At 53.1% G+C, this 49,644-nt stretch carries 46 protein-coding genes; 28 read left to right on the forward strand and 18 right to left on the reverse strand.

The features are described from left to right. Positions 1-168 precede the first annotated feature (168 nt). The 7 genes from rfbD to ENN40_05270 form a co-directional block, all read right to left on the reverse strand. On the reverse strand, positions 169-1,050 hold the full coding sequence (gene rfbD, locus ENN40_05240) for a dTDP-4-dehydrorhamnose reductase (protein HDP94749.1): 882 nt from the start codon (positions 1,048-1,050) through the stop codon (positions 169-171). Beyond that, a complete protein-coding gene (locus ENN40_05245; protein ID HDP94750.1) occupies positions 1,044-2,177 on the reverse strand; it encodes an NAD-dependent epimerase/dehydratase family protein in 1,134 nt (377 codons plus the stop codon). The genes rfbD and ENN40_05245 overlap by 7 nt, the downstream gene beginning before the upstream one ends. After that, positions 2,035-2,622 (reverse strand): dTDP-4-dehydrorhamnose 3,5-epimerase, encoded by a 588-nt coding sequence (rfbC, locus tag ENN40_05250; GenBank protein HDP94751.1) that lies wholly within the window; start codon positions 2,620-2,622, stop codon positions 2,035-2,037. The genes ENN40_05245 and rfbC overlap by 143 nt, the downstream gene beginning before the upstream one ends. A 111-nt stretch (positions 2,623-2,733) precedes the next feature. Continuing rightward, positions 2,734-2,928, reverse strand: a complete 195-nt coding sequence (locus tag ENN40_05255) for a PspC domain-containing protein (protein ID HDP94752.1) — start codon at positions 2,926-2,928, stop codon at positions 2,734-2,736. Beyond that, a complete protein-coding gene (locus ENN40_05260; GenBank protein ID HDP94753.1) occupies positions 2,909-3,766 on the reverse strand; it encodes a PD-(D/E)XK nuclease family protein in 858 nt (285 codons plus the stop codon). The genes ENN40_05255 and ENN40_05260 overlap by 20 nt, the downstream gene beginning before the upstream one ends. Beyond that, positions 3,709-3,981, reverse strand: coding sequence for a 30S ribosomal protein S20 (locus ENN40_05265; protein HDP94754.1), 273 nt, complete (start codon positions 3,979-3,981; stop codon positions 3,709-3,711). Before ENN40_05265 ends, ENN40_05260 begins: the two co-directional genes overlap by 58 nt. Positions 3,982-4,066: 85 nt before the next feature. Further along, positions 4,067-5,527 (reverse strand): RtcB family protein, encoded by a 1,461-nt coding sequence (locus ENN40_05270; protein ID HDP94755.1) that lies wholly within the window; start codon positions 5,525-5,527, stop codon positions 4,067-4,069. 204 nt (positions 5,528-5,731) lie between these two features. On the opposite strand from ENN40_05270, the gene ENN40_05275 reads away from it, so the two are divergent. Genes ENN40_05275 through ENN40_05285 form a run of 3 tightly spaced genes read left to right on the forward strand, consistent with a single transcriptional unit; the run spans position 5,732 to position 8,456 of the window. Further along, the gene (locus ENN40_05275; protein ID HDP94756.1) at positions 5,732-6,268 is read left to right on the forward strand and encodes a hypothetical protein; all 537 of its coding nucleotides are present in this window, start codon (positions 5,732-5,734) and stop codon (positions 6,266-6,268) included. A 5-nt stretch (positions 6,269-6,273) separates the two neighbouring features. Continuing rightward, complete coding sequence (locus tag ENN40_05280; protein ID HDP94757.1) at positions 6,274-7,218, forward strand: ATP-binding cassette domain-containing protein; 945 nt, start codon at positions 6,274-6,276, stop codon at positions 7,216-7,218. Next, positions 7,215-8,456 carry an ABC transporter permease gene (locus ENN40_05285; protein ID HDP94758.1) on the forward strand — a complete coding sequence of 414 codons (1,242 nt, stop codon included), beginning with the start codon at positions 7,215-7,217 and terminating at the stop codon, positions 8,454-8,456. The genes ENN40_05280 and ENN40_05285 overlap by 4 nt, the downstream gene beginning before the upstream one ends. Here the strand turns inward: ENN40_05285 and ENN40_05290 are convergent, their stop codons facing one another. Then, positions 8,457-9,371, reverse strand: coding sequence for a hypothetical protein (locus tag ENN40_05290; protein ID HDP94759.1), 915 nt, complete (start codon positions 9,369-9,371; stop codon positions 8,457-8,459). A gap of 138 nt (positions 9,372-9,509) precedes the next feature. On the opposite strand from ENN40_05290, the gene ENN40_05295 reads away from it, so the two are divergent. The 11 genes from ENN40_05295 (at position 9,510) to ENN40_05345 (ending at position 20,878) form a co-directional block, all read left to right on the forward strand. Beyond that, the gene (locus ENN40_05295) at positions 9,510-10,514 is read left to right on the forward strand and encodes a flippase-like domain-containing protein (GenBank protein ID HDP94760.1); all 1,005 of its coding nucleotides are present in this window, start codon (positions 9,510-9,512) and stop codon (positions 10,512-10,514) included. Then, positions 10,511-10,966, forward strand: coding sequence for a transcriptional repressor NrdR (gene nrdR / locus ENN40_05300; GenBank protein ID HDP94761.1), 456 nt, complete (start codon positions 10,511-10,513; stop codon positions 10,964-10,966). The genes ENN40_05295 and nrdR overlap by 4 nt, the downstream gene beginning before the upstream one ends. After that, the gene (locus ENN40_05305) at positions 10,967-11,368 is read left to right on the forward strand and encodes an Hsp20/alpha crystallin family protein (protein ID HDP94762.1); all 402 of its coding nucleotides are present in this window, start codon (positions 10,967-10,969) and stop codon (positions 11,366-11,368) included. It begins immediately after the preceding gene. Positions 11,369-11,378: 10 nt separating this feature from the next. Then, a complete protein-coding gene (lon, locus tag ENN40_05310; protein HDP94763.1) occupies positions 11,379-13,775 on the forward strand; it encodes an endopeptidase La in 2,397 nt (798 codons plus the stop codon). Continuing rightward, positions 13,775-14,767: a thiamine-phosphate kinase gene (thiL, locus tag ENN40_05315; protein HDP94764.1), complete on the forward strand. Its 993-nt coding sequence runs from the start codon at positions 13,775-13,777 to the stop codon at positions 14,765-14,767. Before lon ends, thiL begins: the two co-directional genes overlap by 1 nt. Positions 14,768-14,787: 20 nt before the next feature. Further along, positions 14,788-15,267, forward strand: coding sequence for a hypothetical protein (locus tag ENN40_05320; GenBank protein HDP94765.1), 480 nt, complete (start codon positions 14,788-14,790; stop codon positions 15,265-15,267). 68 nt (positions 15,268-15,335) lie between these two features. Beyond that, positions 15,336-16,517, forward strand: coding sequence for a pyridoxal phosphate-dependent aminotransferase family protein (locus tag ENN40_05325; GenBank protein ID HDP94766.1), 1,182 nt, complete (start codon positions 15,336-15,338; stop codon positions 16,515-16,517). After that, on the forward strand, positions 16,514-17,464 hold the full coding sequence (locus ENN40_05330) for a glycosyltransferase (GenBank protein ID HDP94767.1): 951 nt from the start codon (positions 16,514-16,516) through the stop codon (positions 17,462-17,464). The genes ENN40_05325 and ENN40_05330 overlap by 4 nt, the downstream gene beginning before the upstream one ends. Next, entirely contained in the window at positions 17,461-18,462 is a 1,002-nt protein-coding gene (locus ENN40_05335; protein HDP94768.1) for an undecaprenyl/decaprenyl-phosphate alpha-N-acetylglucosaminyl 1-phosphate transferase, read from the forward strand. Before ENN40_05330 ends, ENN40_05335 begins: the two co-directional genes overlap by 4 nt. Then, entirely contained in the window at positions 18,459-19,700 is a 1,242-nt protein-coding gene (locus ENN40_05340) for a hypothetical protein (GenBank protein HDP94769.1), read from the forward strand. Before ENN40_05335 ends, ENN40_05340 begins: the two co-directional genes overlap by 4 nt. Before the next feature lie 32 nt (positions 19,701-19,732). Continuing rightward, complete coding sequence (locus ENN40_05345; protein ID HDP94770.1) at positions 19,733-20,878, forward strand: glycosyltransferase family 1 protein; 1,146 nt, start codon at positions 19,733-19,735, stop codon at positions 20,876-20,878. A gap of 50 nt (positions 20,879-20,928) precedes the next feature. On the opposite strand, the gene ENN40_05350 is transcribed toward ENN40_05345, so the two are convergent. Beyond that, positions 20,929-26,481: a hypothetical protein gene (locus ENN40_05350; GenBank protein ID HDP94771.1), complete on the reverse strand. Its 5,553-nt coding sequence runs from the start codon at positions 26,479-26,481 to the stop codon at positions 20,929-20,931. 74 nt (positions 26,482-26,555) lie between these two features. Next, complete coding sequence (locus ENN40_05355) at positions 26,556-27,941, reverse strand: radical SAM protein (GenBank protein HDP94772.1); 1,386 nt, start codon at positions 27,939-27,941, stop codon at positions 26,556-26,558. A gap of 83 nt (positions 27,942-28,024) precedes the next feature. On the opposite strand from ENN40_05355, the gene ENN40_05360 reads away from it, so the two are divergent. The 3 genes from ENN40_05360 to ENN40_05370 are packed head-to-tail and all read left to right on the forward strand — an operon-like array spanning position 28,025 to position 29,856. Then, on the forward strand, positions 28,025-28,576 hold the full coding sequence (locus ENN40_05360; protein ID HDP94773.1) for a CDP-alcohol phosphatidyltransferase family protein: 552 nt from the start codon (positions 28,025-28,027) through the stop codon (positions 28,574-28,576). Beyond that, positions 28,569-28,934 carry a response regulator gene (locus ENN40_05365; GenBank protein HDP94774.1) on the forward strand — a complete coding sequence of 122 codons (366 nt, stop codon included), beginning with the start codon at positions 28,569-28,571 and terminating at the stop codon, positions 28,932-28,934. Before ENN40_05360 ends, ENN40_05365 begins: the two co-directional genes overlap by 8 nt. Then, positions 28,927-29,856 (forward strand): TIGR01212 family radical SAM protein, encoded by a 930-nt coding sequence (locus ENN40_05370; GenBank protein HDP94775.1) that lies wholly within the window; start codon positions 28,927-28,929, stop codon positions 29,854-29,856. The genes ENN40_05365 and ENN40_05370 overlap by 8 nt, the downstream gene beginning before the upstream one ends. Before the next feature lie 2 nt (positions 29,857-29,858). On the opposite strand, the gene ENN40_05375 is transcribed toward ENN40_05370, so the two are convergent. Beyond that, positions 29,859-31,484, reverse strand: coding sequence for a dipeptidase (locus ENN40_05375; protein ID HDP94776.1), 1,626 nt, complete (start codon positions 31,482-31,484; stop codon positions 29,859-29,861). A 232-nt stretch (positions 31,485-31,716) separates the two neighbouring features. Then, on the reverse strand, positions 31,717-32,196 hold the full coding sequence (locus ENN40_05380; protein ID HDP94777.1) for a cyclic nucleotide-binding domain-containing protein: 480 nt from the start codon (positions 32,194-32,196) through the stop codon (positions 31,717-31,719). A gap of 93 nt (positions 32,197-32,289) precedes the next feature. On the opposite strand from ENN40_05380, the gene ENN40_05385 reads away from it, so the two are divergent. The 5 genes from ENN40_05385 to ENN40_05405 are packed head-to-tail and all read left to right on the forward strand — an operon-like array spanning position 32,290 to position 35,930. After that, complete coding sequence (locus ENN40_05385) at positions 32,290-32,664, forward strand: hypothetical protein (GenBank protein ID HDP94778.1); 375 nt, start codon at positions 32,290-32,292, stop codon at positions 32,662-32,664. After that, positions 32,661-33,128 (forward strand): PTS sugar transporter subunit IIA, encoded by a 468-nt coding sequence (locus tag ENN40_05390; protein HDP94779.1) that lies wholly within the window; start codon positions 32,661-32,663, stop codon positions 33,126-33,128. Before ENN40_05385 ends, ENN40_05390 begins: the two co-directional genes overlap by 4 nt. Beyond that, positions 33,125-33,466: a hypothetical protein gene (locus ENN40_05395; protein ID HDP94780.1), complete on the forward strand. Its 342-nt coding sequence runs from the start codon at positions 33,125-33,127 to the stop codon at positions 33,464-33,466. Before ENN40_05390 ends, ENN40_05395 begins: the two co-directional genes overlap by 4 nt. Continuing rightward, entirely contained in the window at positions 33,463-34,659 is a 1,197-nt protein-coding gene (locus tag ENN40_05400) for a hypothetical protein (GenBank protein ID HDP94781.1), read from the forward strand. Before ENN40_05395 ends, ENN40_05400 begins: the two co-directional genes overlap by 4 nt. Continuing rightward, positions 34,554-35,930 (forward strand): cation:proton antiporter, encoded by a 1,377-nt coding sequence (locus ENN40_05405; GenBank protein HDP94782.1) that lies wholly within the window; start codon positions 34,554-34,556, stop codon positions 35,928-35,930. Before ENN40_05400 ends, ENN40_05405 begins: the two co-directional genes overlap by 106 nt. Before the next feature lie 45 nt (positions 35,931-35,975). On the opposite strand, the gene ENN40_05410 is transcribed toward ENN40_05405, so the two are convergent. The 6 genes from ENN40_05410 to dnaA form a co-directional block, all read right to left on the reverse strand. Continuing rightward, positions 35,976-36,710: a rhomboid family intramembrane serine protease gene (locus ENN40_05410; protein ID HDP94783.1), complete on the reverse strand. Its 735-nt coding sequence runs from the start codon at positions 36,708-36,710 to the stop codon at positions 35,976-35,978. A 57-nt stretch (positions 36,711-36,767) separates the two neighbouring features. After that, entirely contained in the window at positions 36,768-39,227 is a 2,460-nt protein-coding gene (gene gyrA / locus ENN40_05415) for a DNA gyrase subunit A (GenBank protein HDP94784.1), read from the reverse strand. A gap of 12 nt (positions 39,228-39,239) precedes the next feature. Further along, positions 39,240-41,648 carry a DNA topoisomerase (ATP-hydrolyzing) subunit B gene (gyrB, locus tag ENN40_05420; GenBank protein HDP94785.1) on the reverse strand — a complete coding sequence of 803 codons (2,409 nt, stop codon included), beginning with the start codon at positions 41,646-41,648 and terminating at the stop codon, positions 39,240-39,242. A gap of 3 nt (positions 41,649-41,651) precedes the next feature. Further along, positions 41,652-42,683: a hypothetical protein gene (locus ENN40_05425; protein ID HDP94786.1), complete on the reverse strand. Its 1,032-nt coding sequence runs from the start codon at positions 42,681-42,683 to the stop codon at positions 41,652-41,654. Between the two features lie 6 nt (positions 42,684-42,689). Continuing rightward, positions 42,690-43,793, reverse strand: coding sequence for a DNA polymerase III subunit beta (gene dnaN / locus ENN40_05430; protein ID HDP94787.1), 1,104 nt, complete (start codon positions 43,791-43,793; stop codon positions 42,690-42,692). Between the two features lie 157 nt (positions 43,794-43,950). Then, a complete protein-coding gene (gene dnaA / locus ENN40_05435; protein HDP94788.1) occupies positions 43,951-45,477 on the reverse strand; it encodes a chromosomal replication initiator protein DnaA in 1,527 nt (508 codons plus the stop codon). A 199-nt stretch (positions 45,478-45,676) separates the two neighbouring features. On the opposite strand from dnaA, the gene ENN40_05440 reads away from it, so the two are divergent. The 6 genes from ENN40_05440 to ENN40_05465 all read left to right on the forward strand — a co-directional run. Beyond that, on the forward strand, positions 45,677-46,282 hold the full coding sequence (locus ENN40_05440; GenBank protein HDP94789.1) for a hypothetical protein: 606 nt from the start codon (positions 45,677-45,679) through the stop codon (positions 46,280-46,282). Further along, positions 46,248-47,033: a ParA family protein gene (locus ENN40_05445; protein HDP94790.1), complete on the forward strand. Its 786-nt coding sequence runs from the start codon at positions 46,248-46,250 to the stop codon at positions 47,031-47,033. The genes ENN40_05440 and ENN40_05445 overlap by 35 nt, the downstream gene beginning before the upstream one ends. Then, entirely contained in the window at positions 47,030-47,884 is an 855-nt protein-coding gene (locus ENN40_05450) for a ParB/RepB/Spo0J family partition protein (protein HDP94791.1), read from the forward strand. The genes ENN40_05445 and ENN40_05450 overlap by 4 nt, the downstream gene beginning before the upstream one ends. A 6-nt stretch (positions 47,885-47,890) precedes the next feature. Further along, positions 47,891-48,298 (forward strand): polymer-forming cytoskeletal protein, encoded by a 408-nt coding sequence (locus tag ENN40_05455; GenBank protein ID HDP94792.1) that lies wholly within the window; start codon positions 47,891-47,893, stop codon positions 48,296-48,298. A 4-nt stretch (positions 48,299-48,302) separates the two neighbouring features. Continuing rightward, positions 48,303-49,028 (forward strand): 3-deoxy-manno-octulosonate cytidylyltransferase, encoded by a 726-nt coding sequence (kdsB, locus tag ENN40_05460; GenBank protein HDP94793.1) that lies wholly within the window; start codon positions 48,303-48,305, stop codon positions 49,026-49,028. Next, positions 49,025-49,644 (forward strand): CTP synthase (locus ENN40_05465; protein ID HDP94794.1); only part of this gene is annotated, 620 nt, incomplete at its 3' end. The genes kdsB and ENN40_05465, both read left to right, overlap by 4 nt.

The following is a 49,644-nucleotide window of genomic DNA, read 5'->3' on the forward strand; positions in this document are numbered from 1 at the left end:
GGGTCATTTTAGTCCGCCGAAGACCGCATGGGTCTGAACCGAAGTGGTGAGCGGTGACCTGTGCCCTCTGGGTATTTGTGCCCGAAAGGGTACTCTCATGCAGCCTTATCATTTTTTCAAATAAGCACAACCCCCAAACCCACACAAAATGGAAGAGAACCCAACTTTTCAACTTTTCAACTTTGAATTGGGGCGGGATTCCAGGTAACGTTTCAGTCCGTCCTTCCAATGGGGCATGCGGTCCAAAGCCTGCTCCTGCAGATGAACGTTCTCCAATACCGAGTACTTTGGTCGCTGGACCTTGACGGCGAATTCGCCGGGCTCCGCCCGGTTCAAGCGCACATTGCTTTCCGCCAGGGAAAAAATCTCCCGGGCGAAGTCATACCAGCTGCAATCTCCGGCAGCGGTTACGTGATACAAACCAAATTCCACTTCAGCCTCAATCATGGCCTTTATCTGAACGGCAATGTCCACAGTGAAAGTGGGTGTGAGGAATTCGTCATCCACCACACGAACCTCTTCCCGTTCCGCGGCCAGTCGCAGCATGGTTTCCACAAAGTTGCCGCCCTTGGCCCGGCAGGGGCGGTGACCGTAGATTCCCGATACCCGCAGAATACAATGCCGGGCCCAGGTTGCGGAAACATAATATTCTCCAGCCAGTTTGGTGTTGGCGTAAACGTTCAAGGGCGCGGGTCGATCAATTTCCAGGTAGGGTTCTTTCTTAAGGCCGTCAAACACGTAATCCGTGCTGATATGGTAAAGGACAATTCCGGCATCCCGGCACACCGCCGCCAGCGTGGCGGGACCCAAAGCATTGACGCGATATGCCTGCAAGGGTTCTGATTCGCATTTTTCTACATGATGCATGGCCGCTGTGTTGATGACCAGGCCGGGTGCCGTCAACTCTATCGCCCTTCGGATACTTTCGGTATCCGCCATTTCGATGCAATCATGATTCAGGGGAAAAACCTCATGCCCTGCAGCCGCCAGCACATCCAGAATATCGCTGCCCAACTGCCCGTTGGCTCCGATTATTGCGATCTTCACGATTTCTCTCTACCGGGTTGGGAATCATTTTCCCGGGCCAGGCGTTTAAAAACCTGGATGTTGTAGTAATTGGGATTGTCAAAATCTTTGAAGCGGTCCAGATTTTCCACCAGGTCTTCAACAATGGATCCCACGTTGTGCTGGGGATGAAAACTCAGCACCTTCTTGGCTTTCTCGATGCTGACTTTGTAGTTGCGATAATCCTGAATGTGCTTGATATTCAACTTGACACCCTTGTGCAGGAATTTCTTGACGCCACTCATAACCAGGTCGCCGATCTCGCCCACGGTGTAATTTCCTGAAGCCACGTTAAACACGCCCGAAATGGAAGCATTGGCTTCAATCGCCCGGATATAAGCCATGGCGGCATCCCGGATGCCCAGAACCGGCCGCCAGATTGCCGGATTGTTAACGGTAATCTCTCCTGTAGTGACCGCGCTTTTGAACATGGTGTTGACCACCAGGTCCAGGCGCATGCGCGGACTGTAACCGCTGACCGTGCCCTGACGCAGGGCAATAACCGAGAAGTCATCGTTCTGCATCTGCATGACGGCCTGTTCACCCTGTAATTTTGAGATGCCGTACGGATATCCACAAACCGCCGGGGATTCTTCATCATACAGCTCATCGACGGTATAACCGTAAACCGAACAGGAGCTTGCGTAAACAAAGCGTTTGACTCCGGCTTTCTTGGAAATATATCCCAGATACGCCGGTGCGGAGGCGTTAGAGATAAAATTCTGAGCCGGCGAAAATTCCGCCATGGGGTCGTTCGATAATCCGGCCAGAAAAATCACGGTATCGTAGTCGGCCAGGTCCGCCTCAGACAGATCGAAGATGTTTTTATTGATCAGGCCGACCCGCTCGGGCAGATGATTCCCGAACCAGAACAGGTCAGTGACATCCACACTGTACCCCCGCGCAAGCAGATGGGGGATCATTACTGAACCGATATATCCGGCTCCGCCGGCCACCAGAATCTTCATGTCAAAACTCCCTTCTTTTGTGCGGATACTGAAAATAGCCTGACTCCGGAGACTGCAGCCATTGCTCAAGTGTCTGGGCATTGCGGTCCTTTTCCGAAATGATAGGGTCCTTGACCGGCCACTCCACACCGATTTTGGGATCATTCCAGAGAATTCCGGACTCGCCCTGCTTGTTGTACGCCCCGGTGCACTTGTATTGAATGTCCGCGATTTCAGACAATACACAGAAGCCGCGGGCGAATCCCGCCGGCGCCCAGACCTGGCGCCGGTTTTCTTCGGACGCTTCCACTCCCACCCATTGTCCCAATGTGGGTGAGCCTTTGCGAATATCGACAGCCACCAGAAAAGCCGTGCCCCGGGTGACCCGCATCAACTTCCCCATGGGCGGCTCCCATTGAAAATGAAGACCACGGACCACGCCCCGAACTGAACGGGAATGGTTGTCCTGAACAAAATCCAGGTCCAGGCCAATATCCAGAAATTGGTTCCGGCGCCAGGTTTCCATAAAGAATCCCCGATCATCCTGAAATATTTCCGGCACCAGCACAAAAACATCATCCAAGTACTTGGCTTCCAATTGAATACGCATACTGACTCCTCCGTTGATACCGGCGAAAAAGCGCCGATCGGAAAGGTCTTAGTGTAACCCATTCCAGGGCTTTGTCAAGCCGGAGAAGGGCCGGAGAAGGGATGTGAAAACTCAGTAATCAACCTCGGGCATAATGATCCAGAGAATCAGGTAGACCAATACGCCGGGAAAAGCCACGGACATAACCGATACCACCACATAGAGTAGGCGGACCACCGTGGGATCCATGTCGAAGTACTCCGCCAAACCACCGCATACCCCGGCGATCATGCGATTCCGACGGGATCTAGTCAGCCTTTTCTTCATGATTCCTCCGTTGGAAAGGCTTGGGCCCCAGGCAATGATCATGAAATTCGCAGTAAGCGCAACGAAACCCTTCATTGCGGGGAAACCGCTCATTCCGAACGCCCTCGGCCACGTGCTCAATCACCCGGAACAGGTGTTCCCGGTCTTCAACGTCAACGTTTGCTTCCAGGAACTGGCTGCCCACGGTGTTGCCCTTCCGGGAATATACAACGCAAAATCGTTGATGCGAGTTCGCGTTTCCAAAATTTTTTTCAAACAGGAAATGGTAAATCACCATCTGCAGGCGAGAATGGTGCGCCCGGTTCCGAGACCAGCGCGCCGTGGCTGTCTTGAAATCGGTGATCGACAGGTCCTGTTCCACCAAGTCAATGACGCCGCGCAATTCAACTGGATATCCTTCCAGGGGTGCGGTCAGTTCCTTTTCCACCATGAGGGGGTTGAATTGAGGGGCCAGGTCGCGGATAAAATGGCGCACAAACGCGTGTCCTCGTTTGCAAACTTGATCCCGGGGATCATCCCAGCGGAGGGGTTGCTCCTGACATAGCCGCTGAAACGACGCAACATAAAAATCTTCCGCCTCGTTTTGCTTGGGCAGGCCTCCGGAAATGCGTTCGCGAAAATACCATTCCAAAACAACATGAAAAACAGTGCCCAGCAACAACTTGTCGTTGAGTGGAACCGAAACCTCGCGGATGTATGCATGCTCATACTTGCGCGGACAAACCAGGTAGGCGCGGATCTGGCTGTAGGACAGATGACCGCGGGGAAACGCCACGGCGGTCAGGTACCGGATGCCGTACGGTTCAGCAGGTGGCTGAGTCTGGATTTGTATCGCGATCCGGTATTGGGATGAATAGTGCCCTTGCTTACGATACGATCAATTACGGAAATCACCTTTGGATAAAGGCTGCGGGCTGTATCCAGGTCTCCGGCATCAATGCTGTTGCGGAATTTTTTTATCCGGGTCCTCATGCGGGATCGGTTCATTTTGTTGATCATGCGTTTGCGCAAGTCACGGCGATGCTTCTTGATGGCAGACTTGTGGTTGGCCATAAACAATCCTCCAATAAAGACTGCAATATAACCCAAGTGCGGGTTTTTGTCAATGCTGGAAAACCAGGCATGCCCGAAAAGCAGCTTAGCCTTTTAACACCAACAACGGACGCAACCGGGCCACAGGTTCAGCAAGACCCGCGGAATGGCTGATCTCTACCACATCATCCACGTCCTTGTAGGCTTCCGGAGCCTCCTCCAACAACCCCCGTAACGAATGAGAGAACACGCGGATTCCCCGCTGGGAGAGTTCCGCGCGGATATCTCGTCCCCTCATGATGCGCAATGATTGATTGCGACTGATCTTTCTTCCGGCCCCATGCGGTGCGGAGCCAAAACTCAACTGCATGGCGGTGACCACACCACGCATCACATAACTGGCCGTGCCCATGCTGCCGGGAATCAAAACCGGCTGACCCACCCGGCGGTACTTTTCCGGCAGATCCGCGTGCCCCGGGGGAAAAGCTCGGGTCGCACCTTTGCGATGAACCAGCAAGCGCTTTGCGATCCCGTCCAGCGCATGTTCCTCGAATTTTGCGATATTGTGAGCTTGATCGTACAACAACCGGATTCCCAGAGCATCACGACCGGCTCTGCATTGTCTTTCCAATACATCGATCACGGCTTCCATGAGGATGTGCCGATTGGCCCAGGCAAAATTGCCGGCCGCATTAAGGACTTCCAGATACTCTCTGCCGGGAACGGAGTCAATGGGGGCATAAACCAGTTGGGGATCCGGAACGCGGATGCGTTTGAGAAAGCGGCGGCGAAAACGATCAATGGCATCGGTCGCCACTTGATGGCCGAATCCACGTGAACCCGTATGAATCATAACGATCACTTGACCCGATTCCAGGCCGAACACATCAGCGCTGTCCGCATCAAATATGCGGTCCACAACCTGGAACTCAATGAAATGATTGCCCGATCCCAGCGACCCCAACTGACAGATTCCCCTCTCGATGGCACGTTCACTGACCGGGATCGGGGTTTGTACCGGCAGTACGCCACCGGATTCTACACAAACCAGATCCTCTTTTCTTCCGCCGAACAACTCCACGGCTGCGGCGGCTCCGCGCCGCAACAGCTGCATAAACTCCTTTTCTGTGGGGGATACCAAGCCATGACGCGACATCCCGGTAGGAATTCGGTTCAGCATGGCGTTGCCAATGGCGTCCAGTTCCGGCGCCAACTCGCGTTGGCTGAGACCTGTCACCAGGGCCCGGACGCCACAGTTAATATCATAACCAACCCCTCCGGGCAGGACAACGCCCGAGGCGGCGTCAAAGGCGGCCACGCCGCCGATGCAGAAACCGTAGCCACTATGAATATCCGGCATGGCCATGGATCGATAGCAAACCTCGGGAATACAGGCGACGTTGCGCACCTGATCAACAGAGCCGTCCGCCAAAGCCTGCCGCAAAACAGCTTCCGAGGCAAAAATTTCGACATCAACACGCATGCCCCGACGGCGGTCTCGATGGTGAAACCATCGGCCCGGGCTGATTTGCACAAACCCTCTCAAATCACTGGACTGCGATGTCATGACACTACAGCTCCACCTTGATTCGCGCTTGCCATCCCTTCAAGGCACACGCATTGCGTTAAAGAGATCGAATCGTTTCGCTTTGCGAATTGTATGCCGCAACCTCGGGACTTGCAAGCACGGACAACTTGACTCTCTCTGTAACCCTCTGTTAAGATGGGCAGGGAATTTGCCCCCGTCCATTCCGACGGGCATTGAGTTATCATGAACGGTGACTATGCCCGGGAGGCTCTCATGGAAAATGATTTACAGATCCGCGATATCCTGGAATTCGCCATCGCCATTGAAACCAATGGGTACAAGTTCTACACGGAAACGGCGAAGAAATTTTCGGGACTGAAAACCGTGCAACTCTTTCACTTCCTGGCTGAAGAGGAATTGAAACACGAACACTATTTCCGCAGCCTGATGCTTCAACAACCCGATTTTACACCCAGTTCAACCCTGACGGACGCCTATGAAATTTTTCGCGCCGATTTTCTGAATTCATTCGCCCTCGCCAATCGGGATGCGTTTGATCAAACCATTGAAGCCGTCCATTCTCTGCAGGAAGCGGTTGCGCAAGCCATTCAATTCGAAAAAGATACCGTTGTGCTGTATTCCAGTATCCGCAAGCATATCGATTCCCGGCACCACGAACAGTTGAGCTTGATCATCAACGAAGAGCTGGGTCACATCGGCCGCCTGCTGACCTTACGGGAATCAATGGATTTCGTTCCTGACACCGAGCAATATCGCTGATCCCCATGACGGCGCCAGTTTCCCCGATGCTGGAATTGGTCAATCTCGTTAAGGATTTCGATACCAAGCGTGCCGTCGACAGGGTTTCCTTTTCCCTGCAGCGTGGCCGGATCCTGGGGTTGCTGGGCCCCAACGGGGCGGGGAAAACCACCACCATCCGCATGATCATGAACATTATCGCTCCCGATTCCGGAGAAATCCGCATCCTGGGAGAACGATTTTCGGAAACACTCAAGGATCGCATCGGTTACCTGCCTGAAGAACGTGGTCTATATCGCAAAATGACGATCAAGGAGAATTTGGATTTCTTTGGCCGTTTGAAAGGCATGGACCGAAAAAAAATCACTTCCCGGGGAAACGACCTGCTTGAGGAATTCGACCTGATCCAACACCGTGAACGCCGCATGGAGGAGTTGTCCAAAGGCATGAGCCAGAAACTCCAGTTTATTATCGCCATTCTTCATACCCCGGACCTCCTGATCCTGGATGAACCCTTTTCCGGCCTCGACCCCGTCAATATCGAGAAAGTGAAAAACTGCATTCTGGAACAAAAACGCCGGCGCGTGTCCATTATTTTCTCTACCCACCTGATGGCGTACGCGGAAAAGATCGTGGATACCGTGGTCATGATCCATCAAGGCCGCAAAGTGCTCGATGGTAGCCTTTCCTCAATCCGGGCCCAACATGGGCGCCGCCTGGCACGCATTGTTTACGACGGGGAAGGCGCTTTTGTGTCCGGCCTAAACTACGTTCACTCCGTTGCCGACTACGGCAGGGAAATGGAAATCGAACTGGCAAGCGATGATTACCGGCAACGATTGTTGCGGGACCTTGTGACGCACCTGGATATTCACCATTTTGAAATGTCCGACCCTTCTTTGCACAGCATCTTTTTGCGCAAGGCGGAAATCAAATCCCAAGACGACCTGAACATGGAAGGCCGCGAATGAAAATCCTGCCGATCATTTCCCGGGAATACCGCATGATCGTAAAAAAGCGGTCGTTCCTAATCTCCACCCTGCTCACCCCGGCTTTGATGGCGGCGCTGATCTTTCTGCCCATGCTTTTCACCCGCCTGGCACGTGCCGAAAAAACCATCCATATCCTGGACTACTCCGAGGTAATGGCTGACGCCCTGATCAAAGACAGCCGCGAGAACGCTCCAACCCTGCATCTTTGCCAGGCATCAACGGCCGGCACCGCGTTTGATACCGCTATTGAAAGCTACCGTGCACCCATCCTGCAGAAAGAGGTCGACGGGGTACTCCTGATTCCCCGCGATATCCGCTCCAGCCGACAAGTGCGTTACTACGGCCGCAACATTTCCGACTTCGAGACAAATCGCTATCTGGCGGACGCGGTGGGTGCGGTTATTACGCGTCACATCCTTGATGAACAGAATATCGATCCCGAAGTGATCCGGGAAGCCACCCGGGGAATTGAGCTTGACACCTTTAAAGTCAAGCGCGAAGGCGTTTCGCGCTCCACTTCCGGGATGGACTATGCCATGTCCATGGTCATGCTGACCATCCTGTTTTCCATTATCATGGCCTACGGTCAATTGATCATGCGGGGGGTACTGGAAGAGAAAAGCAGCCGCATCGTGGAAATCCTCATCTCTTCAACCCGGGCCACTACCGTGTTCTCCGGCAAGATCCTGGGGATCGGCCTGGCCGGTCTGACCCAGGTTGCATTGTGGATTCTCATCGGCGCGGTATTCATCATGCAGTCGTCCATTCCCGTCAGTCAGGGAATGCGCGGCTTTTTTACCTTGGCCCTGGCCGGTTGGTTCGCCTTGTTCTTCGTACTGGGATATTTCATGTTCGCGATCCTGTTTTCCATTGTCGGGGCCGCGGTCAACACGGATGAGGAAGCCCAGCAGTTCGCAGCTCCGATTACCTGGCTGCTGGTTATCCCCTTTATCCTCGGCATCATGGTGACCCAGAGCCCCGACTCCATGCCCGTCATTATCGCATCTCTCATCCCCCTGTTTTCGCCCACCCTGATGTTCATGCGCATCAGCGTTTCCATGCCGCCCCTTCCCCAGGTGTTGATATCCGTGGCATTGTCTCTGGCAACCATCTGGTTCCTGGCCTGGTTGGGCGCGAAGATTTTTCGCACGGGCCTGCTTATGTACGGGAAAAAGCCGTCATTGCGGGAAGTCCTGCGCTGGGCGCGCTACCATTGATTACCGCAGGGCAGCACGGTATAGCGTCCGATTGATGTCGGCTTCCGTGACGCTTTCTCCGGGAAAAACATCCGCCCACATGCGCTGATCCTCCATGCAGAGGTAGACAGGCACCTCGTCCGATATTCGCCTGCGGATCCTTGCCAACACAGCTTGGTACATTTGCCGGCGCAAGGGACGGAAATAGCGGCTTTTGCCGTCGTAGCCACGGATCAGTTCACCGGAAAACAAACTTGATCCGGGCCGCGACAAAATGATTTCCCTCAGGGAAAGCGGGTAACGCAGGGTGCCCAGGCTCCACCATGCCAACCGATTTTCGGGAACGCGGTCCAGGATTTCATCCACCAGGGCAGGGTACCACTGTCTCCAAGCGGGAACCGCGATCATGGGATCAAAATGGACTCCCACCCGATAGCCCTTTTCCGCCACGGCCTTTAAAGCGCTCAACCGCTCGAAAAGTCCCGGGGCGCCATGTTCTTCCCGACAACACAGGGGCTCGGGATTCAATGACCAGCTGACCACCACGTTTCGCAGAACGGTTGACGCGCGCAACAGATGGTCGACTGCCGTCGACTTGGTTTTGAATTCAAACACCATCTCGGGAAAATCTTTGAATATCTCTAAAATGCAGAGCGAGTGGCCGGTTTGGGGATCCAACGCCAGCGAGTCACTGAGTTCGCCGGTACCCAGGCGCATATGCGGTTGGGTGCGGTACCTTTCAAGTTCAGATCGCAAGTCATCCACGTTGTCAAAAATCAGGGGCTCGGGATCCTGCAGGTAAACCTGAAGAATGCAGTAACTGCAATCGTAGGGACATCCCTGCAATAAATCAATGTTGTAATAGCCGCAGGAAACCGTGTCCGGAGAGCAGGGACAGCAGCGCACAAAGGGACCGGCCTGTTGAGCTTTACGCATTCTTCCCGTATGGTAACGGGTTTTGTTTACCACCGCAATCCCGTGATCATGCCTCAGTTCACTCGGCATAAAGCGTGCCAACAAGCCTGAAAAGGCCCTCAAGTTGACACTCTCCGCAAAAGGGGCTACCATGACGGCATGAAAATTCTGCGCGCAGGCGCAATCGCGCTGCTGACCGCGTTTTTGCTGTACATGTTCTTTCGCAATATCAACTTCAGCCAGGTGTGGGGAATTATCCGCCGGGTTCATCCCGGCTACCTGTTGCTGTTTTGCGCGGGGCTTCTTTTCCAGCAGGTTCTGCGCGGATATCGCTGGGCCATTCTGTTGCGTCCCCGCAAGGCCACCATCCGGGTTGTCACACTGGTGAACTTCACCATGATCGGATTCCTGATCAACACCTTGCTCCCGGGACGCATCGGTGAACCTGCCCGGGGTATTCTGGTGGCGCGCAGGGAAGGCATCAAAAGCGCCCACGGCCTGGCGTCCGTGGTACTGGAAAGACTCATTGATGCCTCGGTGGTGGTTTGTTTGTTTTTGATCTCCCTGTTGTATCTAAAGCACACATCCTCGCCCTTCATCGCGTCCCTGCGCCAAGTGGCCTGGGTGGCGTTGCCCCTTTTTATGGGGGCTTTCATCCTGTTTTACTTTATGAACCGGGAGAGCGGCTTCGCCTGGACATCCAGGCAGATCACCCGCTTGATGCGGATTCTTCCTGCACATCGACGCGAACAGGCGGCCGGTACCGTTCTGCATTTCATTCAGGGACTGCGGTTGCAATTGGGAACCCTGGATTTTATCAAGCTGACCCTATCCTCTTTTGCCGTCTGGTTGTGCACGATTCCCGTTTATTGGGCGATGTTGCGACCCATGGGAATCCAGGCCTCCTTTATCGAGGCAATGAACTACTACAGCATCCTCGCCGCCGCCGCATCCATTCCCACACCTGGAATGGCCGGCAGTCTGGACGCGGCGTCACGGGGAGCCCTGGTCAGCATCCTTGGCGCAAACCCCAACAGCGCTGTGGCATATACCCTGGTTATGCACGTATTGCTTATACTGGTGCTGGTGATTGCGGGTTTCATCGCCCTGACGGTTGAAGGGGTGAATTTGAAAGGGATCCGCCGGATCCAGGAGAAAACATGAAATGCAGTCAATGCGGCAACCTGGAAGACCGGGTGATTGAAACCCGTGAAAGTCGTGATGGATGTTACATCCGGCGCAGACGCGAATGCCTTCAATGCGGCTCGCGGTTTACCACGTACGAAAAAGTTGAGAACATTCCGGTACTCGTGGTGAAAAAAGACGGACGCCGGGAACCATTCAACATGGATAAAATCCGCAAAGGTCTGTACCGGGCCGTGGAAAAACGCCCGTTGTCAACCAAGCAGATCGAACAATTGGCCAGCCAGGTAGAAAACCTGGTGACCTCTTCGGAAAAAGAGGTCTCCACAAAAGAGATCGGCGAACAGATCATGTCCCGCCTTAAACGCATGGATAAGGTGGCATATGTGCGTTTCGCTTCGGTATACCTGGATTTTAAAAGTCTGGAGGAGTTTCTTTCAGAACTCCACAATCTCTTGCAGAAGGAGGAATAGATGGCAAAAAAAACCCTGATCGTTCAGGGCATCCGCCCCAACGAAAAGTTTTCCTCCGGCTTCAGCACCCACGTGGACTGGGAGCCCAGAACAAACATCGTTGCCTGCAGGGCGGTATTGATCATCGAACTGGAGTTGCCCGGAGTGGTGCGGGAAGATATCAGTATCGTGCTTGAAAACGAGCGGGAACTGGTCATCCGCGGCACCAAGCCCAAACCCGTGATCAACGAACCGCAAGTGGCTTACTACTTGTTCGAACGTGAATTCGGACAGTTCTACAAACGCATCGACATCGACTTTCCCCTGGATATCGAGCAAATTGAATCCGAGATTCAAAACGGCGTCCTCACGGTTCGTATCCCCAGGAAGCCGCGCAGGAAGGTCTCTATATCCGTTGAGTAGCGAGGCAAATATGGCTGAAGAGAAACCCAAAAATCCCGAACCAGCTGAAGTGGAATCCGATACGGACGGTTCTACGGCGAGCCTGCAGATTCCCGATGAACTGCCGGTGCTTATCCTGCGCGACATTGTGGTATTCCCTTTTATGATCGTACCGCTCTACGTGGGAAGACCGAAATCCAAGCGAGCCGTCGATCATTCACTGAACTCAGACCGCATGATCCTGTTGCTGACTCAGAAGCAGGCGGAAGTGGAAGATCCCGCGCCGGACGAAATGTACCTCACCGGAACCGCGGCCCTGATCGTGCGCATGCTCAAACTACCCGACACCCGCATGCGCGTACTGGTTCAGGGAATCGCTCGCGTACGCGTAAAAGCAATCCGCGATGACGGGCAGATGCGGATTGCCGACATTGCGGTCATAGAGGATGCGGATCCGGAAAACTTGTCGATTCGTGACCAGGCGCTGATTCGCAATGTGCGCGAGAAATTCGAGCAGATGGCCAAATTGGGCAAACAAATTCCCAATGAAATCCTCGTGGTCACGGAAAACATAGACGAACCGGGTAAACTGGCCGATATCATTGCATCCAACCTGAACCTCAAGATTCCCCAATCGCAGAAGGTACTGGACGAAATCAACAGCATGGTGCGTTTGCAAAACGTCCACGAATACTTGAACTACGAACTCGAGATGCTCAGCATTCAAAACCAGATCAACCTGAAAGCCCAGGGCGAAATGGACAAGAACCAGCGCGAGTACTTTTTGCGTCAACAACTCAAGGCCATTCAGAAAGAACTGGGCGAAGAAAGCGAAAACGCTGATGAAATTCGCGAGTACATTCAGCGCATGGAGGACGCCAATCTGCCGGATAACGCACGCCTGGAAGTGGAAAAAAACATTGAGCGCCTGGGAAAAATGCACCCCGAGTCAGCAGAAAGCACGGTGGTGCGCAATTACCTCGACTGGATGCTGGACCTGCCCTGGAATCGCTCAACCCGCGACACGTTGAATCTGAAAAAGGCCGCCCGCATCCTCAACCAGGACCATTACGGCCTGGAAAAGGTCAAGCAGCGGATTCTGGAGTACCTCAGCGTACGCAAGCTGACCTCCAGCGCCCACGGCCCGATTCTATGTTTCGTCGGTCCTCCCGGTGTGGGTAAAACTTCGCTGGGTCGATCCGTCGCCCGGGCGTTGAACAAGAAATTCGTGCGCATCTCCCTGGGAGGTGTGCGCGACGAAGCGGAAATCCGGGGACATCGGCGCACCTATGTGGGAGCGCTGCCGGGAAAGATCATCCAGGAATTGCGGCGTGCAAACGCCAACAACCCGGTGTTCATGATGGACGAAGTGGACAAGATCGGGGCGGACTTCCGCGGGGATCCCTCGTCCGCCCTGCTGGAAGTGCTGGACCCGGAGCAGAACAACGCCTTTATCGACCATTACCTGGGCGTGGCGTTTGACCTGTCACGGGTGATGTTCATCACCACGGCCAACATCTTGGAGCCCATCCAACCCGCATTCCGCGACCGCATGGAGATCATTCATCTTCACGGCTATACGGAAGAAGAAAAACTCGAGATCGCAAAACGTCACCTGATTCCCCGCCAGGTAAGCGAAAACGGATTGAGTGGAGATTTGCTCCGTTTTACTCCGGGGGCCATCACGGGCTTGATCCGCTACTACACCCGCGAAGCCGGTGTCCGCAACCTGGAGCGGGAAATCGGTAATATCTGCCGCAAAATCGCCTATGCCGTATCGTTGAAAAAGCACAAGTTGTACAAGATCACGGCTCGAAATCTGGAAAAATACGCCGGCCCCGCAAAACTGTTCAAAGACCAGCTTCTGGATAAGGATGCGGTCGGAGTGGCAACCGGTATGGCCTGGACGCCTTATGGCGGAGACCTGCTTTTTATTGAAGTCAAACTGATTCCCGGAAAAGGCAAACTGATTTTGACCGGTTCGCTGGGAGAAGTGATGAAGGAATCCGCCACCGCGGCTCTCAGTTTCCTGAAAGCCAGTTCAAAAGCACTGGGATTGGACCCGGGTGACTTTGAAACCAAGGATATCCACATCCATGTTCCCGAGGGAGGCATCCCCAAGGACGGACCTTCGGCAGGCATCACTTTAACCACGGCGCTGTGTTCAGCTTATCTGGGGGTGCCTGTCCGCAAAGATGTATCCATGACCGGGGAGATCACCTTGCGCGGCAAGGTGCTGCCCGTAGGCGGTATCAAGCAAAAGGTTCTGGCGGCACGCCGGGCGGGGATCCAACAAGTACTGCTGCCCGAGGAAAACCGCAAAGACCTGGCCGAGATGAAGGCGGTGGAACAAAAGGGCATTCAATTCCATTTCATTGCCCACATTGAAGACGCCGTCAACCTGGCATTGGTCCGGAATGTTTTTTAATGGATGAAGAGCAACTGGTCCGTTTCCTGCAGCGCAAGTTCTCTTTTCCGAACGGACGCGGGATCGGTGACGACGCGTCCGCGCAGCGAATCAACCCTTCCGCGACTTGGGGTTCGCGCATCGTTGCCAAAGACCTGTTTGTGGAAGGCACCCATTTCAACCTGCACCATTACAGCCTTGCCCAGGCCGCGGAAAAATCCGTGGGTGCAAACGTCAGTGACATGGCGGCCATGGGGGGGAGGGGGATGGAGATCTACCTGGGACTCGGCGTTCCTTCCCGGGCCCGAACAAGCGATTTAGAGGCTGTGTTCAGCGGCATTCACAAGGCCTGCCGGCGCTGGAGACTGCGGCTGGGGGGCGGCGATGTCTCAAAGGCGCCCTGCTGGTTTTTTTCGGTCACAATCCTGGGGCATGCTTTGCGCCCGGTTTTTCGCGACCGCGCCCAAGACGGCGACCTGATTGGACTGGTGGGACGCATTGGCGAGTCCGCGCTGGGGTTGGCGCTGTTGCAGCGCAACACACCGGATTCCTTTTATACCCGCAGGCATATTCAGGTGAATCTCCATTTAGGAGCCGCTGAGGAACTGGGACGGGTGGCCTCCGCCATGATCGACGTGTCCGACGGGCTGCTCAAAGACCTTTCCCGCATTCTCTCCGCTTCCCAAGTGGGCGCGGAAATCCACATAGAGAACCTGCCGATCACGCGAAGAATGAAGGCCTGCTGCCGGCAACACGACCTGGACGCGCAACAACTGGCATTGACCGGCGGAGAAGACTACGCCCTGTTGTGTTGCATTCCGCCACAACGGCTGAAGCTGCTGAAGGGAAACGGCGAGCGCTTGCGGATCATCGGGCGCATCCGCAGCTCACCACAAAGGTTAACCTGTTTGCTAAACGGCCGCACGCAGGAGATACCGGCAGGCGGATACGACCATTTATCGAACAACTTAAGCGATAGCCGCGAAAGCCCGGAGTTTGACAATCCCAGGTAATTGGTGTATACAGAGACGGAATGAAAAAGCCTTTGCTGCGGATTTTAATCTGTGGATTGATTGTATCCGGATTGTTGCCGGGCCAGGATGATTATCTCAAGATCACCGCCACCACAAGTCCCGAGGTCATACGCCAGGGAGAAGAGGGTGCGCTGACACTCAAGATTCAGCCCAAAGCGGGACTGCGAATTTCGTCAGCCCCGGAATTCGTTATCAAACTGAATGAAAACACCAACCTCACCTTTTCCAAGTATTTTTTTACCGCCTCTGAGCTGGATTTTGAGACCGAACAGGAAGGCGAAATCATTTATCTGGCTCTCGACAAGGAAATCACCATCCCTTTTAAGGTCAATGGAAACTCGTTGATCGGCAAACAGCAGATCCTGGGTGAAGTTCAATTCACCGCGGTGTTTACGGACCGCTGGTCTGTAAAAACCTTTCAAAGATTCGGAACCGGTTTTCGTTCACTGCGCAGCAGGAATCCCGCCCCACAAAGATAAAGGCGGATCGCTACGATAGATGAGATCGGGTGCAACATTTAAGCGCAAGCAACCAGTTGGAGAAAAAAATGGACGTGTTTGATAAGTGCATGACTTATACCCGCGCGGAAGAAGCCCAGAACAGTGGAATGTATCCCTATTTTACTGAGATACAGGACGTGGACGGCAATTACGTCTGGGTGGATGGCAAACGCATTCTTATGGTGGGTTCAAACAACTACCTGGGACTTTTCGACAACGAGCGCATCAAAGCCGCCGTAATCGATGCCGTCCAGAAATACGGGTCATCCACTTGTGGTTCACGTTTCCTCAACGGCACGTATTCTCTCCATGTGGAACTGGAAAAACGCATCGCTGAATTCATGCAAAAAGAGGAAGCCCTCTGCTTCAGTACCGGCATGCAGACCAATCTCGGCGTGATTTCCGCCCTGGCCGGTCGCAGTGATGTGATTCTGATCGACCGCAGGGTCCATGCGTCGATTGTAGACGGAACCCGCCTGTCTTTCGCCAACGTGGTGAAATTCCGCCACAACGACATGCGGGATCTGGAAGAAAAACTGCGGCGCCTGCCGCAAGACAAGGGACGACTGATCATCGTGGACGGCGTATTCAGCATGGAGGGCGACCTTGCCAATATCCCCGAATTGGTGCGCCTGAAAAAGAAATACAATGCCCGGCTAATGGTTGACGACGCCCACAGCGTCGGCATTATGGGCAAGAGGGGGCGCGGTACCGCCGAACATTTCGACCTGCTGGACGAAGCCGACCTGGTCATGACCACCTTTTCAAAGGCCTTTGCATCCCTTGGGGGATTTGTGGTGGGAAGCAGCAAGGTGATTCAATATATCCGCCACCATTCCCGGGCCCTGATTTTTTCCGCTTCCATCACACCCGCTTCGCTGGCTGCAGCCGGCGAGGCGCTTGAAATCATTCAAACCGAGCCCTGGCGCCGGGAACGTTTATGGCAGATCAGCGAAACCATGAACCGTGAACTCAGCGCCATGGGATACCATACGGGCAACACCGAAACCCCGATTATCCCGGTTTTCGTCCATGATGAGGAAAAAACGTTTCAATTGTGGTATTTTTTGCGGAATTTCGGGATTTTCACCAATCCCGTAATCGCGCCGGCTGTTCCGCCTGAGGATGCCTTGATCCGCACATCGTTTACCGCCACCCATACCGATGAAGACCTGAATTTCATTCTGCGCGGCTTCCGCGAGGGCGGCAAGGCCATCGGGATCATCTGAAACCGGTCCCTGCGGTGGACATCTCCGCGGTTGTCGTTAGTTTCAACAGCCGGGATTTTCTTTCAGACAACCTGGACACCCTGCAGGCTCAATCCCCCCCTTTCTCACACATCATTGTGGTGGACAACCATTCCACTGACGGTTCCCGGGAAATAATCCCAAATCGACCCGGAATTGAAGCCTGCCTGCTGGAAGCCAATATCGGTTACGCGGCGGCGGCCAATCTGGGGATCGCGCGCTGTGAATCCCAACTGGTACTGGTGGCCAACGCGGACATTCGCCTGGAGCAGGAATTCACCCGGGCCGTCCTGAACCACATGGAGCGATATCCCGACACCGGGCTCCTCTCTCCACTGATCTTGCGTTTTGACGGAGTCACAGTCGATTCAGCCGGCCAGGATTGCTCATTGGCCTTTTATCCCCGCGAAAGGGGATACGGCAAACCCTTGAGCCGGGTTAATATCGAGGCGGGACAAGTGTTCTCAGTTTGCGGTGCCGCCACGGTGATCAACCGGCGGGCGTTTAAAAAAGTCGTAAAGGATAACCGCTATTACGACGAGGATTTCTTTATGTTCTGGGAAGATTTCGACCTGGGGTGGACCGCCGCGGAAGTCGGGATTCCCGTACGCGTTGAACCGCACGCCCGCGTGTATCATTTTCGCAGTGCCACCCTGGAAACCGGCTTCCGCCGCCGCATCGCCCTGTCACTGGCAAGACCGCCCCGGTTGCGATACCTCCTAGTCAAAAACCGTTACTTGACCTTAATCAAACACTTCCGCTGGCGACGTCATTGGCGCCGACTCCCGGCGATTTTGCTGCGGGATTTTCTCTGGACCGGAATTTTGACAATCACCGACCCGCGAATTATAATCCGGCTTCTAAGATCCGGCCCGCAGTTTCGCCGGGCACGAAAAAAGAGACGCGCGATATCGGACCCTTCAGCATGAACACGGTCATACAAATCCTGGCTTTTTGCCTGGCCCTGCTTCTTTCACTCTACGGAACTCCCATTGCCCGCCGCGTGGCTTACCGTTACGGTATCCTGGATAATCCGGACGGGCGTTTGAAAACCCATCATGCGCCGATCCCCTATCTCGGCGGCATCATAGTTTTTTTCGCCATGATCCTGCCGCTGAGCCTATTATTTGACTTCAGCCGTGAACTCCTCGGCCTGCTGTTTGCGGCAACCATCCTATTGATGGTCGGTTTATTTGATGATTTAAAAGCGCTCACCCCGGGGATCAAATTCTTTTTTCAGATCGTTGCCACCGTTATCCTGCTGAAAAGCGGAATCCGGCTGCAATTGTCTTTCATGCAACCCTGGCTGAACTACCTGCTCTCGTTCCTGTGGATTCTTTCCTTAATCAACGCATACAACATTATCGACATTATGGACGGATTGGCCACTTCCTGCGCGCTTCCCGCCACCCTGATGATCTTTACCCTGGCCGAACTCAACGGCAACCACATGGTTGCCATTATCGCCGTTTCCCTGGCGGGGAGTCTGATCGGCTTCCTGTATTTCAACTGGGCGCCGGCCACCATTTATTTAGGGGATTCGGGCAGCATGGTAATCGGCATGATGATCGGATCCCTGGTGATCATGATCGACCACACAAGGCACAACGACCTCGGTTTCTTGTCCGCGCTGTTCGTGGTCGCCGTTCCCGTGTTTGATCTGGCTTATGTGTTCCTTCAGCGTTTGGCAAAAAAACGCTCCCCTTTTCTCGGCAGCCCGGATCACCTGGCCTTGCGATTGCGCAAAAAACTTTGCCTGAGTTCCTCGCAAACCACTTTTTTTCTGGCCAGCCTGCAGTCTGTTTTGTGGGTTCCGGTGATTCTGAATTACTACGGCGGCATCTGGACCGCAGTGATCACCACGATCACCCTGGTGCTTTTTTTCGCCATGCTGGGACTATGGCTGGCGGATGAACCCATGCCATGACGAAACACACGGAAGTCCTGATTATCGGGGGAGGCATCAGCGGATCCACCGCCGCTCACTTTTTGCGCCGGCCCTGGCAGCTTCTGGAACGGGAACCCGTACTCGGGGGGCTGTCCACCCAATACCGTTCCAACGATTTCTGGTTTGATTACGGCGGGCACTACTTTCATTTCCTGCACGCCTTGCCCATTCAGTCGCACCTGACCACAAGCGCGCCATTCAAGCGCTATGTCCGCCGCTCCAAAGTGCGCATTTTTGACCGCCTGATCCCTTTCCCCCTGCAAAGCCACCTGGAATCACTGCCTGCAACATGGCGGCACCGGATTGTGCGCGAACTGGCAACCCCGGGAGCAGCCCCGGGAAACTCGCTTGGCTCGGGTCTTCGTGCTACTTTCGGATCCACCCTCTATCAAATCTTTTTTTATCCTTTTCTTTCCAAGTATTACGACACGGACCCGGACGCACTCGCTTCCGGAATGGAGAAAGGCTCCATACCCCAGCCCCGGCCCGATACCGCGACCCTGAAGCGAGACAAAAAGCCCCAGGGCTACAATCCCGAGTTTTTCTATCCCGTCGGCGGACTACGCCTTTTCTGGAAAAAGTACGAAGCCCCCCTGATGTCTTCAGTCCGCCTGAGCGAACCCGCAATCTCTGTTGACCTGACGCGCCGGCGCGTGGAAACCCGCAGCAACACCTACACATTCTCCCGCCTGATCAACACCATCCCCCTGCCGCAATTCCTGTCCCTGCTCAACGGTTTCCCGGCAAATCCCAATCCACCCGGGGCCCTCATCCACGCCTCCACCCGCGTAACCAACATGGTGTTGGCCGTACGCCGACGCCGTTTTCACTGGGTTTACCTGCCGGAAACCATCCATCCCTACTACCGCATGGGATACTACCCGGGGGCAGGGGCCTGCAAGATCTACCTGGAACAAAGCGTGCCATTGAACACGCGCATGGGTGAAAAGGAAAGCGACGCGTCGCATCTTCTCCAACAATTGGGCGTCATCCACGACCGGGAAGAGATCCTCTATGTTTCGCAACGCACCATCCCCATATCCTATGTGCTTTTTAACCAATCCTGGTTTCATACGGTCCCGGAAATACTGCAACGCCTGAAAGAGAAAGGGGTGTATTCGATTGGCCGATACGGGAGTTGGAACTACTCTTCCATGGCCGAAGATGCCTTAACCGCCAGGAACACGGCCCTGGCGATCAATCGCGAAATGTCTTGAATTCCCGCCTGTAACCGGGTAGGCTACAGCCAATGGCGAAAGCAACCGTGGTTCACCTCATCACCAAACTTGAGCTCGGCGGGGCACAACGCAACACCCTGTTAACCGTTGAAAGATTGCCCCGATATGGATTTTCCTGCCAGATCTGGTACGGCCCCGGGGGATTGTTGACGCCCCGGGCGCAAAAACTGGCGCGGAACAGGCAGATAAACCAATTGCAACGATCCCTTCGCCCCTGGAAGGACCGGGCCGCGCTACGGCAGCTTGTAGAGCTTTTGCGTCAACTCAATCCCGATATCCTGCACACCCACTCCTCCAAGGCCGGATTTCTCGGGCGCCTGGCCGCATCGCGCTGCAAAGTGCCGGTGGTGATCCATTCCGTGCACGGTTTTCCCTTTTCGCCGTTGCAACCGCTTCCGCAACAGTGGATTCTCATGGGCGCCGAGAAAATGGCTGCCCGCTGGACCCGCCATTACATTTTTGTCTCCAGGGCGGATCAGCAAACAGCCCTGCGTTTGGGGCTGTGCGGGAAAAACCATTCGTTGATCCGCAGCGGTTTTGAATTGGAACCTTTTTATCCCCATCCGCAACGGCGCAAAGAGGTCCGCAGACGATTTCAGCTTGGTGACAAGGCGCTCGCCATTGGTGTTGTGGCCCCTTTCAAACCCCAGAAAAACCTGTTGCAAGTGGTGGAAGTGGCCAAAATGGTCTGCGCCCATGAACCCGGGGCCGTTTTCTTTCTGGCCGGTGATGGCGCTCTTCGTTCCCGCCTGGAGAGCGCTGTCGGGCGTGCGGGTTTGCAATCCAGCTTTCGCATGCCCGGCTTCCTTCACGATTTGTCCACGGTGATGGACGCGTTCGACCTGGGATTGAGTACCGCTCTATGGGAAGGGTTGCCCCAGAGTCTTGTGCAGATGCGCCTGAAACAACTTCCCGTTGTGGCATCGCGCATTCCAGGAAACAGCGAAGTGATCCGACACGGTGAAAACGGCTTTTTGGCGGCACCGAAAGACACGGCCGAGTACGTGCGCCACATTCTTCAACTGAGCGGGAATCCCGGGCTTCGCAAAAGACTCGGCCAAGTCCCGGAAGATTTTTCCGCCTGGGATGCGGAACACATGGTCCAATCCCAGGCCCACTTGTACGATCAATTGCTTAGCAATAACACCCGCTCATAAGCCGACCCAGAAAAATCCGCAAAAAACCTCAGATAACGAACCTGGTTGTCCTAATCCGTTACTGTAACGCTTTTTCCCGGAACTTCCGCGCGGAAGCGATTGTCGTACATGCCTTCCGCAAGAGTCGGCGGCAACACGTATTCACCCGGAACCACCGCGGTTAGTTTCACCACGAAGTCCAGGTGTTCCCGGTCCAGGTCAAAGAACCAGATGACCCGGTCATCACGGATATCAAGGTACTCTTCCCGGTTGACGCGAAAGCCCTCCATCCACGCCGGCAACTCGTCCCCGGACAATCTCAGGTTGTCGATTTCCCACCCGGACGGCATCACCTGAACCAGTGCCAAGTTGCGAATCCGCTGCTTTCTTTCCCAAGTGGACTTGATGCGGAAGTGGCCCCAGAAAGAGGTTCCTTGAGCCAACCGGCCGGGATCCAGGGGAACACCCGTGCTGTCCAGCCAGCGAACCTCTACATCCAGGTTGCTGGCTTCCGCTTGCGCAATCGGTTTCAAAGGTACACCGTTCCACTCGACACTGGCAAAACAACGACTGCTTTCGGTTTTGGGACTGAAGTGCACCGTGGCCTTTCCGCCGAAACCCTTTTCCAGCGAAAAAACGATGCGCTGTTCGCGCGCGGAGAACGCCCGCTCGCCGCCGTCGGGAAACTGCACGCGGCCGTCCAGCAATGGAAGCTCCCCGGTCAGTTTTTCACCCCGCGAACGCACGTACTTTCCCACCCCCAGCAGGGCATAACCCAGTGTCTGGGTGGAATGCCAGGTATCCTCCGACAACTCCTCCACCAGTTCATCGTAAAGCTTGTCCGCTTCGCCCCAGCGTTTCATGTGGGTCGCCTGTTCGAGAATAACCGCTTTATCGCGCAGCCGCGATCCGAATGTTTCCCCGGGATCCGCGTACGGATTTACGCGCGTACCGGCCCGGGACAGGATCTCTTTGGCAATCTTGGGCTTGCCCGCGAGGTCATAACAAGATGCCAGCATCCACTTTTCCACATCCTGCATGTCTTTTTGGCTGTTTTCGTACAGAAAGTTCAGCGCGCTCCAGGGGGTTTTGCCCGCCAGAGACAATACGTATACTCGATACAACCGGGTCATCAGGTCATCCGTCGTGGTTTGGGAACGTTGCGAATCAAAATTCATCCAGGACGACAGCAGGTCCGCGGGAACATGGTATCCCAGTTTCTTGGCCTCAACCAGGAAATGGCCGGCGTAAGTGGTCCCCCAAACAGATAATTGGCGGGAACCCGGCCAGAAAGAGAAACCCCCGGAAGGCAGCAGGAACTTCTTTAGCCGCTGAATGGCGGAGTTGATGTTTTCATCCACCTCACGGCGATCCTTCCCCTCGGCTTGAACAAAATCGAGCAGCATGAGCTGGGGAAACACAGCCGAAATGGTTTGCTCAATGCACCCATACGGATAGTGCATCAGCCATGCCATGCGATGCTGCAGTTGCAGGCGCGGCCGGCTGGACAGGGACAGAACCGCCTGGTTGGTACCGGGGATACCGTCTCCCGGGATCTCCAGGGTCAGGGAGCTTCCCGGCTTGGTTTCCCGCACCATGATCCGGGATATTCGCGGGGAATAGGGGCGCACCTGGATGTCGGCCGCATGTTCGGCCTGGTGTTTTTTTGACCTGGCCGCAATGCGGATTTGCGCTGTACCCGTAGCCGGGCGAACTCGAACGCGGAAATAGGTGTCTTGCTCGCCGGGCGCCTGGAATTGAAGCTTTCTTTCCTGCGGGGGCAGAACGTCCACCGGACCGGAAGCCTCCAGTTTTACAGCTACATTTCGAATGCCTTTTTCCATGGCAAAAACCGTCACCGGCACGGTAAACAGGTCTTCCGGACCCAGCAGTCTCGGCATGGTGGGCATCACCATCAAGGGTGTGCGCACGGGAACGGATCGCTGGGCCGACCCGTACCTGTGACCCGTTGCACAAACCGCCATAATTCGTACGGCCCCGATATAGTCGGGCATTTGCAGTGAAATCCGGGCTTCCCCGGCCTCATTGGTCATTACCGGTCCGTGGAACAGCGCCACCGGGGGGAACCGTTTCTTTTCACCGGGTTGCAACTGGGACTCCCGATAAGCTTCGGCCATGTCGCCGCCGATGGAAAAGAGGCGGAACAAGTCGCCTTTGCGGGTTCCCATGACATGGGAGTACAGATCATAGGTTTTGGTACTCAACCCCTCTTTGGCAAAGAAAAACGCCCATGGGTCCGGTGAAGGAAAGTCGGTCAAACTCAACAATCCTTCGTCGACAACCGCCAATACCACTTGAGTGGCCGTGCGATCTTTGGTTTTGACGACAACGTTGAATTCCTTTCCGGACGGTAATTCGTCCGCCACATCCAGTTCCAATTCCTGGCGCGTGGAAGGATCGTTAACCATCAGGGGAATCACCCCGTACATGCGCAAGGGGCGGTCGTTCTCGCCCTGTTCCAGCGGTTGAACCAGAGCCACGGAAACATAGGCGTTGGGCTGCATATCCGCGCTCACGGGAATGCGAAAACCGGTTTGTCCCTTGGTGTCCGTCGCCATGGAAAAGCGGCGCAATATGCGACCGCCTTTTTCAACCGCCACCAGCAAGCGACCGGAAACAGGGGTTTCCACGGATATCTCCGCGATATCACCCGGAGAAAAGATCTTGTCCGCGCAATGTATTTCCAATACACCGGCGTTTTCCAACTCCGCCGGGGCGTCTCCCCAATGATAAGAACTGAAAAACACGCCGGCGACATGCCCGCCCGGAGCGGCATCGCGTATCTCTAAAAAGTACTCACCACGCGAATCGGGCGTAAAAACCAGGTCGGCCGTTGTCGTCGTACTGCCGAGTTCGCCGTTTTTGATTTCCCGGGTGTGGGAATCTTTTTTAAAACGGGTGCGGAACTCATCGCGGGAATCGTATTCCCACCACCAGTAGCGGGAGTTGCGCAACACCCGGTACGTCAACTTGCGACCGGATACCGACCGCCCCTGGGGGTCTACCAGAGCAACACGGAATCCCAGAGGCGCTCCCACGCGGGCATATGCACCGCTTCCCGGCACTTCGATCCCGACGTAGCGGGAAAAGGGATCCAGGGGAACAGAAACAGTGCGCCGCGAAGCACGTCCGCCCTTTTCCTGCACATTGGCGATCAGGGTTACGGCCAAGCCTCCGGGGGCACCCGAAACATCCGGCAGTTTCCACTCCGCTACGGTTTCCCCCTGGTCGTTCAGCTTTTGTTCAAAAATCGTGGCTTCGTGAGCGCGAAAGCGAATCGCCTGGTTGGAAAACACCATTTTGGAAAAGGCCGGCGGCGACAATGGGCGTTCAGCGATGCGCGCCGTTACTTGCGCCGGCATATTGCGCGCGGGACTGCCGAACAGGTACTTGGCCGAAAGCTTGAAACGCAATGATCCTGATTCAGCATCCAGCCGCTCAGGCAGATTCGTATACTCGACTTTCAGCCGAAACGGAACCACGGTTTCAATGCGCACGGTGTGAAAAACGGTTTGATCGCCCACTTTGATGCCGGCACGCCAGTTTCCCGTCAGGTCTTCCGGCCGGGTCTGAATATCAAAACGGTAGAAACCGTCCTTGCCCGTCTTGTTGGTGATGCGATAAACCGGTTGTTGACGCGGATTTGACAAAGTCAACGTAACCGGATGGTTATCGGGGAAAGTCTGGTCCTCGTTGCGTGCGATAATGGCCAGATGCACCGTGTCCCCCGGCCGGTAAACCCCCCGGTCCGTAAACACGAAGACACGGCCCCCGGCGGCGTCGGGCTGAACGCCGCCAACGTTAAAGCCGGAGAGGTTCCATTGCATCTCTTTCAGGGAAAGCACACTGCGCTGGAGGTCTTTTTCGCCTTCAACATAGAAAGGCTCCCCCGCTACGCCCGACAACAACAACTCACCGTCGCTGTTGGTGAAGCCTTCCGCCAGGGCCTGGTGTTGATACGAACGCAAAGTGACGCGAACGCCTTTCAGGGGGCGGGCTGTGCGCAAATCGAGCGCCCAGACCAGGTGGCCGTGTTTGCCGGCTTTGTAAACCAAGCCGATATCACTCTGGATCAACGCCTTGGACACGCGTCCGTGACGATAGAGATATCCGTGGGAATGGGGATTGGAATAATACTCCGGACCGTAATAGTATTGCTGTTTCGGCTTGGGTCCGTTATACAGCATGTCTTTTTTGTTAAAAGAGAGTTCCACCAGGAAAATTCCCTTTTCGCCATTGGGGATCAATTTGGACAGGTCCAATTCGTGGGTCAGCCAGCGGTTTTTGACATCCCCGATCGCCAGCTCTTTGGATGCCAGGGGCATGCCGACCCGTTCAATCTGGTAACTGTTGAATTCCTCGTTGCGCTCCTTGCGTGAGGTCAGTTCTTCCGTCTGCAAAAACTGTCCCAGGTTCGACTCAAAAACCTTTTTGATTTCCACCTTCACTTGGGACAGATTTATACTACGGAAGTAGAGTTTGCGGTTCAGAATGGACGTCATGAACACACCATCACTTTCAAAGGCGATCCGGGGTTTCTGGTCGGCAAACCACAACTCACGTTGCACCGCCTTGTCCATGCGCGTGCCCCATATGCTGCGGATGCCGCTGACTTCCAGAACATAGCGTTTGCCGTACACGAGGTCCCCGCCGACAAACACCGATTTTCCCGTCACCTGATGGGTCAGGGAAACCGGCGTTTGGGTATCTTCGCCTTTTGCACGCATGCGGATCAGGCCCGCCAATTCCGCGTCGGCATCAACCGGATCAGAAAATTTCAGTTCCAGAGCCAGCCCCTTGCCCTGCTCGATCTCCAGCACGTCTTCCAGACTGAAGCGGCCCACTGGATTCAACGCATAGTCGCGACGGTAATTTCCCGAAAGTTCCAAAGTCTCCCTTTCCACGGTCAACGCGTACACGCGGCGTGAATCAGGGCGTTCCAGATCACGGGAATGGAAACTGAACCGGGTATTTTCTTGCGCGGGGTCCCATTGCAGGGGAATCACATTACCGTCACGATTCAGTTTCACGGCCGTGCGCACGGTTTCTGCTTCAGCGGGTTCGGTCAGCGTGATTTCCCCGCGAAAAACGACGAACCGGGGATCACGGCGTTCGACCGGATAAAAATCAGCCGTGATCTGGCTGATTTCCCGTCCGCCCACCCTGAATTTGAAAATAACAGGTTGGCGTTGCGCCCATTCCGGGTTTACTGCGCCAAGATTCAATTTGCCCGTAAACCCGGTGCGCATCGGTAACGGAGAGTTCGGTTGAAAAATCAGCGTAGCCGCATCTTGCCACCGGGACCCGCCCGAAATGGCCGGCGAAAAATGGAAGGGATCCGGTGTTTGTACGCCGCCGACCTGGTTCTGCTCCACTACGGGAACGGAAAAACGGACCAGGATGGAATCACTGGTAGAGAGGATTCCGCCGCTGATGCGCGTGATCAGATCTGCCGGCGGTTCAGACAGACCCTTTTTCTCTGCTGAATCCGGCTTTCCCGAGCAGGTGCAAAAAGCGGCTACCAACAGGATGGCGAGGCCGCTACGCCAAAATATTTGCCAATCCAAAACCCAACTCCTGGGCGACCGAACCGCTCTATACATGATCCACCTCCATTGGAAAATTAACGTATTCGATTATACGGCAAAAATCAAACCGGAAGCAAAAAAAACAACAGTTAATTCAAAACCCGAAGCCGACGCCAGGCCACTGGTGACGCGGCCGAAGCAAACCAATCCACCCCTTCCAGAACCATATCAAAACGCAACCAGTAATGGCCCGGCTTTTCAATAGCGGGAAGGGTGATGGACAAAACGTCCTTTTCTTTGGCGGACAAGGATTTGCGTAGAAAGGCCCTGGCGTAATTCAATTCCAGCATGCCGCGATGATTGTCGTGAAGCTGGGCCCCCAAGCGAACCAGGCGCCGTCCGGAACGGGAATTGTGCCGCCACAGCGCCCCGCCAATGTTTTTCACCTGCACCGGGATTACGGTTTCCCTTTCGGAAGAGGCAAGGATGGTTTCGCGGGGAGGGCGGATTCGCGCCAAAAAACGCTTGCAGGGGATCGCGTTGCCGATCTGGCTGGAATCCCAGATTTCATGGCGAATGCGCCGCCAGGCCCTGCTTTTAAAGAGAAAACGCCGCGAATAGGCTTCCGGAGGATGGTCGGTGATCTCCCAGGTCAAGCGATCCACCCCGATTTCAGCGGCCATGCGCCGGGCTGCCTGCATTTGCGGTTTTTTATCGTTCCAGCGGAACAGGATGTAGCGCCAGTTGATAAACGGTACTTCGTGTGCGGCCTGATTGCGCAAGACCACAAATTGAGACATGATGCGCATCAGCTTCTCAAAATCCCCACCGCAACGATACTTAACGTACGTTTCCGGGTCTGCTCCGTCCACACTGAAGGTGATCTCATCCATTCCCGCGGCCACCAGGCGCTCAATTTTCTCCCAAGTCAACACCAAACCGTTGGTGCTGGAATAAACATAAATATGGGGATATCGGGCTTTCACGTATTCGATCATATCAACGGCCCGGGGATGCATAAACGGATCACCGTAGTTAAAGAAGTCCAGCCGGATCAATTCGGGTCCGACTTCATCCATCAGGCGCTTGAACGCGTCCAGGGGAAAACGCGAACGCCGGCGGGTGCGGTGGATTCCAGATTCCCGGTTGCAAACGGCTCGAAAACAGGACAGGTTACACTGGATTGTGGGCTCAAAAAAAAGGCGCGGCAATCGTTCGAGCGTTTCCGGCCGCTGCGGAGGTGCCACACCCTCCGGCAGGCGTTGCTTCAGACCGCATTCATCACAGAAACAACAATGGCCTTCATTGAGATCGTGACGAATCTGCCTCACCAAGGGAGAATTCCAGATCTCTTTTATCGATTGATGTTCCAGGTCGCCGACGGGACGGCGCCCGTAGGGATCGGCGCAGCCGCACACCACCTTGCCGTCACATAGCACCACCAACTGATTGAACACCCAGTCACAGGAAAAACGATAGTCACGGCTGCATTCGTGAAAATTCACTTTCTCGTCGCGTGAATCATGCTGGGGCATGAAACACTAATATCAGAAAGCCGGGTTAACGGCAAGCTCACGGGGTTATTGCTTTTTGCGCGCGAATCATATATTTTCTATGCATGAAACGGGTCATGACGCTTCCGAACATCCTTAGTGGAATGCGCCTGCTCCTGATTCCGCTGGTGTTTTTCTGGATTCTGAACTTCACGATCGGGCGCTATTTTTGGCTGCTTTTTGTGTACGCCTTTGCCTTGGGGCTCGATTTTTTGGACGGCTACTTCGCGCGAAAATTTTCCCTGGAATCGGAGTTGGGCAAAATACTGGATCCTCTGGCCGACAAATTGTTGACCTTGTTTTCGATTGTGGCCTTGAGTATCGTGGCGGATTTTCCGCTCTGGCTCACCATTCCAATCATAACGCGCGACACAGTAATACTGCTGGTATCATCGGTAATGTACAAGAAAAAGCATTTGATTAAAGGCTCGATCGCGCTTGGAAAAATCACCTTTTTTCTGGTCAGCCTGTTGATCTTTATTTATATTATTGATCTAAACCCGGCATTTGGTTTAACTGTTTTCAAGCAGTTTTTCGCCGTTACATCCGTGGCGTTTGTACTCTGGTCTTTTGACGAGTACTTTCTAGTATACCAAAGGGTAAAACAAAATGGCTAAACATCACATATTGATTGTCGATGATGATGTGGAAATCCGGGAAATGCTCGTACGTTGTCTTCAAGATAAAGGGTACCGGGTAACCGCCACCAAAAGCGGTTCCGAGGCGCTGGCCCGGTTGGAATCGGAAGTGCCCCGCTTGGTGATTACCGATCTGCTTTTGCCCGGTGAGCACGGACTGGATCTGGTGCGAGCGATTAAAACAAAATGGTTTATCCCCACCATTGTTTTGTCTGGGGTTTATGCCAAAAACCAAATTCAACAAGTGATGGCGGAAGAATCCGTGGACGCGTTTTTTGAAAAGCCCGTGGATTTAAATAAACTGCTGGAAAAAATCACTCAACTCCTGGATGAATGAACGCTATTTTACAGCCAATCGCTTTTTCCGGCAAAAATTTGGTCACAAGACACGAAAAATTCCCCTGAATGCCGGTTTTTCCTGCCCCAATCGCGACGGAACGCTGGACACGCTGGGCTGCATTTACTGCGATCAATTCGGGTCCGGCCCGTTGTTAAAGACCCCGCTGCCGATTGACGTTCAGATCGAATCTCATATCAAAAACCAACCCGACGCTCATTATATCGCCTACTTTCAAGCATTTTCAAACACATACGCGCCCGCGGACACATTGCGCGCACTCTATGCCCCGGCGTTGCGTTTTCCCCAGGTAAAAGGGGTGTTTATCGGCACCCGCCCGGATTGCCTCCACACGGATGTCTTTCAAGTTCTGATAGACCTGTCCAAGCAGAGATACGTATGTGTGGAGTTGGGATTGCAATCCATCCATGAAACCAGCCTGAAATTCCTGAATCGTCACCATGACTTTGAAACATTCCGCTCGGCTTTTCGGGCTTTAAAAGATTGTGGACTGGATGTCCTTGTGCACCTGATCCTGGGCATACCCGGGGAATCAACGGACATGATGCGGTCCACGATTCTGGAGATGAACCGCATAAAACCGCGCGGCATCAAACTCCACATGCTGCATGTTCTCAGGCGGACGCAATTGGAAGCCTTGTATCAGCAGGGAAACATTCCCCTGTTCAATCAGGAGCAATACGTCACACTGGTGGCGGACCTGCTGGAATCCCTGGACCCGGACATCGTGGTTCACCGTTTAACCGGTGAACGGAACCGGGAACTCTTCGTGGCCCCCGTCTGGGCCCTGGACAAAGTCGATACGTTGAACCGTATCCACCAGGAGATGCGCAAACGGGACACCTGGCAGGGCAAAAAGCTGGGCGCCCGCGGTCCGATGCAGCCTGAACAGCGGAACTGAAATTACTCTTTATCGGCTTCCGGAACCGCCAGAGAATCTTTGCTTTCTTCAGCAATCCGCCGGTACCAGCTTTGCTGATAACCCGGGTGGGTTACCTTGCCCTGGGAATCCCTGACATTGCCGTCCAGGTATTTCACCAATAGATGTTCGCCCAGTTTGCGCCAGGTTGAAACCGTTTTTTGTCCCGCTTCCAAACTGAAACGCGTCAGGTATTCCCGCGCACGGCGAGGCGACTCTTTGTAAAGACTTGCGGCCGCCCGATCAATTCCAGGTACTTCAGAGAGGAAGTTCCCTTCAAGGCGCTGCTGTTCCACTTTTACATCCCGGATCATATCGGAATAGCGCAGATAACAGTAATTGGAAACGAAATTAAACACCCAGAAAGCCGAATCCCAGGTAAATGTGTTGAAATCTCCGGTCCCGACCGCATAGGCGTGGGGAACAGCCAAAATTCCGCAGTACATGGGCACGTACACGCAACTGTTGGTGTCATCAACCGCGAACCAGAGGATGCCGCCGATGGGGTCCGGCAGGTCGGCGCGGGCTTGCGAAACAAATGAGAATCCGGTCTGCTGGGTGGCGGTGGACCGTTCGTTGAAATAGGTTTTTTCATCCACTTTCCAGGTTAATGGCCGCCAGCGATACGGGCATGCATACGGACCGGCTCCCACACCCTTGCTGAGGTCCATGGGGGAGTCTTCAAAATGATCCCGCATCAGCTCCATTAAGTCCCGTACGGACACTTTGCGGTCCGGGCGGATCCACAACGGTAGCGGCTCGGCGTCCGCGGTTTTGCCCATTACGTAATCCAGGGAAAAGTCACTGGAGGGGGCCACACGCCGGAACATGCTCCAGACCCGGGCTTCACAAAACCGCAATGCGCCGAAGTCCGCGGGAGCGTACGCATCGGCAAAACTGAAATCCGCGTCCGCACCGGAAAAATACTTCATCTCGCGGGCAAACTCAATCACATCCGGTGCGTAAAGGCAATTTTTGGGATCGTTCAACGGGAAGCGACGGATGCGGGCCTGATTGGCATGCGCGGAAACAAACCCATCCGGAATGCGTCGAGCCACCCATACGGCTCCCTTGCGGCCGGGTCCCTTGCCGATCATCTCAAGGATCCAGGCCTCCCGGGCATCGGCCACGGAAAAGGACTCGCCCGAGCTGTAGTAGCCATGTTCCGCCACCAGGCCGGTCATCACCTGAATGGCCTCCCGGGCGGTGCGGGCGCGTTGCAGGGCAATGTACATCAGGCTGCCGTAATCCATGATGCCTTCGGGATTGCGCAACTCTTTGCGCCCGCCGTACGTGGTTTCTCCAATCACCACCTGGTGCTCATTCATGTTTCCCACTACGGAAAAGGTGCGTTCAGCCTGGGGAATGCGACCCAGGAATTTGCCCGTATCCCATTCTACGATGTCCATCATGGTGTCCGGCGCATAAACCGCGGCCGGACGGTAATAGAGTTCGCCGTACAGCACATGAGAATCCGCCGCATAGGTCACGATCACCGACGCGTCCACGGATGCTCCACGCGTGATGATAAAGTTGGTACAACCGGGTAATCCGCTTGACGATATAACTATCCCCAACATGACTGTGATAAAAACCAATTTGGTTCGCATGATTTTTTGCCTCCTGGTGGTATCGGGTCAAACCCGATATTTCTCAACCAATTGTAGCCAAAGTGGAGGGGATAGTAAACCCTTTTTCCTTTCCCAGTGAAAAGAGAAAAGTTGAAAGTCTAAAGTCGAAAGCAAAAGCAAACCAGAAAAACCATTTCACCTGGCGAGCACTTCTTTTCCTCTATCAACTTCCTCAACTCTCTTAACTTGTTTTTTCTTTCCAACTCTCCTTCTATATCCACCGTGCCAGATTGATAAAGGTTTTCAACTTCAGGTCGGTTTCCCGGAGACGAGCGGACAGGATACGCGCCAGTTGCAACAGGATTCGGACCCCGCAAAGTGGATGTTCCGCAATCTCGCGCATAAATTCCTCTCGGGAGATTTCAAAAAGCATCACCGGCGTGTGCGCAATGGCCGTGGCGCTGCGGGGAAGTTCTTCCAACAGCGCCATCTCGCCAAAGACCATTCCAGCCTTGAGCAGAATCAGGGCTTCCTCGGAGTCGGCATCCGGTTTCTGAGAAATCCGAACCGTACCGGAGGCCACCACCATCATGGACGTGCCGGCGTCTCCTTCCGCGAAAATCTCTTCGTCCGCATCAAACACTTTTTCTTTAAACAAATTACCCAAACGGGAAATGTCCGATGCATCCAGATCGGCGAAAATCTCTAGTTGCCGCAGCAACTGAATGCGGGTGGAATCGTTGACGGCCATAATCGATATTATAGCACGGTTCCAACTGCTGTACGGAAAAAGGCTCCGCTATGGTGAATTGGCTTTTTTTTTGCTCTGGGCTAGAATAGGCGCATGAGAGGATTGGTGATTGGACTACTGGTTGTGGTTGTGGTTGTCGGAGTGATCTACACGCTGCGCAACAACGATGGAGAAAGCGTGGTGGAGCAAAAGCGCAATTTGACCAACGAGGCAAAGCTCGTGCTGTTGCAAACCCGGTTGGTGCGCATTCGTGAAGCCTTGAACGCCTACTTCATTGATCACGGAGAGTATCCCGAATTGCTTGACCTGCTGATTCCGGATTATATCCGCCATCGACAAGAGATCATGGATCCTTGGAACATGCCGTTCCGACTGGATCGCGATGACACGTTGACAATGGTACTCCACTCCGCTGGACGGGACAGCCAGTGGGAAACCAAAGACGATATCTGGAGGAAAATAGAATGAACCTCAATGATTATTTGGATGCCATGGATGTATTCGATTGCGAGGAATATGCGAATACAGATCAGTTTTACGCGGCATTTGCTAGATTTTTAAAGGAAAGGAATCACATCTCGCAACCGGAAAAAATTAAAAGACTTTTCATCCGCCGTGAAAAGGTACAATCCACCGCCATCGGAAAGGGTGCGGCTGCGCCTCACATCTTTTCAGATGAATTTTCCCGCTTTTTTATATGTGTCGCCCGCATCCGCAAAGGCATGGATTTCCAGGCCCCGGATGGAAAGCCGGTTTTTTTGGTTTTTTTAATTATGAGCGACGATCGTGATGTGGGGCTGCACTTGAAATCACTGGCACATATTGCCCGCATGGTCGACAACACCGACATCGTGGAGGCAACCCGCACGGTTGCGAACGCAAAAGAGATATACCGGGTTCTGATTCAAAAAGACGAGTTGATTCGCCCATGATGTTGGCGGTTTTGATTCTAAACCGCGAAGAATTGCTGGAATCGGTGTTGGAAGGATATCTGGAAATCGGCATCACCGGTGCGACCATCGTGGATTCAGTCGGAATGGGCCACATTCTGGCTGAAGATGTGCCGGTTTTTGCCGGATTGCGCTTCATGTTCTCCGGGAACCGGCCCTACAATAAAACCGTTCTTTCCGTCATTCAGGACGAAAAGGGCCCTGCCGTAAAAAACGTACTGAAAAAAATTCTGGGTCCACTTGAGGACAACGGCAACGGTATCCTCTTTTTTATACCGGTCATTGATGCCTGGGGGCTGAAACCGGAACCTGGATCGTGAGCTCCCTGACTATTTTTGCGGCTTTGCTGCTGGTGACCTTTGTCGGCTCTATTCCCTTGTTCAAAATGGATCGCAAGCGATCTCCCCTGACATATTTTCTCTTTTCGGGCACGGGCTTTCTATTGCTGGGAGTCCTTATCAGCCCCAATGGGCTGGGTTTGATATCGACAGACGTGCTGTCGCACTTGCGCCCCCTGATTCATTTCGGGTTGGGATGGATCGGATTTCTATATGGGTTTCAACTGGAATGGCGATACTTGAAACGCATCCCCCCTGGCTGGTTTCTCTCCGCGGGCACACTGTTCTTTTTCCCCGCTCTCATGCTGACCGTGATGGGATGGTTCCTGGTAATCGCGCTGACTCAATTTTTTCACTTTTCGGTATCTGTGGCCATTTCTTTTGTGGTCATATTGGCCGTCCTGCTTTCTGAAAGTTGTACCGCGTTCGTTTTCTGGGCCATGCGCCGGTATCGGTATGCGGGCAGGCAGTACCGCATGTGCTGTTTTGTGGCGGCGATTGACAATTTTTTCCCGATTCTGGTCGCCGCAATCCTGCCATTGTTGGTTTCCACCGGCGCCAGTGGATTAAATGCATTTTTTTCACTCGGCCTGCAAGTCGGTTTCGGAATTATCTCTGGTTATGTGGTCCACTATATGGTTAGAAAAGTGGAAGACCCCCTTGAAGTTTCCACCATCCTCTTCGGACTGGTGTTTGCGCTCAGTGGAGCCGCGTACCTGTTGCGTTTTTCCATGCTGTTTGTCACCATGACCGCGGGCATCACCTTTACCAATTTCACCCGGAGGCATGCCTGGTTTCAAAAGCGCTTGACGCCAGTGGAAAAACCACTCTACCTGCTGTTCATGATCGCACTGCCCGTTTACGCGTTTCCCATCGGATGGGCGCCATTGGTTGTGGCGTTGCTGCTTGTTCTGGGCAAGTACTGGTCCAAACGCGTGGCGATCGCATTTACCCGCCCCTGGCATTACGCCCCCTCAAGATTCACAAAACAGGCCGCATTTCTCTTATTGCCGATGAGTGGAATCGGTCCGGCCGTGTTGCTTGAAATTCATGAACGGTTTCAAACCAAATGGATGGCCTGGGCGACAGCCGTATTTGTGTTTGCTTTGCTGATCGGAGAATGGACGGGAACGGTCGGATTTTTCAGAACGGTCGGCAAAAAAGAGAAATCATGAACTTGTTGCTGTTGCTGGGACTAATCCTTTTCGGAGCGCTGATGCCCCGGGTGGCTTTGATCGATATTTCGGCCAGTGCGGCATACGCAATGGGGCTGATGATGTTGATCGGCTATGTGACCGGGCGCCTGGCCAAGCGACATGGATTGCCCTCAATTACGGGATATCTCTTGGCCGGGATGTTGATCGGACCATTCGGCCTCAAGAATATCACCCAAAGTCATGTCTCGGACCTGCAGCTGATCAATGGTCTTGCTCTCTCTCTGATTGCCTTGACCGCCGGCGGCGAGATCCGCCTGGCGCGTTTGCGCCCCCATTTTCGCGTGATTTCGTGGGTGCTTTCCATGCAGACCTTGATCATGATTGTTGGCATGAGCGCCGGTTTCTGGATACTGGCCACATGGGTGTTTCCCGTGCCGTTTGCCGACACGGCCGGAGTGTTGTCGGCAGGTTTGTTGATCGGGATCGTCTCCACCGCTTCCTCTCCATCCACCACGCTTGCCGTGATCGTGGAATCGGGAAAACGTTCCGCCACAACCGATTTGATTCTGGGCGTAGTCATGCTTAAGGATATCGTGATCCTGTTTCTGTTTTGTATTGGACTTAACATTGCCCACGCGCTGAATCCGGCGGAGTCGGAAACCGTTACCAGCATTGGCGGCACCTTTATGCAGATATTCGGATCCGTTCTGGCCGGGCTGTTGATCGGAGGACTAATTATTGTTTGCCTGAGTCGCGTTAAAAATCACATGGTTGTGTTTATCCTGGCAGTATGTTTCTTTTCATACGAAGTTTTTGAGCCGCTTGGACTTCACCCCTTGTTGATCATGATGACCGCCGGGTTTCTGGTGGTCAACCTCAGCCGCGAAGGAGACCGCCTGATGGACCATCTTGAAGCGATTTCTCCGCCGGTGTACGTGTTGTTTTTTACCCTTGCCGGGGCGGCTTTGCGCCTGGATTTGCTCCATACCGTGGGCATTCTGGCAATGGCGCTGGTGGTGCTGCGCCTGTTTTTCAAATGGGCGGGAACATGGATTGGAATTCAGTTTTCCGTCAAGGCGTTGCACCTTCGTCATCGGGGCTGGACGGCTTTTGTTTCCCAGGCGGGGTTGTCACTTGGATTGGCCACCATTATCACGGAACAATTCCCGCGTTGGGGAAAATCGGTCGGCGTTTTGATACTGGCTGCCATATTCATCAACCAACTCATCGGGCCCCTGACCTTGAAATGGTTGCTGGATAAGGAAAATCGCGCAACACCCAACGAGTGACAGGCTGGGGAACATTCACCACGCCGCATACCGGCGGCACGCCATCTATTCCAGGATCACTACAGGCGACCCGGGATTGCGCTTGCGCCAGAAGTGAATCAAAAGCATTCCCATTAGAAACCCGCCCACATGGGCCGCCCAGGCAATGCCGCTGCCACCGATGTAGGAAAACTGGAACACGAACCAGATCACCAGAAAGACCGCGGCGGGAATATCCACGAATGTGACCAGAATAAATATAAGCAGCAACGAACGGACTTTGGCACGGGGAAACAGGAGCAGGTAGGCGCCCATCACACCGGAAACCGCTCCGCTGGCTCCGATCACGGGTATCAGGGAACCGGGATGGAACAACACGTGCAGCAGGCTGGCCCCAACACCACAGGCAAGGTAAAACAGTAGATAACGCAGGGGCCCCAGACGATCTTCGATGTTGTTACCGAATATCCATAAAAACAGCATGTTACCCAGTAAATGCATCAAGGATCCATGCATGAACATCGAAAACAGGATCGTCATGAACGGGGCGTTTTCGCGGTAAACCGGCTCCCGTTGCGGTTGGTTGGTCAGGGGATCCGCCGTCTCTCTAATCGCAATGGGTTGATCGATGCGCTCAAAGTGGGTGATTTCCCAGGGAATCATGGAGTGACGGGCCACCTGGTACTGCAGATCGGAAAACAACGCCTGCGTGAAAAAGACCCCCACGTTCACGAGGATGATCAGTACGGTTAACACCGCGGGTCTTTGGGTCGGATTGTAATCCTTTATGGGAAAAAGCATGGGCTCGGATCTCCGCCCGCGGTTGTATCACAAATTCCGGCCCGAATCAACGAAAAGTCACAAGACGGGTTTTTCTTCGTCGCTGCGTACTTTTTCCAAAGAGACCAGTTGGTCTCCTTCGCGCAACTGCAGCAGCCGTACTCCCTGGGTCGCTCGTCCCTGAGAGCGGATGGCGTCTGAACAGATTTTATTGACAATGCCCTTGCGCGAAGACAGGATCAGGTCATCACAGGAACCCAGTGTGACCAGGCCGATAACGCGGCCGACTTTCTCAGTATAGCGGATATTGATGAGACCCTTACCGCCGCGGGTCTGAATGCGATACAGGTCCAGGTCCGATTTTTTACCGATTCCGTTTTGCGTCACCGTCAGAATGGTCTGGTCGCTTTCACCGATTACGGCCGCTCCCACCACAAAATCCCCCTTTCCCAGCCTGATACAGCGCACGCCCCTGGCCGTGCGGCCCATTTCGCGCACGTCCTTTTCATAAAAGCGCAACGCCTTGCCCAAATGGGTGCCGACAATGACATCGTTGTCGCCATTTGAAATCTGGGCTTCAAACAAGGTGTCGTTTTTTGGAACATCGGCGGCGATAATGCCATTGCTGCGCGGGTTCGAAAACGCCGCCAGGGAAGTCTTTTTCACATAACCCTGGCGGGAAAACAGCATCACGTAACGGTCCGAAGAAAACTCCTTGATGTTGATAACGGAACAAACATTGTCCTCGCCATCGATACCGAGGAAGCGGTTGATGGGTTTTCCCTTGCTGGTGGTGTCGCCCTCCGGGAGGTCGTACACCCGGATCCAGAACATGCGCCCCCTTTCGGTAAAAGTGAGAATATAGTCGTGGGCGGATGCCACAAACACGCGGGATATCATATCCTCTTCGCGCAAACTGACCCCGCGGCGCCCTATGGTGCCGCGGTTCTGGTTGTGGTAAGTGCTCAGGGTAGTGCGCTTGATATATCCGTTGCGCGTGTAGAGGATCACGAAATCCTCGTCCTTAATCAGGTCCTCGATGCGGATATCGGACAAATCCTGTTCAATAATGGTGGTGCGACGCTCATCCTGATACTTGTCCCGTACGGCCAGCAACTCTTTTTTTATGACACTCAGCATCATGCGCTCGCTATCCAGAAGCTCCCGCAGGTAGTTGATCAGTTTCAGCAATTCCACGTACTCGGCTTCCAGCTTGTCGACTTCCAGGTTGGTCAGCCGGTACAACTGCAGGTCCAGAATGGCATCAGTCTGCACCTCGGTTAAGGGCAGAGCCGCCAACAACCTCTCTTTTGCCTGTTGCCGGTTCTTTGAGCTGCGGATCAGGCGAATCACGGTATCCAGGTTGTCCAGGGCGATTTTTAACCCTTCAATGATATGCGCGCGTTTTTCCGCTTTGTCCAACTCGAACAGGGAGCGGCGCCGCACCACCTCTTTGCGGTGGCCCAGAAAGTAATTAAAGTAATCGATCAGGTTGAACTGGCGGGGCTGCTGATTGACAATGGCCAGCAGGTTGATGGAGAAAGTCGTTTGCAACTGGGTGTATTTGTACAGGGAGTTGAGAATGACTTCGGGAATTTCATCACGTTTGATATCGATGACAATGCGCATGCCCTCGCGGTCCGATTCATCGCGCAGATCGCTGATGCCTTCAATGCGACGGTTCTTAACCAGTTGGGCGATATTTTCCAGTATGCGCGCCTTGTTGGTTTGATAGGGAATCTCGGTGACAACGATACGCTGGCGATTGCGCAAGTCGGTTTCCACCACCGCCTTGGCGCGAACCACAATGGTACCGCGACCTGTTTCATAGGCATCCAGAAGACTGCGGCGCCCGAAAACAAAACCTCCGGTGGGAAAATCCGGGCCCTTGACGATCTCCATGAGTTCCGCAACCGATGCCTCCCGGTGTTCCAGAAAGTACACAAAAGCATCGATCAATTCGCCGATATGGTGAGGGGGAATGGATGTGGCCATGCCGACGGCGATACCCGAACTGCCGTTGAGCAATAAAACCGGCAGAAGCGCCGGAAATATCTCTGGTTCCGTCAACGACCCATCGTAGTTCGGGAGCTGGTTTACCGTTTCCTTGTCCAGGTCCTGCAGCAACTCGTTGGCGATTCTCTGCAGGCGGACTTCCGTGTAACGCATGGCGGCGGGCGGATCCCCATCAATGGAGCCGAAGTTTCCCTGGCCGTCAACCAGGGGGTATCGAAGTGAAAAATCCTGCGCCATGCGCACCAGGGTATCGTATACCGCGGAATCTCCGTGCGGATGGTATTTGCCGATCACGTCACCCACAATGCGGGCTGATTTTTTATAGGGCTGGTTGTGATGCGTACCCGTGGCATGCAGCGAGAGCAACGTCCGCCTGTGCACCGGTTTCAGCCCGTCGCGGATATCGGGGATGGCGCGTCCGATAATGACGCTCATGGAGTAATCAAGGTAAGACGTCTTCATCTCATTCTCGATGGTGACGTCTTCTACGGCTTGGGCGATCAGGATATCTCTTTCTGCCATGGTCGTTTTTCCTTACACATCCAAGTTGCGCACGTTCAGCGCGTTCTCCAGGATGAATTCGCGCCGCTTGCTGGAATCGGTTCCCATCAAGGTATCAAAAAGGTCTTCACTTTGGATGGAATCGTTGATCTGCACTTTGAGCAAGGTGCGGTTGGCCGGGTTCATGGTGGTTTCCCAAAGTTGGACGGGGTTCATCTCACCCAACCCCTTGTAACGTTGCACGTAAATGCCTTTTTGTGAATAATCCATTAAAAGCGGCACCAGTTCGCTGCGATGGGAAGCTTCTTTTTCACTGGTGCCAAATACCACCTTGTACGGGGGTTCGGGAAAGGACTTGATTTTTTCAAACACGCGGTTTACTTCGGCAAATTCAGGCCCGGTTAAAAATTCCCAGTTCACGGAACGGTGCATCACCACGCCGTTCAACTGGTACTCCACTTCCAGGCAATGGGTGTTGTACTCTTCCTGAAAGCCGACATCCACAACGCGACAGCATTCCAGCTTGCGCAGGGCTTCCGCGACAGTCAGGGTTTTTTCACGACTGCGGAACGTGTCTTCGTCGCGGATCATTTCAATCAATGTCAGCGTCAGTTCCCGGGGAATGCCCTGCTTTTCAATGTCATCAATCAAGATGTTCTTTTTGTTGATCAGCCTCAGAAAGCGCACCAGTTTTGTGTTTTTAAGCACATCGTTTTTGCCCGGTCCCAGGATGATGTGGGCTTCCTCTCCCACGCGTTTAAAAAAGAAATCCAGCCTTTCTTTCTCGTTTTTCAGATACAGGTGTTTTTTACCCTTACGGATCATGTACAGCGGCGGCTGGGCCAGGTAGAGGTGGCCTCTTGCTATGAGCTCCCGCATGTGATTAAAAAAGAACGTCATCAAAAGCGTGCGGATATGCGCTCCATCCACGTCAGCGTCCGTCATAATAATGATCTTGTGATATCGGAGCTTTTCGACATCAAAATGTTCTTTACCGATACCCACGCCCAGCGCCGCGATCAACGTGTTGATCGTCTGACTTTCCAGCATCTTGGCGGTACTGGCTTTTTCAACATTGAGGATCTTTCCTCTCAAGGGCAGAATGGCTTGAAATCTCCGGTCCCGGCCGTTCTTGGCGGAACCTCCCGCGGAATCTCCCTCCACGATAAAGATCTCACTTTGCGCCGGATCCTTGGACTGACAATCCGCTAGTTTTCCCGGCAGGGTTGTGTTTTCCAACAGGCTTGATTTTCGAACCAGGTCCTTGGCTTTTCTCGAAGCCACCCGCGCCTGGGCAGCCATCAGGGCTTTGCCGATAACGGCTTTGGCAACCGCAAAATTTTCTTCGAAATACTGTCCCAGGGATTCGTTTACAAAAGATTCCACCATTCCCTTGACTTCCGAATTCCCCAGCTTGGCCTTGGTCTGACCCTCAAACTGCGGATCCTTGATGCGGATCGATACCACGGCCACCAGGCCTTCGCGCACATCATCCCCGGTGAAGCCGGTTTTTAGGTCTTTGATCAAGTTGTTGTTCTGCGCGAAGTAGTTAATGGTGCGCGTGATCGCGCCCTTAAATCCGGTCAGGTGAGTTCCCCCTTCAACGGTTTTGATGTTATTCACGAAGGAAAGCAGGTTTTCGTTAAATGAATTAATATATTGAAAAGCGATGTCGATTTCGCCTTCCGCGCTCTTGGTAGTCAACACAATCGGCTTGGGGTGGATCAATTCTTTATTGCCGCTCAGGTAGCGGACGTATTCAGCAATGCCGCCCTTGAAGTGGAACGTCTCTTCGGTATGGGTGCGTTCGTCTTTTAATTGGATGGTGACATCGGGATTCAGGAACGCCAGTTCCTTCATTCTCTTGGCCAGAATGCTGTAATCGTATTCCGTGGTTTCAAATATCTCGTCGTCGGGCCAGAAAGTGATCTTGGTGCCCGTGCGCTTGGAGTTACCGATTTTTTTGAAAGGCGTCAAGGCTTTGCCGTATTCGTATTTTTGAAAAAAGATATGCCCGTCCCGCTTGATTTCCAGGTCCAGTTTGGATGAAAGGGCATTGACCACGGAAACACCGACGCCATGTAATCCCCCAGACACTTTGTACGAATCATTGTCGAATTTTCCACCGGCATGCAGGCGCGTCATAACCACTTCCGCCGCGGATACTCCCTCGCCATTGAAATCATCCACGGGAATGCCGCGACCGTTGTCCATGACTGAAACGGAATTATCAAAATGGATCACAACGTCAATGCGGGAGCAGTGCCCGGCCATGGCTTCATCGATGGAGTTGTCCACCACTTCATACACCAGGTGATGAAGTCCGGTTGTTCCCGTGCTTCCGATGTACATGGCCGGCCGAACCCGGACCGCTTCTAATCCTTCCAGAACTTTAATGTTTTCCGCGGTATACGTAGTCGCCTTTTTTTGGTTGTCTGTCACGTCTTAATTCTCCCGGGCCAACTCGATCTGACGATCAAACCGCCCATTCGGGTTTACCGAGGTGGCAATCACCTGTATATCTGGATAAGTATCCATAAAAAACCCCACATTTTGTTTATCCATCGCCGTGTCATAATCATCCACGAGAAAAACCGGGTATTCGCGATTGACTTTTTGATACAGCTGGATAAACGCGATATAGGCCAGCAGCAGGTGGAGTTTCTTTTCACCGGAAGAGTGGTATTTCAGCGAAACATCGCCCAGCTGGATGTCAAATCGATCCCGATGAGGCCCGATGACTGAACGCCGGTACCTGGATTCAATGGGATAAACCCGGGCTAGTTCGGCACAAAACCCTTTGGTTTCGCCTTGCACTTCCACGGAAACGGAAGGAGAATATACTAATTTCATCTCTACCTTGCCCTGATTCCGAATCTCCCGGTTTAATTCATCCACAAAAACCCTGCGGGCATTCATGATCCGGGCCCCCATTTCACTCAACACCTGATTCCATCCGCTGATCTCGGTTGTTTGCGGACGAAATCTCAGCAAATGGTTTTTTTGCTTCAACGCTTGATTATAACTCAAAATGTAGCGTATGTAAAGTGAATCTACACCACATATAAAGCGATTCACCATTCTGCGCATGTGAGGAACCGACTCAATTTCCAGCATGAAAGCCGTGGATGAAAAAAACACCGGATAAAACACATCGCGGACTTTCGTGGTTTGTACCCTCCTCTTGTCCAACTCGATATGTAAGCGTTTTCCCGGAGAAAAACATCGGATTTCACGCCGGTTTTGCCCCTGGTCAATACCAAGTTGAAAATCAAAGCGCGAATCACCGCGTGGAATCATATCGTCCAAGGTGACATTCAAAAATGATTTTCCGAAAGCCGTTACAAACATGGATTCAATGATCGAGGTTTTTCCCGCACCATTGCGTCCAAAAATCAGGTTTTTTTCGGAACCAAACTCGAGATTTCGCCCACGGATATTCCGGAACCCGGCGATCTTGAGACCGTGAACAATCAAGGTTGCTTACAAATTCAGGGGCATCACCACGTAGATAAAATCTACACCTTGCGAAGATACCGGTTTAAATACAAATGAATTTTCCCCATCATTCATGCCGATTTCAATAGACTCGGTTTCCACATGGGTCAAGAAATCCAGCACGAAATGTCCGTTAAAAGCGGCTTTGATATCGTCTCCTGAATACTCGATCTGCAACTCTTCGTGGGCTTCGCCTTTCTCGGGCGTGGATCGTTCCAAAATCAGTTTGCCTTTGTCAAAACGGAAAAACACGCCGTTGTTTCGGGTCTTGAATACCAGCACCCGCCTGAGGGTGGTTAACAATGCTTCCGCATTCAAGCCGGCTTTGAAACGGGTAGATTCGGGAATAACTGCACGGTAATTGGGAAACTTCTGATCAATAATGCGCGCGGATAACACGCGATTGCCGGCCTTGAAAAACAAGTTGTTTTTGTCAAAAGCGAAATCGATATCCAGGTCTTCCCCCACCTTCAACAACTCCAGCAGGGTTTTTCTCGAAACAATAAATTCCAGTGATTCTCCGGTACTGATCGACTCATCCACCGCGCAAAACGCCAGCCGGTGTCCGTCTGTGGAAGCCATTTCCCATCGTTCCGATCCCAGGCTGAGCAAAGCCCCACCCAGATTGAACTTCATCTCCGGAGAGATAATATAATAGGTTTTGTTGATCATGGATTGCAGCTTGGCGGAATTCAGGTGAATCGATTGACTGAAATCGGATTCAGGAAGATTGGGGTATTCTGAAGACTGCATACCCATCAGTTTGTATTTGCTGGTCTTACTCGCGTTATTAATGACAATCTGCAGGTCGTTGTTTTCCGATATCTCTACCGGACCATCGGGCATGCGGGAAATCAGGTCATAGAAATCCCGGCCGTTAACCGTAAAGGAACCGGGCTCACGCACATCAACTTTAACCGAAGATTGTAAGCCGATTTCAAGATCGGTAGCCGTCAGCTCCAGCACTCCATTTTCAAAAGCGGTCACCTTGATATTCTGCAATATCTCCATCAGGGTCTTTTTCTCAAAGATACCCTGAAACAATTTGAGTTCATTCGAGAAAATGGACTTTTCCACAAAAATCTTCATTTTTTCCTGCCTATTTTTATTATTAGAATATGCTTAGTATATACCAGAAAGATAAAAAAGAAACCAGCGTGAAAAAGTGAATAACCCCGATTACCCGCGGACTGAAAAGCATAGAGGCTTGCAAAGCAATGTGGAAAACAAGAGAAAGTAGTGGAAATCATTCGTTGTTGAAAAATTTCAGAATGGCTTTCACATCTTTTGAAAACTCCGGATCCGTGCCCATCTTCTCTTCAATTCGCTTAATGGAATGCAGAACTGTTGTGTGATGCTTGCCTCCGAATTGCTGGCCGATTTCCGCCAGAGAATGTCGGGTTACGCGCTTGGAGATAAACATGGCGATTTGCCGGGGATGGGCCACCCGTGGAGAGTTGTTGCGGGATTTCAGATCCTCGGTGCGGATATTAAAGCGTTTGGCTACATACTCCTGGATACTTTCCACGGTAACCTGTTTTTTTGACAGGGTAATATACGGTTTAAGTGCTTCCTTGGCGAACTCAAGGGTGATGCGGTCCCCATTGGTATCCGGATGCTTCAGGTTGGCATAACCGATCAGGCGGTTCAAAGCGCCCTCCAGTTTACGGATATTTTCCTTAATTGAAGAGGCCAGAAAATAGAGAACTTCTTCGTTGATCACAAAGTGATTCAACATCAAACTTTTTCTTTCCGACAATTTCTGTTTGAGAATCGCGATTCTGCCTTCAAGGTCGTAGGGAAGAATATCGACGATGCCCCCCCATTCAAAACGGGATTTAATGCGGTTTTCCAAGTAGGGGATGTTATCCGGATGGGTATCTGAACACAATACAATCTGTTTTTCTTCCTGGATCAACTTGTTAAAAATGTAATAAAACTGTTCGCTTGTGCCACCCCACTTGGTGATGTACTGAATGTCGTCGATTAACAGTACGTCAACGGAAGTGTACTTGCGGATAAATTCCGAACGTTTGTTGAAACGGGTATACTCAACATATTCGTTCATGAAATCACTGGTGGTGAGATAAATGACTTTCATGTCGGAATTGCGTTGAATGCGGTTGCCAATGGCGTACATTAAGTGGGTTTTGCCCAGGCCCACATCACTGTAGATATACAACGGATTGTAAGATTTGCCGGGAAATTCAGATACGCTGTAAGCGAAAGAATACGCCATGCGGTTGGAATCCAGTTGCACAAAGGTTTCGAAAGTGTACTTGGGGTTGAGATTGGAGACAAAATTTCCCGGCTCTCCATTTAAGTCGGATCTAACCGTTGGATGCGAAGTTTCGGTTTCAATCTCTTCATATAAAGGAACGAGTTTCAATGAACATTGGAACTCTTTCTCCATATATTGATTGAGTCTTTCCAGCAGGTTGGATTTGATCCATTGGGTTTTTTGCGGATCCGGGGAGCCCACAAAAACGATCTGGTTCATGGTACCGATATAAGAGAGGGGTTCAATCCATTTTAAAAACGTTGGACTGTCCAAAGTCTCTTTCAGATAGTTGCGTGTGAGATCAAAGTAATTCATACTAAATTTCCACAATTTTATTAACAAATGTGAAAAAAACCATTTCCATCTATCTCGTGGGCGTATACCGGGAATGGTACAGCGGTGAAAAGGGGGTGTCAAGGCTTGACAAAAAAAAAATCCAAGGTATGGTGAAAATGCTTGTGTTGATTTTGCAAGCGTCCGGGGTTGAATCATGATTCAAAAAGCCGTCCAACGCATATTGGTGCTGGTGCTGGTACTGATCGTGGTTTTGTCACCCTTTTTCCTGTTTCGTGACAACGGCCGATTGGCCCCGCTTGTATTGGTGGTGTGGTTGCTGTTGGCGGTTACCTATGTGTTTACGCAACGAAAAGGATAAAACAAACTGACGATCCCGGAACCAATAAAATTCGAAATGGACGCATCGGGAAGCGATGGGCTGCCCGATGCGGAAGTGCTTCAAAAATACCTGGATTTTCTGCTTGAATCCAATCAGCGGATCAACCTGGTCAGTCGCAGGATCACTCGGGATCAACTCCAGGTGCTGGTGAACGAAACCCTGCGCCTAGCTCGCATGATCGGCGGTAGCTGTGTTGTGGATGCGGGAAGCGGAAACGGCTTGCTGGGAATTGTGCTGTCTGTTTTTTTTCCGCAGCGGAGAGTTATCTTGTTGGAGAGTATCGAAAAGAAAGCCGGGTTCTTGCGCCGCGCCGTATCTCACCTGGGTTTAATAAACGCCGAAGTTTTTTGTCAAAGGTTGGAGAACTTCACTTTCCCATCTCCATCCCAACACAACGTCCTGGTTTCTCGGGGCTTTCCCGATTTGTCGCAACTGGTTCAACCACTCGTTCATAAAGATGTGCGCGAAGTGGTTTGCATTACTTCACTGAAAAAGATCGAGAAACTGAAAATCCCGCTGGAAAATATTCACCAGACCATCTATAATATCCCATTCCGTGACGTAATTAAAATTCTAAAAATGGAGAATGTTTCACGTGAAACAATCAGCGCCAAAAGGTAAGGTAATTGCCGTGGCCAACCAGAAAGGCGGTGTGGGAAAAACCACCACAGCCGTGAACCTGGGAGCAGCTTTGGCTATTGCGGAAAAACGTGTGCTTGTGATTGACCTGGATCCCCAGGCAAATTCCACTACAGGTTTCGGCATTGACAAAACAGAGGTTCAGCGGGATGTGTATTCCGTGTTGATCGGCCAAAGCAGGATAGAAGAAGTGGTTGTGTCCAATGACCTGGATTTTTTAAAAATCGTCCCATCATCGCGGAACCTGGCTCGATTTGAGTTGGAAACAGCGGATGATGAGGAAAATCACACCTACTTGCGTCGTGCCCTTGAATCGGTTCGTGAGGGATATGATTTTGTGTTTATCGACTCGCCGCCCTCATTGGGGTTGTTGACCATCAATGCGTTGACCGCCGCGGATTCGGTTTTGATCCCGATCCAGGCAGAATACTACGCTTTGGAGGGGCTTTCCGACTTGATGAACACCATTCACCGCATCCAGGAAAACTTCAACGTCGACCTCGAGATCGAGGGAATTTTAATGACGATGTACGACGAACGCACGAATTTGTCTCGTCAGGTGGAGCAGGAAATCCGCGGATATTTTAAAAACAAGGTGTACACCGCAATGGTACCCCGCAATGTGCGCCTTTCCGAAGCGCCCAGTTTTGGTCGGCCCATCCAGTTCTACGACATTAAATCAGCCGGCTCCCGGGCCTACATGGCGCTGGCCAGGGAGATAATGAACCCATGAAACGCCGCGTTTTGGGCAAAGGTTTGGAGGCGATTATCGCCAACCAGCCCCAGGAAGACGGGCACTCGAGCCTGCGTGAAATCGATGTATCGGATATCCATCCCAATCCTTTTCAACCCCGCAAGGATTTTGATGAGTCGTCGATCCGGGAATTAGCCGAATCGATCCGTGAATCCGGGTTGATCCAGCCCATCTCCGTCTATCGCCGGGAAAACCGCTATTTTTTGATCGTTGGCGAGCGGCGCTGGCGTGCCGTTCAATTATTGCGCTGGCAACGCATATCAGCCATCGTGCGGGACCTGGAAATCGACGAAGTTATGGTTGGGGCTTTGGTTGAGAATATTCAGCGCGAAGACTTGAATCCCGTTGAAGTCGCCCAGGGCATTGACATGCTGATGCAAAAACATGGCCTTACCCAGGAACAGGCGGCCGCAAAACTGGGAATGAACCGCTCCACCGTCACCAACCTGCTGCGGCTGTTGAACTTGCCGGACCGTGTAAAACTGGGTTTGGTCCGCCGCCAACTGTCTCAAGGTCATGCCCGGGCGCTGCTGGCCCTTCGCGATCCCCGGGATATCGAGAACGTGTTTGACCGCATCGTTTCCGCTGAACTTTCCGTGCGCCAGACGGAAAAACTGGTCAAGAATTTTTACCATGAGACTTCGCCGGATCCGATAGCCGCGGATCCTGACATCAAGCGTACGGAAGAAAAACTGGCGCGATTGTTTGCCACCAAGGTGAAACTGATTTACTCTGCGCGGGGAAACGGTCGCATTGAAATCCACTTTTCCAAATTGGATGAATTTGAGCGCTTGTACCAGATGTTCTTGAACGGCAAAGCAAAGGAGTAATCGGCCATGGCCAGAAACGAAAACTTTGTGCGCATGAGCGGCTTTATCGATAAAGACACCGAATTCAACGGGGAGCTGCGTTTCAGTGATTCTCTGCGTATTGACGGAATTCTGAAAGGAAAAGTAACCAGCGGACAGAACCTGATCATCGGTGAAAGCGGTGACGTGGATGCTGACATCGTGGTTCGCAATATCTCGATCAACGGCCGGGTCAAGGGAAACGTGATCGCCAAGGAGCGGGCGGAAATCTTCGCGAACGGGCGCTTCTCCGGAAAACTGGTGACTCCGAAACTGGTGATCGAAGAAGGCGCTTTTTTTCAGGGCTCATGTCAGATGGAATTAAAAGTCCTGGAGAGTAGCAATCAGCAGGTCGTTTCCAAATCCACTGAAGAAAAGGGGAAAAAGGAATTGTAAACCCGTGAACGTTGACGCAGTGATTCCGGCGCGCATGGATTCCACCCGCTTTCCCGGAAAACCCCTGGCCGTCATAAAGGGCCGGACCATGATTGAGCGGGTTTACCGCCGGGTAGAAGCCGCCGCCTGCTTTCGCCGCATTGTCGTGGCGACCGATCACGAACGCATTGCCGCAGAGGTGGAACGCTTCGGCGGAACTTGGACCATGACCGGCGCGCATCACCGCTCCGGCACGGACCGGGTGCATGAAGCCGTTTGCCGCGAGCCGATTGATGCCGTGGTCAATATCCAGGGCGATGAGCCCCTGATTCATCCCGAACTGGTCCGCCGTGTCACCCTGGCCCTCGCAAAGGTGGATTGCCCCGTCGTTACCGCCGCATACGCCGGCGGTGCACAGGCCGATCTGATATCCGCGCATGTGGTAAAAACGGTTCTGGATGGCCGCCGCCGCGCTTTGTACTTTTCCCGTTCACCCATTCCCTGGGCGTCAGATCCGCGGGAGCAGGGCTACCTTCAGCATGTGGGAATCTACGCCATGCGCATGGACGTATTGAAACGCTTTGTCTCATGGAAGCCGGGGTTGCTCGAAACACAGGAGCGCCTGGAGCAGTTGCGGTTTCTGGAAAACGGGGTTTGCGTTTACGTGGTGGAAAGCATGGAGCCTTCTTTTGGGGTGGATGTGCCCGAAGATATTGCCCGTATCGAGGCCAAACTGGGAGAGAATGAGTGAAACAGACGAAGTACATATTCATTACCGGCGGGGTACTCTCCTCCCTGGGCAAAGGCGTGGCCGCCGCATCCATCGGCAACATCCTGGAGTCTTTCGGTTACCGCATCACCATTATCAAACTCGATCCCTATCTCAACGTGGATCCCGGTACCATGAGCCCGTTTCAACATGGAGAGGTGTTTGTGACCGAGGATGGAGCGGAAACGGACCTCGACCTGGGTCATTATGAGCGCTTTACATCCTGTACCACTTCCCAACAAAACAACTGGACGGCCGGACGCATCTATTTCGAGGTGATCCGGAAAGAACGCCGCGGGGATTACCTGGGCAAAACCGTACAGGTGATTCCCCATGTGACCGACGCAATCTGTGAAGCGGTGACGCGTCTGGATGGCGAGTATGACATCGTCCTAGTGGAAATCGGTGGTACGGTGGGAGACATTGAAAGCCTGCCTTTCCTGGAGGCCATTCGCCAGATCGGCCTGCAACGTTCCCCTGAAGATACCCTTTATGTCCACTTAACCCTGGTTCCCTATATTAAAACCGCCGGTGAGTTGAAAACCAAGCCCACCCAGCACAGTGTGAAATCGCTGCGGGAGATCGGCATTCAGCCGGA

The organism is Candidatus Aminicenantes bacterium, from assembly GCA_011049425.1.
In the GTDB taxonomy this organism is placed as follows: Bacteria; Acidobacteriota; Aminicenantia; order UBA2199; family UBA2199; genus UBA876.

Coding starts and splice junctions, on each gene's coding strand:
- ENN40_05245 (HDP94750.1), bottom strand. CDS start 2,177: ATGATCCCAAAATCGGTGTGGAGTGGCCGGTCAAGGACCCTATCATTT.
- rfbC (HDP94751.1), bottom strand. CDS start 2,622: ATGCGTATTCAATTGGAAGCCAAGTACTTGGATGATGTTTTTGTGCTG.
- ENN40_05255 (HDP94752.1), bottom strand. CDS start 2,928: ATGAAGAAAAGGCTGACTAGATCCCGTCGGAATCGCATGATCGCCGGG.
- ENN40_05265 (HDP94754.1), bottom strand. CDS start 3,981: ATGGCCAACCACAAGTCTGCCATCAAGAAGCATCGCCGTGACTTGCGC.
- ENN40_05270 (HDP94755.1), bottom strand. CDS start 5,527: ATGACATCGCAGTCCAGTGATTTGAGAGGGTTTGTGCAAATCAGCCCG.
- ENN40_05275 (HDP94756.1), top strand. CDS start 5,732: ATGAACGGTGACTATGCCCGGGAGGCTCTCATGGAAAATGATTTACAG.
- ENN40_05280 (HDP94757.1), top strand. CDS start 6,274: ATGACGGCGCCAGTTTCCCCGATGCTGGAATTGGTCAATCTCGTTAAG.
- ENN40_05285 (HDP94758.1), top strand. CDS start 7,215: ATGAAAATCCTGCCGATCATTTCCCGGGAATACCGCATGATCGTAAAA.
- ENN40_05290 (HDP94759.1), bottom strand. CDS start 9,371: ATGCGTAAAGCTCAACAGGCCGGTCCCTTTGTGCGCTGCTGTCCCTGC.
- ENN40_05295 (HDP94760.1), top strand. CDS start 9,510: ATGAAAATTCTGCGCGCAGGCGCAATCGCGCTGCTGACCGCGTTTTTG.
- nrdR (HDP94761.1), top strand. CDS start 10,511: ATGAAATGCAGTCAATGCGGCAACCTGGAAGACCGGGTGATTGAAACC.
- ENN40_05305 (HDP94762.1), top strand. CDS start 10,967: ATGGCAAAAAAAACCCTGATCGTTCAGGGCATCCGCCCCAACGAAAAG.
- lon (HDP94763.1), top strand. CDS start 11,379: ATGGCTGAAGAGAAACCCAAAAATCCCGAACCAGCTGAAGTGGAATCC.
- thiL (HDP94764.1), top strand. CDS start 13,775: ATGGATGAAGAGCAACTGGTCCGTTTCCTGCAGCGCAAGTTCTCTTTT.
- ENN40_05320 (HDP94765.1), top strand. CDS start 14,788: ATGAAAAAGCCTTTGCTGCGGATTTTAATCTGTGGATTGATTGTATCC.
- ENN40_05325 (HDP94766.1), top strand. CDS start 15,336: ATGGACGTGTTTGATAAGTGCATGACTTATACCCGCGCGGAAGAAGCC.
- ENN40_05335 (HDP94768.1), top strand. CDS start 17,461: ATGAACACGGTCATACAAATCCTGGCTTTTTGCCTGGCCCTGCTTCTT.
- ENN40_05340 (HDP94769.1), top strand. CDS start 18,459: ATGACGAAACACACGGAAGTCCTGATTATCGGGGGAGGCATCAGCGGA.
- ENN40_05345 (HDP94770.1), top strand. CDS start 19,733: ATGGCGAAAGCAACCGTGGTTCACCTCATCACCAAACTTGAGCTCGGC.
- ENN40_05350 (HDP94771.1), bottom strand. CDS start 26,481: ATGTATAGAGCGGTTCGGTCGCCCAGGAGTTGGGTTTTGGATTGGCAA.
- ENN40_05355 (HDP94772.1), bottom strand. CDS start 27,941: ATGCCCCAGCATGATTCACGCGACGAGAAAGTGAATTTTCACGAATGC.
- ENN40_05360 (HDP94773.1), top strand. CDS start 28,025: ATGAAACGGGTCATGACGCTTCCGAACATCCTTAGTGGAATGCGCCTG.
- ENN40_05365 (HDP94774.1), top strand. CDS start 28,569: ATGGCTAAACATCACATATTGATTGTCGATGATGATGTGGAAATCCGG.
- ENN40_05370 (HDP94775.1), top strand. CDS start 28,927: ATGAATGAACGCTATTTTACAGCCAATCGCTTTTTCCGGCAAAAATTT.
- ENN40_05375 (HDP94776.1), bottom strand. CDS start 31,484: ATGCGAACCAAATTGGTTTTTATCACAGTCATGTTGGGGATAGTTATA.
- ENN40_05380 (HDP94777.1), bottom strand. CDS start 32,196: ATGGCCGTCAACGATTCCACCCGCATTCAGTTGCTGCGGCAACTAGAG.
- ENN40_05385 (HDP94778.1), top strand. CDS start 32,290: ATGAGAGGATTGGTGATTGGACTACTGGTTGTGGTTGTGGTTGTCGGA.
- ENN40_05390 (HDP94779.1), top strand. CDS start 32,661: ATGAACCTCAATGATTATTTGGATGCCATGGATGTATTCGATTGCGAG.
- ENN40_05395 (HDP94780.1), top strand. CDS start 33,125: ATGATGTTGGCGGTTTTGATTCTAAACCGCGAAGAATTGCTGGAATCG.
- ENN40_05405 (HDP94782.1), top strand. CDS start 34,554: ATGGATGGCCTGGGCGACAGCCGTATTTGTGTTTGCTTTGCTGATCGG.
- ENN40_05410 (HDP94783.1), bottom strand. CDS start 36,710: ATGCTTTTTCCCATAAAGGATTACAATCCGACCCAAAGACCCGCGGTG.
- gyrA (HDP94784.1), bottom strand. CDS start 39,227: ATGGCAGAAAGAGATATCCTGATCGCCCAAGCCGTAGAAGACGTCACC.
- dnaN (HDP94787.1), bottom strand. CDS start 43,793: ATGAAGATTTTTGTGGAAAAGTCCATTTTCTCGAATGAACTCAAATTG.
- dnaA (HDP94788.1), bottom strand. CDS start 45,477: ATGATTCAACCCCGGACGCTTGCAAAATCAACACAAGCATTTTCACCA.
- ENN40_05440 (HDP94789.1), top strand. CDS start 45,677: ATGGACGCATCGGGAAGCGATGGGCTGCCCGATGCGGAAGTGCTTCAA.
- ENN40_05445 (HDP94790.1), top strand. CDS start 46,248: ATGTTTCACGTGAAACAATCAGCGCCAAAAGGTAAGGTAATTGCCGTG.
- ENN40_05450 (HDP94791.1), top strand. CDS start 47,030: ATGAAACGCCGCGTTTTGGGCAAAGGTTTGGAGGCGATTATCGCCAAC.
- ENN40_05455 (HDP94792.1), top strand. CDS start 47,891: ATGGCCAGAAACGAAAACTTTGTGCGCATGAGCGGCTTTATCGATAAA.